Source organism: Nonomuraea dietziae (genome assembly GCF_014195505.1).
Taxonomy (GTDB): Bacteria; Actinomycetota; Actinomycetes; order Streptosporangiales; family Streptosporangiaceae; genus Nonomuraea; species Nonomuraea roseola.
Map to the genome: position 1 here is coordinate 7,698,680 of NZ_JACIBV010000001.1, position 56,355 is coordinate 7,755,034.

At 70.9% G+C, this 56,355-nt stretch carries 51 protein-coding genes and 3 pseudogenes (2 of these 54 only partly in view); 29 read left to right on the forward strand and 25 right to left on the reverse strand.

The window, feature by feature from the left end; translation table 11 throughout:
* From FHR33_RS36680 to FHR33_RS52115, 5 genes are all read right to left on the reverse strand, one after another.
* Positions 1-112 carry the start of a glycoside hydrolase family 16 protein gene (locus tag FHR33_RS36680; protein WP_183657851.1) on the reverse strand. 1,250 nt of this gene lie to the left of the window's left edge, so the window shows 112 of its 1,362 coding nt (coding positions 1-112); it begins with the start codon at positions 110-112; its stop codon lies off the left edge, out of view.
* A gap of 185 nt (positions 113-297) precedes the next feature.
* Positions 298-1,011: a hypothetical protein gene (locus FHR33_RS36685; protein WP_183657854.1), complete on the reverse strand. Its 714-nt coding sequence runs from the start codon at positions 1,009-1,011 to the stop codon at positions 298-300.
* Complete coding sequence (locus tag FHR33_RS36690) at positions 1,008-2,237, reverse strand: hypothetical protein (protein WP_183657856.1); 1,230 nt, start codon at positions 2,235-2,237, stop codon at positions 1,008-1,010. The genes FHR33_RS36685 and FHR33_RS36690 overlap by 4 nt, the downstream gene beginning before the upstream one ends.
* Positions 2,238-2,641: 404 nt before the next feature.
* Entirely contained in the window at positions 2,642-3,346 is a 705-nt protein-coding gene (locus tag FHR33_RS52110) for a DUF5941 domain-containing protein (RefSeq protein ID WP_183657859.1), read from the reverse strand.
* Positions 3,343-4,854, reverse strand: a complete 1,512-nt coding sequence (locus FHR33_RS52115; RefSeq protein WP_183657862.1) for a CDP-alcohol phosphatidyltransferase family protein — start codon at positions 4,852-4,854, stop codon at positions 3,343-3,345. The genes FHR33_RS52110 and FHR33_RS52115 overlap by 4 nt, the downstream gene beginning before the upstream one ends.
* Before the next feature lie 118 nt (positions 4,855-4,972).
* Here FHR33_RS52115 and recO point away from each other — a divergent pair, with 118 nt between their 5' ends.
* The 5 genes and pseudogenes from recO to FHR33_RS50935 all read left to right on the forward strand — a co-directional run bounded on the left by recO (position 4,973) and on the right by FHR33_RS50935 (position 9,352).
* The gene (recO, locus tag FHR33_RS36705; RefSeq protein WP_183657864.1) at positions 4,973-5,710 is read left to right on the forward strand and encodes a DNA repair protein RecO; all 738 of its coding nucleotides are present in this window, start codon (positions 4,973-4,975) and stop codon (positions 5,708-5,710) included.
* Entirely contained in the window at positions 5,707-6,480 is a 774-nt protein-coding gene (locus tag FHR33_RS36710; RefSeq protein WP_183657866.1) for an isoprenyl transferase, read from the forward strand. Before recO ends, FHR33_RS36710 begins: the two co-directional genes overlap by 4 nt.
* Positions 6,477-7,631, forward strand: a pseudogene (locus tag FHR33_RS53455) (AfsR/SARP family transcriptional regulator); the annotation flags it as partial. The gene FHR33_RS36710 and the pseudogene FHR33_RS53455, both read left to right, overlap by 4 nt.
* A 172-nt stretch (positions 7,632-7,803) precedes the next feature.
* Positions 7,804-8,436, forward strand: a complete 633-nt coding sequence (locus FHR33_RS50930; RefSeq protein WP_246452296.1) for a hypothetical protein — start codon at positions 7,804-7,806, stop codon at positions 8,434-8,436.
* 43 nt (positions 8,437-8,479) lie between these two features.
* Positions 8,480-9,352 (forward strand): alpha/beta fold hydrolase, encoded by an 873-nt coding sequence (locus FHR33_RS50935; protein ID WP_246452297.1) that lies wholly within the window; start codon positions 8,480-8,482, stop codon positions 9,350-9,352.
* Positions 9,353-9,357: 5 nt separating this feature from the next.
* Here the strand turns inward: FHR33_RS50935 and ligD are convergent, their stop codons facing one another.
* The 11 genes from ligD to FHR33_RS36770 all read right to left on the reverse strand — a co-directional run bounded on the left by ligD (position 9,358) and on the right by FHR33_RS36770 (position 20,308).
* Positions 9,358-10,311 carry a non-homologous end-joining DNA ligase gene (gene ligD / locus FHR33_RS36720; protein WP_312895888.1) on the reverse strand — a complete coding sequence of 318 codons (954 nt, stop codon included), beginning with the start codon at positions 10,309-10,311 and terminating at the stop codon, positions 9,358-9,360.
* 7 nt (positions 10,312-10,318) lie between these two features.
* Positions 10,319-10,867 (reverse strand): CGNR zinc finger domain-containing protein, encoded by a 549-nt coding sequence (locus FHR33_RS36725; protein ID WP_183657872.1) that lies wholly within the window; start codon positions 10,865-10,867, stop codon positions 10,319-10,321.
* A gap of 112 nt (positions 10,868-10,979) precedes the next feature.
* On the reverse strand, positions 10,980-11,369 hold the full coding sequence (locus FHR33_RS36730) for a Fur family transcriptional regulator (protein WP_183657875.1): 390 nt from the start codon (positions 11,367-11,369) through the stop codon (positions 10,980-10,982).
* Positions 11,366-12,208 carry a metal ABC transporter permease gene (locus FHR33_RS36735; protein WP_183657879.1) on the reverse strand — a complete coding sequence of 281 codons (843 nt, stop codon included), beginning with the start codon at positions 12,206-12,208 and terminating at the stop codon, positions 11,366-11,368. Before FHR33_RS36735 ends, FHR33_RS36730 begins: the two co-directional genes overlap by 4 nt.
* Complete coding sequence (locus FHR33_RS36740; protein ID WP_183657882.1) at positions 12,205-12,987, reverse strand: metal ABC transporter ATP-binding protein; 783 nt, start codon at positions 12,985-12,987, stop codon at positions 12,205-12,207. Before FHR33_RS36740 ends, FHR33_RS36735 begins: the two co-directional genes overlap by 4 nt.
* On the reverse strand, positions 12,975-13,928 hold the full coding sequence (locus tag FHR33_RS36745; RefSeq protein WP_183660513.1) for a metal ABC transporter substrate-binding protein: 954 nt from the start codon (positions 13,926-13,928) through the stop codon (positions 12,975-12,977). The genes FHR33_RS36740 and FHR33_RS36745 overlap by 13 nt, the downstream gene beginning before the upstream one ends.
* A gap of 95 nt (positions 13,929-14,023) precedes the next feature.
* On the reverse strand, positions 14,024-14,863 hold the full coding sequence (gene fdhD / locus FHR33_RS36750) for a formate dehydrogenase accessory sulfurtransferase FdhD (protein WP_183657884.1): 840 nt from the start codon (positions 14,861-14,863) through the stop codon (positions 14,024-14,026).
* Positions 14,856-15,689, reverse strand: coding sequence for a 2Fe-2S iron-sulfur cluster-binding protein (locus FHR33_RS36755; protein WP_221242337.1), 834 nt, complete (start codon positions 15,687-15,689; stop codon positions 14,856-14,858). Before FHR33_RS36755 ends, fdhD begins: the two co-directional genes overlap by 8 nt.
* 5 nt (positions 15,690-15,694) lie before the next feature.
* A complete protein-coding gene (locus FHR33_RS36760) occupies positions 15,695-17,410 on the reverse strand; it encodes an NADH-ubiquinone oxidoreductase-F iron-sulfur binding region domain-containing protein (protein ID WP_183657889.1) in 1,716 nt (571 codons plus the stop codon).
* Positions 17,410-19,293 (reverse strand): molybdopterin oxidoreductase family protein, encoded by a 1,884-nt coding sequence (locus tag FHR33_RS36765; RefSeq protein WP_183657891.1) that lies wholly within the window; start codon positions 19,291-19,293, stop codon positions 17,410-17,412. The genes FHR33_RS36760 and FHR33_RS36765 overlap by 1 nt, the downstream gene beginning before the upstream one ends.
* 43 nt (positions 19,294-19,336) lie before the next feature.
* A complete protein-coding gene (locus tag FHR33_RS36770; RefSeq protein WP_183657893.1) occupies positions 19,337-20,308 on the reverse strand; it encodes a 2-dehydropantoate 2-reductase in 972 nt (323 codons plus the stop codon).
* A gap of 402 nt (positions 20,309-20,710) precedes the next feature.
* Between FHR33_RS36770 and FHR33_RS36775 the strand changes: the two genes are divergently transcribed.
* From FHR33_RS36775 to FHR33_RS36805, 7 genes are all read left to right on the forward strand, one after another.
* Entirely contained in the window at positions 20,711-22,204 is a 1,494-nt protein-coding gene (locus FHR33_RS36775; protein WP_312895889.1) for a molybdopterin molybdotransferase MoeA, read from the forward strand.
* A 91-nt stretch (positions 22,205-22,295) separates the two neighbouring features.
* On the forward strand, positions 22,296-23,960 hold the full coding sequence (locus tag FHR33_RS36780) for a thiamine pyrophosphate-binding protein (protein ID WP_183657897.1): 1,665 nt from the start codon (positions 22,296-22,298) through the stop codon (positions 23,958-23,960).
* 9 nt (positions 23,961-23,969) lie between these two features.
* Positions 23,970-25,193, forward strand: a complete 1,224-nt coding sequence (gene frc, locus FHR33_RS36785; RefSeq protein WP_183657898.1) for a formyl-CoA transferase — start codon at positions 23,970-23,972, stop codon at positions 25,191-25,193.
* Positions 25,193-27,307, forward strand: coding sequence for an acetate--CoA ligase family protein (locus FHR33_RS36790; RefSeq protein ID WP_183657900.1), 2,115 nt, complete (start codon positions 25,193-25,195; stop codon positions 27,305-27,307). Before frc ends, FHR33_RS36790 begins: the two co-directional genes overlap by 1 nt.
* 152 nt (positions 27,308-27,459) lie before the next feature.
* Positions 27,460-28,866: an Nramp family divalent metal transporter gene (locus tag FHR33_RS36795; RefSeq protein ID WP_183657902.1), complete on the forward strand. Its 1,407-nt coding sequence runs from the start codon at positions 27,460-27,462 to the stop codon at positions 28,864-28,866.
* On the forward strand, positions 28,866-29,321 hold the full coding sequence (locus FHR33_RS36800) for a hypothetical protein (RefSeq protein WP_183657904.1): 456 nt from the start codon (positions 28,866-28,868) through the stop codon (positions 29,319-29,321). The genes FHR33_RS36795 and FHR33_RS36800 overlap by 1 nt, the downstream gene beginning before the upstream one ends.
* Positions 29,318-30,454, forward strand: a complete 1,137-nt coding sequence (locus FHR33_RS36805; RefSeq protein ID WP_183657906.1) for a TerC family protein — start codon at positions 29,318-29,320, stop codon at positions 30,452-30,454. Before FHR33_RS36800 ends, FHR33_RS36805 begins: the two co-directional genes overlap by 4 nt.
* Before the next feature lie 23 nt (positions 30,455-30,477).
* Here the strand turns inward: FHR33_RS36805 and FHR33_RS36810 are convergent, their stop codons facing one another.
* Positions 30,478-30,672, reverse strand: a complete 195-nt coding sequence (locus tag FHR33_RS36810) for a hypothetical protein (protein WP_183657909.1) — start codon at positions 30,670-30,672, stop codon at positions 30,478-30,480.
* 338 nt (positions 30,673-31,010) lie between these two features.
* Entirely contained in the window at positions 31,011-31,580 is a 570-nt protein-coding gene (locus tag FHR33_RS36815; protein WP_183657912.1) for a TetR/AcrR family transcriptional regulator, read from the reverse strand.
* Positions 31,581-31,654: 74 nt separating this feature from the next.
* On the opposite strand from FHR33_RS36815, the gene FHR33_RS36820 reads away from it, so the two are divergent.
* On the forward strand, positions 31,655-32,497 hold the full coding sequence (locus FHR33_RS36820; RefSeq protein ID WP_183657915.1) for an alpha/beta fold hydrolase: 843 nt from the start codon (positions 31,655-31,657) through the stop codon (positions 32,495-32,497).
* Positions 32,498-32,657: 160 nt separating this feature from the next.
* On the opposite strand, the pseudogene FHR33_RS50940 reads toward FHR33_RS36820, so the two are convergent.
* From FHR33_RS50940 to FHR33_RS36835, 3 genes and pseudogenes are all read right to left on the reverse strand, one after another.
* Positions 32,658-32,905: pseudogene (locus tag FHR33_RS50940) on the reverse strand (transposase); the annotation flags it as partial.
* Between the two features lie 454 nt (positions 32,906-33,359).
* On the reverse strand, positions 33,360-34,094 hold the full coding sequence (locus FHR33_RS36830) for a GntR family transcriptional regulator (protein ID WP_183657918.1): 735 nt from the start codon (positions 34,092-34,094) through the stop codon (positions 33,360-33,362).
* 232 nt (positions 34,095-34,326) lie between these two features.
* Positions 34,327-36,444, reverse strand: a complete 2,118-nt coding sequence (locus FHR33_RS36835) for an MFS transporter (protein WP_183657921.1) — start codon at positions 36,442-36,444, stop codon at positions 34,327-34,329.
* 97 nt (positions 36,445-36,541) lie between these two features.
* Between FHR33_RS36835 and sucC the strand changes: the two are divergent.
* The 6 genes and pseudogenes from sucC to FHR33_RS36865 all read left to right on the forward strand — a co-directional run bounded on the left by sucC (position 36,542) and on the right by FHR33_RS36865 (position 44,469).
* Positions 36,542-37,697 (forward strand): annotated as a pseudogene (sucC, locus tag FHR33_RS36840) (ADP-forming succinate--CoA ligase subunit beta).
* Positions 37,698-37,982: 285 nt separating this feature from the next.
* A complete protein-coding gene (sucD, locus tag FHR33_RS36845; RefSeq protein WP_183660515.1) occupies positions 37,983-38,873 on the forward strand; it encodes a succinate--CoA ligase subunit alpha in 891 nt (296 codons plus the stop codon).
* Between the two features lie 662 nt (positions 38,874-39,535).
* Positions 39,536-40,408, forward strand: coding sequence for a hydroxypyruvate isomerase family protein (locus tag FHR33_RS36850; RefSeq protein ID WP_312895890.1), 873 nt, complete (start codon positions 39,536-39,538; stop codon positions 40,406-40,408).
* On the forward strand, positions 40,405-41,229 hold the full coding sequence (locus FHR33_RS36855; protein WP_183657924.1) for an NAD(P)-dependent oxidoreductase: 825 nt from the start codon (positions 40,405-40,407) through the stop codon (positions 41,227-41,229). The genes FHR33_RS36850 and FHR33_RS36855 overlap by 4 nt, the downstream gene beginning before the upstream one ends.
* On the forward strand, positions 41,226-42,941 hold the full coding sequence (gene gcl / locus FHR33_RS36860; RefSeq protein WP_183657927.1) for a glyoxylate carboligase: 1,716 nt from the start codon (positions 41,226-41,228) through the stop codon (positions 42,939-42,941). The genes FHR33_RS36855 and gcl overlap by 4 nt, the downstream gene beginning before the upstream one ends.
* 10 nt (positions 42,942-42,951) lie before the next feature.
* On the forward strand, positions 42,952-44,469 hold the full coding sequence (locus tag FHR33_RS36865) for an aldehyde dehydrogenase family protein (protein WP_183657930.1): 1,518 nt from the start codon (positions 42,952-42,954) through the stop codon (positions 44,467-44,469).
* On the opposite strand, the gene FHR33_RS36870 is transcribed toward FHR33_RS36865, so the two are convergent.
* Together FHR33_RS36870 and FHR33_RS36875 are read right to left on the reverse strand one after the other, a co-directional pair.
* Positions 44,402-45,286 carry an alpha/beta hydrolase gene (locus tag FHR33_RS36870; RefSeq protein WP_183657933.1) on the reverse strand — a complete coding sequence of 295 codons (885 nt, stop codon included), beginning with the start codon at positions 45,284-45,286 and terminating at the stop codon, positions 44,402-44,404. The genes FHR33_RS36865 and FHR33_RS36870 overlap by 68 nt on opposite strands.
* A 74-nt stretch (positions 45,287-45,360) precedes the next feature.
* The gene (locus FHR33_RS36875; protein WP_183657936.1) at positions 45,361-45,699 is read right to left on the reverse strand and encodes a DUF6703 family protein; all 339 of its coding nucleotides are present in this window, start codon (positions 45,697-45,699) and stop codon (positions 45,361-45,363) included.
* A 213-nt stretch (positions 45,700-45,912) separates the two neighbouring features.
* Between FHR33_RS36875 and FHR33_RS36880 the strand changes: the two genes are divergently transcribed.
* A complete protein-coding gene (locus FHR33_RS36880) occupies positions 45,913-46,203 on the forward strand; it encodes an antibiotic biosynthesis monooxygenase (RefSeq protein WP_183657939.1) in 291 nt (96 codons plus the stop codon).
* An 85-nt stretch (positions 46,204-46,288) separates the two neighbouring features.
* Entirely contained in the window at positions 46,289-47,674 is a 1,386-nt protein-coding gene (locus tag FHR33_RS36885; RefSeq protein WP_183657942.1) for a glycine--tRNA ligase, read from the forward strand.
* A gap of 48 nt (positions 47,675-47,722) precedes the next feature.
* On the opposite strand, the gene FHR33_RS36890 is transcribed toward FHR33_RS36885, so the two are convergent.
* Together FHR33_RS36890 and FHR33_RS36895 are read right to left on the reverse strand one after the other, a co-directional pair.
* Entirely contained in the window at positions 47,723-48,625 is a 903-nt protein-coding gene (locus FHR33_RS36890; RefSeq protein WP_183657945.1) for a DUF4190 domain-containing protein, read from the reverse strand.
* Between the two features lie 123 nt (positions 48,626-48,748).
* The gene (locus FHR33_RS36895) at positions 48,749-49,660 is read right to left on the reverse strand and encodes a dienelactone hydrolase family protein (RefSeq protein WP_221241398.1); all 912 of its coding nucleotides are present in this window, start codon (positions 49,658-49,660) and stop codon (positions 48,749-48,751) included.
* A 147-nt stretch (positions 49,661-49,807) separates the two neighbouring features.
* On the opposite strand from FHR33_RS36895, the gene FHR33_RS36900 reads away from it, so the two are divergent.
* The 8 genes in view from FHR33_RS36900 to FHR33_RS36935 are tightly spaced (at most 43 nt apart) and all read left to right on the forward strand, a layout consistent with a single transcriptional unit that may run on beyond the window.
* Positions 49,808-49,963, forward strand: a complete 156-nt coding sequence (locus tag FHR33_RS36900) for a hypothetical protein (RefSeq protein ID WP_183657948.1) — start codon at positions 49,808-49,810, stop codon at positions 49,961-49,963.
* Entirely contained in the window at positions 49,960-50,940 is a 981-nt protein-coding gene (locus FHR33_RS36905; RefSeq protein ID WP_183657951.1) for an AAA family ATPase, read from the forward strand. The genes FHR33_RS36900 and FHR33_RS36905 overlap by 4 nt, the downstream gene beginning before the upstream one ends.
* Positions 50,937-52,058, forward strand: a complete 1,122-nt coding sequence (locus tag FHR33_RS36910) for a DUF58 domain-containing protein (RefSeq protein WP_221241399.1) — start codon at positions 50,937-50,939, stop codon at positions 52,056-52,058. The genes FHR33_RS36905 and FHR33_RS36910 overlap by 4 nt, the downstream gene beginning before the upstream one ends.
* Positions 52,055-52,996 (forward strand): VWA domain-containing protein, encoded by a 942-nt coding sequence (locus FHR33_RS36915; protein ID WP_183657954.1) that lies wholly within the window; start codon positions 52,055-52,057, stop codon positions 52,994-52,996. Before FHR33_RS36910 ends, FHR33_RS36915 begins: the two co-directional genes overlap by 4 nt.
* 20 nt (positions 52,997-53,016) lie before the next feature.
* Positions 53,017-53,895 (forward strand): S1C family serine protease, encoded by an 879-nt coding sequence (locus FHR33_RS36920; protein WP_221241400.1) that lies wholly within the window; start codon positions 53,017-53,019, stop codon positions 53,893-53,895.
* 10 nt (positions 53,896-53,905) lie between these two features.
* Positions 53,906-54,568: a response regulator transcription factor gene (locus tag FHR33_RS36925; protein ID WP_183657960.1), complete on the forward strand. Its 663-nt coding sequence runs from the start codon at positions 53,906-53,908 to the stop codon at positions 54,566-54,568.
* Positions 54,565-55,752 carry a sensor histidine kinase gene (locus tag FHR33_RS36930; RefSeq protein WP_221241401.1) on the forward strand — a complete coding sequence of 396 codons (1,188 nt, stop codon included), beginning with the start codon at positions 54,565-54,567 and terminating at the stop codon, positions 55,750-55,752. Before FHR33_RS36925 ends, FHR33_RS36930 begins: the two co-directional genes overlap by 4 nt.
* Positions 55,753-55,795: 43 nt before the next feature.
* On the forward strand, positions 55,796-56,355 hold the 5' end (the start) of the coding sequence (locus tag FHR33_RS36935) for a serine/threonine-protein kinase (RefSeq protein WP_183657962.1). Its footprint extends 910 nt past the window's final position; only the first 560 of its 1,470 coding nucleotides appear in the window; it begins with the start codon at positions 55,796-55,798; its stop codon lies beyond the right edge, outside the window.

The window sequence follows — 56,355 nt, forward strand, 5'->3', positions numbered from 1 at the left end:
ACCAGACGAGGCTCCATCCGGTCGGCGTGGGCGGCACGGCGGCGACGAGGGCTCCGACGGCTAACAGCGCGACCGCCGTCGCGGCCAGACGCCTGAAGTACTTCGAGGGCATGACGGTTCTCCCTTGAGCCTGGGGGGTGAGTGGGAGAGCGCTCTCTGCGATTGATGTGACCACGGCAATCCGGACCTGTCAATGCCGCATTGACAGGGCCGTGTGGTGAAGTAAACGTAGCGAGAGAGCGCTCTCAGTTCGCCTGGGGTGCGGGTCGCGTGGGGTGTGGGGAGGGGCCGGTGGGCTCAGAGCAGGTCCACCGAGGTGGCGCCCGCCGTTTCGAGCGCCTCGGTCCAGAAGCTCTCCAGCAGCGGGAAGCGGTCGGGGTTGGAGCCCTTCTTGCGCAGGAAGCCGTGGACCACCACGTCGTAGCCGGTCAGGTCGGGCAGCAGCCGCGACTGCCTGAGCTCCTTGGCCTTCGCCTGCCTGGCCGCCTCCGACAGGTCCAGCTTGTTGACGTTCAGGTCGCCCCTGTTGTTGATCAGGTCGCTGAACACGATCACCCGGTGGGCCAGGTCCGGCCGGCGCTGGGCGTTCATCTGCTTCACCAGATAGCGGAGCGCTCCGAGCACGTCCGACCCCTCGCCCTCGCTGGGACAGTCGAACAGCTTGCTCGCGCGGGGGAGCACCTGCGTGAGGCGGTGCTTGCGGATGCGCTCCTCCACGACGGGGTTGTCGTTGGGATTCTCCCTCTCGGTCGCGGCCACCGCGACGGGGTCCTCGCGGCACGTGCTGCTCTCCGACGCCCCTGTGACGGCCGCGAAGCCCACCCAGTCACAGCCGTCGACGAAGCCCGGCAGCTTGGAGGTCAGGTCGGTGCGGGAGGCGGCGGGGTCGGCGTAGCTGGTGGAGTCGACGATGACGCCGCACACCGCTCTCGACTCCGTCCCGCACGCGGCGACACCCGTGCTCAGCAGACCCATCGCCGTGATCGCCGCCGTCCATCGCCCCGGCCTCATCGCTCTCCCGCCGTCTCGCCCGCTCCCGGCTGTCTCCCGCTGGTGTCGGCGTTCGACGGTTCTCCCGGCTGTCTCCTGCTCGTGTCGGCGTTCGACGGTTCTCCCGGCTGTCCCCCGTCCGTGTCGGCGTTCGACGGGTCAGCCGTCCGGCCTGCTCCGGGGAAGATTCCCGCCTCTCGAGGAACTCCGTCCTGCGCCGTCCCGGGGAGGCCGGCGGCCTCGTCCGTGTGCGCCGGGTTCCGGCCGGCGTCCGCTCCTGGGGAGCCGCTGCCTTCGCCCGTCTCGTGCGCTCCCGCCTCCCGCCGCGTGGCCGTCAGGCCCGGCGCGCTCTCGGGAGCGTTCCGCCGATCACCCTCAGGGACCCCCGGCAGGAGCTCCTGTCTGGACCATCCCCTGGAGAGTTCCAGGACCTCCCGCACCTGGCTGTGCCATATCTCGATCCTGTGCTCGACCTCCTCCAGCAGCCCCCCGATCTCCTCCCTGGACGAGAGCGAGGTGACCCCTTCGGCCGAGGAGTCCATCGCCACCACCTCGCCCTTCCACAGCGAGGGGATCTCCTCCCTGCGAGGATGCGCCCCCATCACCCCGCGCCGGTAGGCCGCGATCACCTGCTGCGCCCACGCGTGGACGGCCTCCACCTCGTGGTTGCGCTCCACCAGCACGCCGTCCCACTCGCGCGCCAGCTGCTCGATGCGTGAGCGCGCCCGATGGATCCGGTCCGACGCCTCCCTGAGCGCCGACTCCCTCGCCCGCTCCGCCCGACGCCACCTGGCCTCCGCGATGGAGATGAACGGATCCTCCTCCGCGCCCGCCGTACCCGGAGGGGCGGGGGAGGCGCCCTCTTCCGTCGCAGGGGCCGCGGAGGCCGCCCTGCCGTTCGGCGACGTTCCGGGGGAGCCCCGTACCTCCCGCGCGTCAGGCCGCGCCTCCGGGTACAGATCCGCTCGGCCCGTCTCTCTGAACACCGTCTCCCGCGCCTCGCCGACCTGGCGTAACAGGTCGGTACGGCGGGCGGCGAGCCCCTGGTCGACCCGGGCGATCCGCTCCCGCGCCCTGGCCCTGACCTCGGAGAGGAAGGCGGGCTCGCAGTCGGGATCGGTGAAGTGCGGCAGAGGGAGCTCGCGGGCGTCCTTCAGGCCCTGCCGGTGAGCGTCGTCCCGCTCGCGATCCCGCTCGGCGAGAGGGTCGCCCGACCCCCGTTTGAACAGGCGTGACAAGAACGCCATTCATGTCTCCCGGCTCCGCCGGAACGATCTCCGGCCCGAGTGTCCCTAGATCCCCACACTAATCGGTCATCCACCGCTCATAGCGCGAAAAATCAGGCCATAGCAAACGGGTGCGGGGATCAGGGAGCGCCGGGGCAGCCGGCACGCGTCGCCGACGGGCCGGCCCGAAACGCGTGCCGAGCACAGCGCGCCCGAGCACAGCGCGCCCCGAGCACAGCGCGCCCCGAGCGGAGCGCGCCCCGAGCGGAGCGCGCCCCGAGCGGAGCGCGCCCCAGGCAGAGCGCGCCCCGAGCACAGCGCGTGCCGAACGGAGCGTGTGCCGAGCGGAGCGTGTGCCGAGCGCGTCCCGAGCACAGTGCGTGCCGAGCGGAGCGCGCCCCGAGCGGAAGCGCCTGTTGTGGGGGTCAGGCCTTCTCGGCCTCGCCCGTCGCCTGCTCCAGCGCATCCTCGGGAGAGGCCTCGAGGTCCTGCTCGGCGTCGGCGCTGGCCTGGGCCGAGGCCTTGTCCAGCCGTACCCAGCTGGTCACGCTCTCGACCGCGAACAGCACCAGCAGGTACGCGGTCAGGGCGTACAGCACGGGGGTCAGGACGCCGAGCGCCGCGCCCGCGGCGATGATCAGCAGGCGCACCTCCCAGCCGAGACCCGCCATGAACACCCAGGTGGGTGGCCAGATGCTCTGGCGCGTGCGGTAGACGGTGTCGTAGGTGTGGTAGCCGACCACGTACAGCAGCACGAACAGCAGCCACTTGGGCGCGTCGTGGCTCAGGCCGATGAGGATGACGGCGAGGAACTCGGTGCCGCGCAGGATCGGCGGCACCAGCCAGTCGAGGCGTCCGAGGTGGTCGCTGGCCGCGGTGGGCAGGACCAGCACGACCATGATGGCCACCGAGATGAGCGGGGACAGCCCCGCGAGCGCCACCGCGATGGTGGCGAGCAACGTGACCAGGAGGGTGGCGACGGGCGGCAGGCCCTTGCCGAGCCGGGGGGCTACGGCGTGGACCAGGGGACCGTCGTCGCGGTAGGCGAGCAGCCTCGCGGTCTGGATTCTGCGGCGCTCCTCGTCGGGGTCGGGAGCGGCGGCGGCGCTGGCCTGCGGCTGAGTGATCATGCGAGCGACCTCATGACGCGTCCGGTGGCGGTGTAGGCGGCGGCGACGCTGCCCCAGATCAGCAGGGTGATGAAGGTGACCCGGGCGTCGAAGAGGGCGGCGGTGATCGCGATGGCCGCGAACCGCTCGCCGATGGGGAAGACGACCATCTTGCGCGCCCAGTAGACGGCGCGGAACTTGCCCGCCTTGCTCCACATCTTCAGCACGCCGCGGATGCCGCTGCTGCGCTCGACCTTGCGCCGTTCGAGCGCCTTGCGCAGGTCGCGGTCGTCGGGCGCGGTGAGCGGGGTGGTGGGCAGCGGGGAGGGCGGCTTGCGCCGGTTGGCGGCGCCGAAGGAGAAGTCGAGCAGGTGCTTGACCGACTGCAGGGCCAGTGCGGCCAGCGCCAGGATCCAGATGTCGTCGCTGTGCCCCGCCACGACGTAGCCGATGGCGAGACCGGCGAAGACGACGTACTCCTTGAACCGGTCGAAGGTCGCGTCGAGCCACGCGCCGAGCACGCCGAACTTGCGGGCGTAGCGGGCGACCTGGCCGTCGACGCAGTCGAAGACGAAGGCGAAGTAGATCAGCACGCCGCCGGCGACCATGCCGAGCCGCTCGCCCGTGGCGAAGCAGGCGGCCGCCGCCACGCCGAGCGCGATGGAGATCAGCGTGACCTGGTTGGGCGTCAGGCCGCGCCTGGCCGCCCAGCGGGCGATGAAACGGGAGTAGGTGCTGACGAAGTAGGTGGTGAAGAAGCCGTCGGCGCCCTTGACCGCGTTGTTGAGCCTGGCGCGGTCCTCGTCCATGCCGGACATCTCGGTCGCGGCCTCGGTGGCCTCCGCCTGCGTGGTGATCCTGCGGTAGAACAGGTCGCGGCGGCCGCGGATGCCGACGGAGACGCCCTTGCGGACCAGCGCGAAGACGATCAGCTGGACCAGGTCGTCCTCGGGACCGAACAGGTGGGCGAGGTCGGCCAGCTCGCGGCAGGCCTCGGCGAGCACGGGGGCGTTGCGGGCGCTCAGGTGCAGCGGACCGAGCAGGATGGCGTTGGGCCGGGTGACGGCGTGGTGCGCGGTGCCGACCGAGATGATCCTCGACTTGCCCACGCGCGCGCGGACCATGAGCCCCTCGAGGCTGTTGGCGCCGATCTCCGGCTGCGCCTCGTCGATCGGGACGTCGGGGACGATCTTGTCGCCGTTCTCGTCCTCCGGCCGCGGCTCCTTGGCCACGAGCGCGATGGCGCCGCGCTTGGCCTTGGTGATCTGGTAGATCAGCTCGTCGTGGATGACCGAGTTGACCGGCAGGAGCAGCATGCTCTCCTGGGCCGCGTCGGCCACCTCGGCGAGGGCGCGCAGGGCGGTGGCGAGATCGGTGCGCTCGATCGTGGCGGCCTGGGGGTCGAGCGAGAGGGCCTGGGTGCGCAGGCGCTCGCCCACGGTGGGCGCGCCGGGCAGCGCGGCCAGCCGGAGGCCGGTCGGAGCGGTGTCGGGGCCGGGCGAAGAGCCCAGCAGGACCACGCGGGTCATGTCACCCTTTCGAGGCGGTTGCGGGGGGCGGAACAACTGGTAAACCAGGGGCAGTCGTCAAAGTCTAGTGAGAGTTCGGCAAAGCCGGGCCACCCGACGCTCACCCTAGACTGGACGGGTGAGTCTCTACCGTGACGAGGGCGTCGTCCTGCGCACGCAGAAGCTGGGCGAGGCCGACAGGATCGTCACGCTCCTCACCAAGCGCACGGGCAAGGTGCGAGGGGTGGCCAAGGGCGTGCGCCGCACCACCTCGAGATTCGGCGCGAGGCTCGAGCCCTTTACCCATGTTGACCTGCAGTTGCACGTGGGCCGCACGCTCGACGTGGTCACGCAGGCCGAGACCATCCACCCGTACGGCGAGGCGCTGGCCCACGACTACCCCCGCTACACGGCCGGCAGCGCGATGCTCGAGACGGCCGACCGCCTCATCCAGGGCGAGAAGGAGCCTGCGCTCAAGCAGTTCCTGCTGCTGGTGGGCGGGTTGCGCACACTGGGCGACGGCAGCCACGAGGCCCGCCTGGTGCTCGACGCCTACTTCCTGCGCTCGCTCGCCGTGGCCGGATACGCCCCCGCCCTGCAGGAGTGCGCCAGGTGCAGGGCCGACACGGTGAGGGCGTTCGCGATCGTCGCGGGCGGGGCGGTGTGCGGGGCGTGCCGTCCCGCGGGCGCCGCCGTCCCCGCGGGGGAGACCCTGGCGTTGATGACGGCGCTGCTGCGCGGAGACTGGACCGCCGCCGACGCCTCCCAGGCCCGCCACCGCAACGAGTGCAGCGGTCTGGTCGCCGCCTACCTGCAGTGGCACCTCGAGCACGGCATTCGTTCTCTCCGCCATGTTGAAAGGGAGCCAGCACGTTGAACGTCCGTCCCCCCGCGCCGCACCCGTCCGGAGCGGTCCCTCCCGCCATCCCGCGTGACCTGGTCCCCAGGCACGTCGCGATCGTCATGGACGGCAACGGCCGCTGGGCCAAGCAGCGCGGCCTGCCGAGGACCGAGGGGCACAAGGCAGGCGAGGCGTCGCTCTTCGACGTCATCGAGGGCGCGATCGAGCTGGGCGTCCCCTATCTGAGCGCCTACGCCTTCTCCACCGAGAACTGGAAGCGCTCGCCCGACGAGGTGCGCTTCCTCATGGGCTTCAACCGCGACGTGATCCGCCGCCGCCGCGACGAGCTGCACGCGATGGGCGTGCGGGTGCGATGGGCGGGCAGGCCGGGCCGCCTGTGGAAGAGCGTCATCTCCGAGCTGCAGGACGCCGAGGAGATGACCAGGAACAACCGCACGCTCACCCTGCAGTTCTGCGTCAACTACGGAGGGCAGGCCGAGATCGTCGACGCCGCGGTCAGGCTCGCGCAGGACATCGCGGCGGGCAGGGTCAAGCCCGGCAAGGTCAACGAGAAGGTCTTCGCCCGCTACCTCGACGAGCCCGACATCCCCGAGGTCGACCTGTTCGTCCGCTCGTCGGGCGAGCAGCGCTTCTCCAACTTCCTGCTGTGGCAGTCGGCCTACGCCGAGATGGTCTTCCTCAACAGGCTCTGGCCCGACTTCGACCGCAGGGACCTGTGGGAGGCCTGCGAGATCTTCGCCAAGCGCGACAGGCGCTACGGCGGGGCGGTGCCCAACCAGGTATGAGGCTCCAGCTGCTCGGCCAGGTCCGCGCGGGGGACACCGACCTCGGCGGGGCCAGGCAACGCCTGCTGCTGGCGGCCCTCGCGCTGGCCGGCGGCAGGGCGCTGAGCAGGGACACCCTCCTCGACGCGCTGTGGGAGCACGACCCGCCCCGCACCGCGCTCAACGTGCTGCGCACCTACGCCTCCAGGCTGAGGGCCGTGCTCCCGCCTGGAGCGATCACCCTGGTCGGTGACGGATACGCGCTGAGCGGGGTCACCACCGACGCGGAGGAGTTCGAGGCGCTGGCGGCGGGCAGGCCGCGCGAGGCGCTGGCGCTGTGGCGCGGCGAGGCGCTGGCGGGGCTCGAGGGCGGCTACGCCGCCGCGCAGCGCGCCAGGCTGGAGGAGCGCCGCCTGACGGTGCTGGAACGCGCCGTCGAGGCCGACCTCGAGGCGGGCCTGCACGCCGAGGCGGTGGCCGAGCTGCGCGCGCTGGTGGCTGCCCACCCGCTGCGCGAACGGCTGAGCGCCCTGCTCATGCTCGCCCTGCACAGGTCGGGACGGCAGGCCGAGGCGCTGGCCGTCTACTCCGACCTGCGCGCGCTCCTGAGCGACGAGCTGGGCATCGACCCCTCGCCAGAGCTGTCGGAGCTGCACCTGCGCGTCCTGGGGGGTGAGCTTCCCCCTCCGAGGACGGCCGTGCGGCCCGCCCAGCTGCCCGCCGATCTCGCCGACTTCACCGGCAGGGCCGAACTGGTCGAGGCGCTGGCCACCGAGCTGGCCCCCGGCGCCGCCCTGCCCGTCCACGTCATCGCGGGCATCGGCGGCGTCGGCAAGACCGCGCTCGCCGTACGGGTGGCCCACCGGGTCAGGGGCCGCTTCCCCGACGGCCAGCTGGCCATCGACCTGCGCGGAGGCAGCGACCCTATGGATCCGGCCGACGCGCTGGAAAGGCTCCTCGGCGCGCTCGGCGTCGGCGGCCCGCCCGCCGGCCTCGCCGACAGGGCCGCCCTCTACCGCTCGCTGCTCGACGGCCGCAGGATGCTGGTCCTGCTCGACAACGCGGCGTCGGAGGCACAGGTCAGGCCGCTGCTCCCGGGCACTTCGCAGTGCGCGGTGATCGTCACGGGGCGCTCCAGGCTGGCCGCCCTCGCCGGAGCCCGCACGCACGACCTCGACGTGCTGACCAGGCCCGAGGCGCTCAGCCTGCTGGGCGCCGTCGCGGGCAGGGCCAGGATCGCCGCCGAGCCCGAGGCCGCCGTCGCGGTGGCCGAGGCGTGCGCGTTCCTGCCGCTGGCCGTACGGATCGCCGCCGCGCGCCTGGCGGCCAGGCCCCGGCTGGAACGTGGCGGTCCTTCGCGACAAGGTCGCGGGCGAGCGGAGGCTGGCCGAGCTGGCGATCGGCGACCTGGCGGTGGAGCGCACCTTCGACCTCGGATACGACCAGCTCGCCGCCGAGCAGGCGCGGGCCTTCAGGCTGCTGGCCGTCGCCGACGCGCCCGATCTCACCCTGCGCGTCGCCGCCGTCGTCCTCGGCGTGGACGACCCCGAGCCGCTGTGCGAGTCGCTGGTCGACCTCAACCTGCTCGAATCGCCCGCGCCCGGCCGCTACCGCTACCACGACCTGCTGAGGGTCTTCGCGCGCAGCAAGGTGGCCGACGAGGAGCGCGACGAGGCGCTGGCCAGGCTGACGGGCGACTGGCTCCGGCAGGTGCGCGCCGCTGCCGCCGCCAGCAGGGACGGCTCCCCTCAGGCCGGCGCGTGGCTGGCGGAGGAGGCCGCCTGCCTGGTGGGCACGCTGCGCAGGCACGAGGGCGAGCCCCTGCCGCGCCGCAGGCAGGGCAGCACGCTCGCCGTCGCCCGCGCGCTGTGCGAGGTGGGCGGCGGCGACTCCCAGGAGGCGCTGGTCCGCGGGCTGATCGCGCTCGGCGAGGGCGACCCGGCGACAGAGGAGGCCATGGCGGCGCTGCGTATATGAGCGCTCATGCCGGATTCAATCGCGCCCGTGCAGCATCGACGGCATGCAGATCTCCGGATTCGACTACTCCCGTGTCGCCGTGGACGGCGACATCGCGCTCAACGTCGCCATGGCGGGCTCGGGGCCGCCCATCGTGCTCCTGCACGGCTTCCCGCAGACCCACCTGATCTGGCGGCACGTCGCCGCGGACCTGGCCGTCGACCACACCGTGCTCGTGCCCGACCTGCGAGGGTACGGCGACAGCGACAAGCCCGCCGACCAGGACGGCGAGACCTACTCCAAGCGCAGGATGGGCGACGACATCGTCGCCATGGCGGCGGCGCTCGGCCACGACAGCTTCGCGCTGGCCGGTCACGACAGGGGCGCGCTGGTCGCCTTCAGAGCGGCCATGGACCATCCCGCGACGATCACCCATCTGGCCGCCCTCGACGTGCTGCCCACCCTCGACATGTGGGAGGTCATGCGCGGCACCCTGGGCGCGATCGGCTTCCACCTGTATCTGATGGCCCAGCCGCCGGGGCTGCCCGAGCAGCTGATCGCCGCGGCCCCCGACCTGTTCTTCGGCCACTTCCTCGACCTGTGGACCAGGGACCCCGACGCGATCCCCCCGGACGTGCGGGCCGCCTACCTCAAGGCGTCGAGGGAGGCGATCCCCTCGATCGTCGCCGACTACCGCGCCAGCGCCACCGTCGACAAGGCGCACGATGAGGCGGACAGGGCGGCGGGCAACCGCCTCGGCATGCCGGTCACCGTGCTGCAGCAGGACTGGGGCGACGTCCTGCCGTACGACGCGGTGGGGTTGTGGCGGGAGTGGGCGGCCGACCTGGAGCACCGGACGATCACGACAGGGCACTTCGTCGCGGAGGAGAGCCCCGAGACGGTCACGACCGCCCTGCGGGCGCTGCTCGCCCGCTGAGCCGGCTAACCCTTGCGGGCGGCCCTGGCGCGGCGCTTGCCCTCGTGCATGGCGGCCACCCTGGCGATGGGGATGGTGTGACCCTCGGCCACGAGGTCGTCGGGCAGCGCCTGCGCAGCGGGCATCAGCTCGGCCCACGGATCGCCGTCGCCGAGCAGGCCCACGGCGGTGCGCACGGTGAAGTCGCCGGGTGTCACGCGGTCGAGGTCGTCCCACGCCACGGGGAACGACACGGGGACGCCCGGTCTGACGCGCGGGCTGTAGGCCGCCACGACCGTCGCCCCACCCGCTCGGGTGGAGTCGAGGAAGACCTTGCCCTCGCGGTCCTCCCTGATGAAGGCGGTGGTCGCGAGGGCGGGGTCGAGCCGCTCGGCCCTGGCGGCCAGGGCGCGGGTGGCGGCCGCCACGTCGGGCGTCGCAAGACCGTCGATCAGTGGGACGAAGACGTGCAGGCCCTTGGCGCCGCTGGTCTTGACCGCGCCGGCGAGACCGGAGTCGGCCAGCGCCTGGCGGACCAGGTGGGCGGCGCCGACCACGGAGGGGAAGGCGTCACCGGCCGGCGGGTCGAGGTCGAGCACCAGGTGCGTGGGGTGCTCCCTGTTGTCCGCGCGCATCAGCGTGGGGTGGTACTCCACCGCCCGCTGGTTGGCGAACCACAGCAGGGTTTTGCGGTCGTCGCACAGGGCGTAGGAGACCTCCCGCCGCGAGGTCTCGGCCCAGAGCGTGACCGTGGCGATCCACGAGGGGGCGTAGGTCGGGACGTTCTTCTGCATGAAGGGCGCCTGGCCCTGCCGGACCCTGACCACCGACAGCGGACGGCCGCGCAGCGCGGGGATCATGCGGTCGCGCACGGCGTCGAGGTAGTCGACCAGGTCGCGCTTGGTCGCGCCCGCGTCGTCGAAGAGCGGCTGGTCGAGATTGGTCAGGGCGACGTCGTCCCTGACCTCGTCGGTGCTCACCGGATCATCATGCCCTGCGCCTGGCCCGGTATGCGGCGACATGCATGCGATTGCCGCAGGTGCGGCTGTCGCAGTAGACCCTGGACCTGTTGCGCGACTCGTCGACGAAGACCCTGGCGCAGCCGGGCGCCGAACAGGTGCGCAGCCGCTCCCACTCGCCCTCGACCAGCAGGTGGGCCAGCGCGATCCCGCAGTCGGCCGCCAGGTGCTCGGCCAGCGAGGCGTCGGGGGCGAAGTAGTGCATGTGGACCGGATGACCGTCGTGCTCGGTCAGGCTGGGCGTGATCCTGGTGTCGGCGAGCAGCGTGTTGAGCAGCCGCACGGCGTTCGCCTGGTCGGTGGCGGTGAAGACACGGTGGAAGTCCTCCCGCAGCATGCGCACCTGCCCGAGGTCGCGCGGGGTGAGGGCCTCGATGCCGCTGACCTGGCGGGCCCTGACGAACTCGGCGAGATCGTCGAGGTCGGCCAGGCCCTCGTCTCCGCCGGTCGAGGGAGAGGTGTTCACCAGATCGACGACCGTGGCCAGCGAATACACCATGTCATGGCCAAACGGCATGTTGGCTCCTGTCTTGGCCTACTGCAGCGTGGGGCCACAGCGTATCTCCCGGACGGAGTCCGGGGGGCCTTACGAAGGCGCACATCGCCGTACGGGCGGGTGATCCGGCGCGCTAGGAGGCGCGCACCGCCGCCGAGCAGGAGGCGCAGGTGCCGAAGACCTCCACGGTGTGGGTGACGTCGGTGAAGCCGTGCTCGGCGCCGACGGCCTCGGCCCAGCGCTCGACGTCGGGCCCCGCCACCTCCACCGTACGGCCGCAGCGGCGGCAGACGAGGTGGTGGTGATGGTCGCCGCTGGCGCAGGCGCGGTAGACCGACTCGCCGTCGTCGGTGCGCAGCACGTCGACCTTGCCTCCGTCGGCCAGCGCCTGGAGCGCCCTGTAGACCGTGGTGAGGCCGATCTTGGCGCCGTCGGAACGCATTTCCGCGTAGACGTCCTGCGCGCTGCGGAAACCTTCGCTTCTGCGAAGGGTGTCGTGGACAGCGTCGCGTCGATTGGTCATGAGTGGCTCTCCCGGGTTCGGCCTCGGCCTCGCCGTACGAATCTACCGACCACGAGGGCCAGCACGAAGCCGGCGAGAGCGAGAAGGACGATGGCTGCGCCAGGGGGCACCTTAACGGAGAATGTCGAGCTCAGCAGCCCTCCCACGGCGGCGATGACGCCGAAGACCATCGACAGCAGCATCGTGGCGCGAAATCCCCTGGTGAACTGCTGGCTCGTGGCCACCGGAATCACCATGAGCGCGCTCACCAGCAGCAGCCCCACCACGCGCATGGCGATCACGACCGTGAGCGCCGCCGTCACCGCGATGAGCAGGCTGAGGAAGCGCACCGGCAGGCCGCTGGCCTTGGCCACCTCCTCGTCCTGGCAGAGCACGAACAGCTCCCTGCCGAAGACCACCACCATCGCGATCACGGCGACGGCCAGCGCGCCGATGACCCACAGATCCTCGGCCGTGACGCTGGCGATGGCGCCGAACAGGTAGGAGGTCAGCTTGGCGTTGCTGCCGCCAGGAGCGATGGAGATCAGCATCACGCCGCCCGCGATGCCGCCGTAGAACAGCAGCGCGAGCGCCACGTCCCCGCTCGTACGGCCGCGCGCCCGCACCAGCTCGATGGCGACGGCCCCGATGACCGAGACCAGGACGGCGGTCAGCACGGGGGCGGTGCCCGTCAGGAAGCCGAGCGCGACGCCGGTGAGCGCCACGTGCCCGATGCCGTCACCGAGCAGGGCGAGGCGGCGCTGGACGATGAAGGTGCCGACGAGCGGCGCGCAGAGCCCGACCAGCAGCGCAGCGATCACCGCGCGCTGCATGAAGGGCAGTTGGAGGATCTCGATCACGCCTCGGCCCTCCATCCCGCCAGCGGGCCCGTGACGGGCTCCTCGGCGTGCGGGTGGACGTGCTCGTGACCGGGTTTGGCGCACTCGCCCTCAGGCCTGGGAGGCACGCCGTCGTGGGCGATCACGCCGTCGCGGATCAGGATGCCGCGGGTGATGATCGGCTCCAGGGGGCCGAGCTCGTGGGCGACCAGCACGATCGTCCTGCCGTCGCGCACCAGGGCGGAGAGGGTGTCGGCGAGCAGGTGCTGGCTGTCGGCGTCGACGCCGGCGGTGGGCTCGTCCATCACGTAGGTGTCGGGCTCACCGGCGAGCGCGCGGGCGATGAGCACCCGCTGCTGCTGGCCGCCCGAGAGGTTCTGCACCGAGTCGCCCGCCCTGTCGGCCAGCGACACCGCCTCCAGCGCGCGCTCCACGGCCTGCCTGTCGGCCTCGGTGGTCGGGCGCAGGCGGCGCTGGCGGGCGATCCGGCCCGAGGCCACGACCTCGCGCACGGTGGCGGGCACGCCGCCGCCGATCTGCAGGCGCTGGGGCACGTAGCCGACGCGCCACCACTCGCGGAATCTCGCGGGCGGCCTGCCGTACAGGAGGGTCTGCCCGCCGGACAGCGGGGTGAGGCCGAGAAGGGCCCTGATCAGGGTGGACTTGCCCGAGCCGTTGGCTCCGAGCACGGCCACGACCTCGCCCGCGCAGATGGTCAGATCGACGCCGCGAAGCACAGACCGGCGGTCCAGGCTCACCTGGCCGCCGGTCATGTCGAAGACTGCTGTCACGCTGTGCATCCCAGTGCGGTTCGCAGGGTGGTGAGGTTGCCACGCATCGCCGACAGGTAGTCACCGCCGGACGGCTGGCTCTCCATGGGGTCGAGCACCGCTGTCTTCGCCCCCACCTCCGTGGCGAGGACCTCGGCGACCTTGGTGCTGACGAGGGCCTCAGTGAAGATGGTAGTGACCTTCTCGGCCTTGGCGACCTTGGCCACCTCCGCGATGCGGGCGGGGGAGGGCTCGGCCTCGGGATCGATCGAGATGCCGACCTGCTTGAGCTTGTAGCGGTTGGCCAGGTAGCCGAACGCCTCGTGCGCGGTCACGATCGACCTGGTGGAGCAGGTGGCGAGCCCCTTGGTGAACTCCTGGTCGAGTGCGCCGAGCGCGGCGACGGTCTTGGCGGCGCGCTCCTTGTAGTCCTGGGCGTGCGCGGGGTCGGCCTCGGCCAGCCGCTCGCTCAGCTTGGTGGCCACGCCGGCGAAGCGGCTCGGGTCCAGCCACAGGTGCGGGTCGTAGGAGACCTCGTGCTCGTGCTCGTGGGCCGCCTCGCCGCCCTCCGGCTCCTCCTCCGCGTGCGCGGGCAGGGTCTGTACGACGGCGGCCGCGTCGAACCCCTTGTCGGCGCCGTTCTGCTCGACCGCCTCGTCCACGGCGGGCTGCAGGCCCTTGATGTAGACGGTCATCGTGGCCCCGCCGACGCCGGCGACCTGCTGCGGGGTGAGCTCGAGGTCGTGCGGCTCCACACCCGGCGCGGTCAGCGTCTGGACCGTGACGTCCTGGCCGGCGATCTGCTCGGTGAGCCACTGCAGCGGGTAGAAGGCTGCCACGACGGTGGGCTTGTCGCCGGCGGCCCCGCCGGGCGCGGCGGCGGTCTGCGCGGCGCCTGACCCGCACGCGGCGGTGGTGGCCAGCAGCACGCCGCCGGCCAGGAGCGAGAGGAATCGGGCTTTATAGGGCATCACGCCCACAAGTATGACCCAGAATGAAAATGGTTGTCAAAATCCCTCGGGATGCCGGCGACGGCAGGGGGCTCGCGCGCCGACCGGCATCCCTGTCACCCTGACGTCGCGGCCCTGGCCGAGCCGTGGCCCGAGCCCGTCAGGGTGAGCCGGTGCTCGCCGGAGTAGACGTTCATCGAGTCGCCTCTCAGGAAACCGATGAGCGTCAGCCCCTCTTCCGCCGCCAGCTCCACCGCGAGGGAGGAGGGCGCGGACACCGCGGCGAGGACGGGGATCCCGGCCATGACCGCCTTCTGCACCAGTTCGAAGGAGGCCCGCCCCGAGACCATCAGCACGGTCCCCGACAGCGGCAGGCGATCTTCGCGCAGCGCCCAGCCGACCAGCTTGTCGACGGCGTTGTGCCTGCCGACGTCCTCGCGGACGCACAGCGCCTCGCCCTCGAGGCTGAACAGGCCCGCCGCGTGCAACCCGCCCGTCCTGTCGAAGACCCGCTGGGCGGACCTCAACCGGTCGGGCAGCTCTCTCAGAACATGGCTGCCGATCCGCGCGGGGTCGTCGCGGGCGCTCCACCTGGCCACCGTGCGGACGGCCTCGAGCGAGGCCTTGCCGCAGACGCCGCAGGAGGAGGTGGTGGAGAAGTTGCGCGCCTCAGGTGCCTCGACGCCCGGCGCGAGCCGTACGTCGAGGACGTTGTAGGTCTCGAGGTCCGCGCAGTGTCGCATGGTCGAGATGTCCTCTGACGAGGCGAGCGTGCCCTCGCTCACCAGGAATCCCGCGGCGAGGTCGAAGTCGTCGCCCGGCGTGCGCATGGTGACGGTGAGCGCCTGGCCGCCGACCCTGATCTCCAGGGGCTCCTCGGCGGCCAGCGAGTCGCGCCTCCGGGTCGAGACGTGCGCCTTGACGTGCAGTATCTGGCGTTTCTTTGTCCTAGACATAGCCGTAGCCGAAGCGTCCCTTGATGCAGAGGTTTCCGTGGGTGACCGGGTTGTCGTGCGGCGACGTGACCTTGACGATCTTGTTGTCCTGCACGTGCAGCGTGAGGTTGCAGCCCACGCCGCAGTAGCTGCAGATCGTCGTCGTGGTGGTCTGCTCCGACTCGTCCCAGGTGCCCTCGGCCCGCATGTCGAACTCGGTCTTGAACGACAGCGCCCCCGTGGGGCACACCTCGACGCAGTTGCCGCAGTAGACGCAGGCCGAGTCGGTGAGCGCCACGTCGAACTCCGTGGAGATCGTCGCGTCGAAGCCCCTGCCCGCGACGCTGATCGCGAAGCTGTTCTGCCACTGCTCGCCGCAGGCGTCCACGCACTTGTAGCAGAGGATGCACTTGCCGTAGTCGCGGACATAGAGGTCGTTGTCCACCTTGGGTGGCTGGGCGACGGTCGCGGCCTCCTCGCCGAAACGCGCCGGATCCGCGCCGTAGTCGGCCATCCACTCCTTGGCCATCGGCGTCGTCGACAGGTCTGTGGAGGAGGCCAGCAGCTCCAGTACCACCTTGCGGCTGTGCCTGGCCCTGGCGGTGTCGGTGCCGACGACCATCCCGGCCTCCGCCTTCCTGGAGCAGGCGGGCGCGAGGGTCCTCGACCCCTCGACCTCGACGACGCAGACCCTGCAGGCGTTCTTCGGGGTGAGCGTGTCGCCGTAGCAGAGGGTGGGGATGTCCTTGCCGGCCGTACGGCACGCGTCGAGGACGGTCGAGCCCTCGGGCACGCGGACGGCCTCGCCGTCGACCTCCACGTCGATCAGGCGTCGGGGTGGCTGCAGAGGGATCACTTGAACGCTCCCAGGCGGTCGATGGCCGATTCGACGGCGTTCCACGCGGTCTGCCCCAGACCGCAGATCGAGGCGTCGCGCATGGTCTGGCCGACCTCGCGCAGCAGCACCAGGTCCTCGTCGCTGCGCCTCCTGCCCAGCCTGTGCAGGGCCTCCTCCTGGCGTACGGTGCCCACCCTGCAGGGCACGCACTGCCCGCACGACTCGTCGCGGAAGAACGCGGCGATCCTGACGAGGAAGGCGGGCAGGTCCACCTCCTCGTCCAGGACCATGACCACGCCCGAGCCGAGCGTCGCGCCTGCCGCCCTGGTGCCCTCGAAGCTGAGCGGGACGTCCAGGTCGGTGACGAACGAGCCGGCCGCGCCGCCGAGCAGCACCGCCTTCAGCCTGCCCGCCGGCCGCGCGAGGTCGAGCAGCTCGCGCAGTGGCGTGCCGAGCGGCAGCTCGTAGACGCCCGGCCTGCCGACGCTGCCGGAGACGCAGAACAGCTTGGTGTCCGAGCCGCCGGTCAGCAGGATCGGCAGGACGTTGACCAGGGTCTCGACGTTGTTGACGACGGTGGGCTTGCCGAACAGGCCCTTCTCCACGGGGAAGGGCGGCTTGGTGCGCGGCTCGCCTCTGTAGCCCTCGATCGAGTTGAAGATCGCGGTCTCCTCGCCGCAGATGTAGGCGCCCGCGCCCTTCCTCAGCTCGATGTCGAACGCGAAGCCGTGGCCGAGGATGTCGGCGCCGAGCATGCCGCGCGCCCTGGCCGTCCTGATCGCTGTCTCGAGCGCCGCCGTGGCCCTCGGGTACTCGCCCCTGATGTAGAGGTAGCCCTTGCGGCAGCCCGTGGCGTAGGCGGCGATCGTCATGGCCTCGACCAGCGCGTACGGATCCCCCTCCATGATCACGCGGTCCTTGAAGGTGCCGGGCTCGCTCTCGTCGGCGTTGCACACCAGGTAGTGCGGCTGGTCGGGCTGGCGGGCCGTCGCGTCCCACTTGCGGCCCGTCGGGAAGGCGGCGCCGCCCCTGCCGACCAGACCGGCCTCGGTGACCTCGCGGATCACCCCTGCGGGGCCCAGCTCGAAGGCGCGGCGCAAGGCCTGGTAGCCGCCGTTGGCCCGGTAGTCGTCGAGGCTGGCGGGGTCGACGACGCCGACCCGCCTGAGCAGGACCAGGCCCTGACCGCCTGCCTGCGGGACCGCGTCGGCGACCGGCGGCTCGGGACGCTCGACGGTGTAGGGGGTGGCGTCGGCGGCCGGGCTTCCGCCGTACACCGTGGCCTTGGGCGGCAGGCCCGCTTCCAGCGCGAGCGCGGCGGGGGCGCGCTCGCACAGCCCCAGGCACGGGCTCGCCACGCCTTCCCCCGCGTCGCGCACGCCCTTGGCCAGGCAGGCCAGGTCGGTGCAGACGTGCAGCACCCTGGCGGGCCTCGGCTCCATGGAGAACAGCGAGTAGAAGCTCGCCACGCCGTACGCCTCGGCGGGAGGGATCGTCAGCCGCCTGCAGATGTAGGCCAGCGCGCCCTCGCTGATCCACCCGACTCTGTCGTTGACCGCGTGCAGCGCGGGCAGCAACCGGTCGCGGGCCTGCTCGGCCCGCGCGGCCGAGCGCAGGTCGGCCTCGGTGCGGTCGCCGCCCTCCCACGCGGTCACGGGCGGGCCGAGCAGCGCGTCGACCGCCGCCCTCTCCTCCGCCGTCGGCTCGGCGTCGCCGAAGTGCAGGTCCACTAGCTCACCTTCTCGATGCGTACGGCTGCCGCCTTGAACTCGGCCGTTCCCGCGATCGGGCAGGTGGCCTCGATGGTCAGGGCGTTGGTGTCGACCTCGTCGGGGAAGTGCATGGTCATGAACACCAGGCCCGGCCGCAGCGCGGGGTCGATGTGGACGGGCGCGACCACCGTGCCGCGCCTGGAGCTGATCCTGACCTCCTCGCCCCTGGCCAGGCCCAGCTGGGCCGCGTCCTCGGGGCACAGCTCGATCGTCTCGCCCCTGCGCAGCGGTGAGGCGAAGCCGGAGGACTGCACGCCGGTGTTGTAGGAGTCGAGGCGGCGGCCCGTGGTGAGCCTGAACGGGTACTCCTCGTCGAGCAGGTCCACCGGCGGCGAGTGCTCCAGCACCGCGAAGGGAGCTCGCGGCCCCGGGTCCTCCTTCCAGAGGCGGCCGTGCAGGTACGGCGGCTCGATCGCGTCCTCGGAAGGGCACGGCCACTGGATGCCCTGGTGCTCCTCCAGCCGCCGGTAGGTCATGCCGGTGTGGGCGGGGGAGAGCCTCCTGAGCTCGTCCCACACCTCCTGCGCGCCGTCGTAGTGCCAGTCGTGCCCCATCCTGCGGGCGATCTCGCACATGATCCAGATGTCGTCGCGGGCCTCGCCCGGCGGGTCGAGCGCCTTGCGGACCCGCTGGACCCTGCGCTCGCTGTTGGTGAAGGTGCCCTCGCTCTCGCACCACGCGGCGCTCGCGGGCAGCACGACGTCGGCCATCTGGGCGGTCTTGGTGAGGAAGATGTCCTGGACGACCAGGTGGTCGAGCATGCTCAGGCGCTTGACGCAGGCCAGCGAGTCGGCCTCGGACTGCACCGGGTTCTCGCCGATGAGGTAGCAGGTGGTGAGCTCGCCCTCGGCCATGGCCTCGAGCATCTGGGTGAGGTTGAGCCCGTAGCGGGGCTGGATCGGCACCTGCCAGGCGTTCTCGAAGCGCTGCCTGATCTCGGGGTCGAGGATGTCCTGGAAGCCGGGGAGCCGGTTGGGGATGGCGCCCATGTCGCCGCCGCCCTGCACGTTGTTCTGGCCTCTGAGCGGGGAAAGGCCCGAGCCGTACCTGCCGACATGGCCGGTCAGCAGCGCCAGGTTGATGAGGGCGCGCACGTTGTCGGTGGCGTTGTGGTGCTCGGTGATGCCCAGTGTCCAGCACAGCTGGGCCCTGTCGGCGCGGGCGTAGGCGTGCGCCAGCTCGCGGATGGCCTCCTTCGGCACGCCCGTCACCTGCTCGGCCACGCTGAGGGTCCAGGGCTCGACCTGCTCGGCGAACTCCTCGAACCCGGTGGTGGCCCGCCTGATGAACGTCTCGTTGTGCAGCCGCTCGTGGATGATCTCCCGAGCGATGGCGTGGGCGAGCGGGATGTCGGTGCCGACGTTCAGGCCGAGCCACCGGTCGGCCCACTGCGCCGTGCCCGTGCGCCTGGGGTCGACCGCGAACATCCGCGCGCCCTTGTGGATGGCCTTCAGCACGTGATGGAAGAAGATGGGGTGGGCGTTGCGGGCGGCCGAACCCCACATGATGATCACATCGGTGTCCTCGACCTCCTGGTAGGAGGAGGTGCCGCCACCGCTGCCGAAGACCGCGGAGAGGCCCGCCACGCTCGGCGCGTGGCAGGTGCGGTTGCAGGAGTCCACGTTGTTCGTGCCGACGACGACGCGGGTGAACTTCTGGCCCACGTAGTTCATCTCGTTGGTCGAGCGGGCGCACGACAGCATCGCGAAGCTGTCGGGGCCGTGCCTGGCGATGTTGCGCAGGAAGCCCCGCGCCGCGGCGTCGAGGGCCTCGTCCCAGCTCGCCCTGCGCAGCACGCCGTCCTCACGAACCAGTGGATGGGTCAGGCGGTCATAGCTCATGATCCCTCCATTCTGTATACAGCCTACGGTATGTCTTTTAGCGTCAACTCGCGAGGCTCTCGTTGAGCAGATCGCTGACGGCGTGGATGGCGCGCAGCGTCGGGACCTCGGCGCCGGTCAGGTCGGCCAGCTCGACGACGGCGGCCAGCAGCACGTCGAGCTCCAGCGGCTTGCCCTTCTCCAGGTCCTGCAGCGTGGAGGTCTTGTGCTCGCCCGCCTTCTCCGCTCCCCGCAGCCTGCGCTCGATGGACACGCCGGGATCGCAGCCGACCCTCCTGGCCACCTCGACCGTCTCGCGCATCATCGCCACCACGAGCTCCCTCGCCCCGTCGTGGCGGCAGATCCCCGCCATGGTGGCCCTGGCCAGCGCGCTGATCGGGTTGAAGGCGATGTTGCCCATCAGCTTGATCCAGACGTCCTTGCGCAGGTCCTGCTCCACGGGGCACTTCAGGCCGCCCCTGGTCATCGCCTCGCTGAAGTCGACGCAGCGGGCGGTCAGCTCGCCTGAGGGCTCGCCGATGGAGAAACGGGTGCCTTCGAGGTGGCGGACGAGGCCGGGCTCCTCGATCTCGGTCGCGGCGTAGACGACACAGCCGACGGCGCGTTCCAGCGGGAGCGCGGCGGTGACGCTTCCGCCCGGATCGACGCTCTCGATGCGATAACCCTGGTAGGGGCCCTTGAGTCCGTGGAAGTACCACCACGGGATGCCGTTCTGGGCGGCGATGAGCGTGGTGGACTCGTGCAGCAGCGGCCTGACGAGCGCCCCCGCCGCGGCGTAGGAGTTGGCCTTCAGTCCGAGGAACACGTGGTCCACCGTGCCGACCTCGCGGGGGTCGTCGGTGGCGTGGGGGTGGGCGGTGAAATCACCCCTCGGGCTCAGCACCCGCACACCGGCCTCGCGTATCGCCCGCAGGTGCTCGCCTCTGGCGATGAGATGCACCTCGGCGCCGCCCCTGTGGAGGGCGGCGCCCACGTACGCGCCGATGGCGCCGGCGCCGAGAACAGCGACCTTCATACCGAGCTCCGTTCTCGCGTCGACAGTGCATTCGGTATACAGTATGGAAAAATTCGGGTCAATAGAGGGCAGGATGACCTGCACGGGGACCCGCATGGGAAGGTTCAGGAACCAGGCCCGAGCACCGATCCGGACACCGGGTGCCGGGCGTGCGGTCAGGGCCGATCGCGGGGAGCGGGACGGTCCGTGGGAGAGGGCCGGTCTTGATGGCAGGCTTCCTGGTGAGGTTCGCCTTCCTCAGGTGACGGTGGACGCAAGTCGCCGGGGTCCCGGGTGCTGGGCTCGGGCGTGGGTGGCAGGCTTCCTCGGATGTGGTTCGGCCTTCCTGAGGTGATGTTGGACGCAGGTCGCCGGGGTCCATGGATGGTGCTGGGCTCCGGCGTGGGTGGCAGGGTTCGTCGGGTGGAGTCGCGTGTGGAGACGGATGGCGGGGTTCGCAGGGTGGACAGGGCGTCGGGTGGAGACGTGACGTGGGCGGAGGCGCGCGCCATCGCGTTGCGCGCGTCGCCGTCCGCGCCGGTGGAGGAGGTGCCGCTGTCGACGGCGCGCGGCTGTCGGCTGGCCAGGCCGCTGACGGCGCTCGTCCCTGTGCCGGGAACGGACGTGTCCGCCATGGACGGCTACGCGGTCGCGGGGGAGGGGCCGTGGCGGGTGCTCGGACGGGTGCTCGCCGGTGGGCGGGCGCACGGAGAGGTGCTGAAGCCGGGATGCGCGGTGGAGATCGCCACGGGCGCGCCGGTGCCCGAGGGGACGACGTCGGTCCTGCCGTACGAGGCCGCCCATCCCCTGGCCCCCGCCCCACCCACCCGCGACTCCCCGACCCTTTCGGGTGAGCAGGAGGGGGTCTGGGTCGCAGGGGTCGTGCAGGAGGGACGGCATGTGCGGCGGCGCGGTGAGGACGTCGGGCTGGGCGAGGTGGTGCTCGGCGCGGGAACGCGGGTGACTCCCGCGGTGCTGGGGCTGGCCGCGGCGCTGGGGCACGACGTGCTGGCCGTCCATCGGCGTCTCGAGGTGGCGGTGCTGGTGACGGGCGACGAGGTGATCGGCGAGGGACTGCCCGAACCCGGCAGGGTGCGCGACGCCATCGGCCCCTTCCTGCCCGGGCTCATCGCATGGGCGGGGGCGCGCGTGGGCCCACGCCTCACGATCCCGGACGGCGCGGCCCCCCTCCGTGCCGCCCTCACGCCCCATCCGCCGGCCGTCCCCGATCGCGCGACCTCCGTTCCGCCAGGTGACGGCGCCCCTGCCTCCCTCGGAGGCGGTGCTCCAGGTGCGCCCGCCGAGCGCACACAGTCTCACCCCGGCGCGCGGCGTCCGTCGGCCCCGAAGGCGGACGCCGGCCGCGTCGGGTGGGATGGGGGCGCTGAGATCGTGGTGGTGTGCGGCGCCTCGTCCAAGGGGCCCGCCGATCACCTGCGGGCCGTTCTCGACGACCTGGGCGCCGAGGTGCTCGTCGACGGCGTCGCCGTACGGCCAGGCCACCCGCAGCTCCTGGCCAGGCTTCCCTGCGGACGTCTGGTGGTGGGTCTGCCGGGCAATCCGTTCGCCGCGCTGGCGGCGGCCCTCACGCTGCTGGTCCCGCTGCTCAAGGGCGAGCGCTACGAGTACGGCGAGCGCATGACGCTGGCCGTGACCCCCGCCCCGACCTCGCCGACCTCGCCGACCTCGCCGTCCCACCGGAACCAGCAGCCGGTCCACGCGGCCCACCAGGCACCGCGAGGCCACCGCCACAGCACCACCCGGCTGGTGCCCGTCCGCAGGTCGGGGAAGGGGGCGGTGCCCGTGGGGCACGACAGGCCCGGCTCGCTCTGGGGTGCCGCCATGGCCGATGCGCTGGCCGTGCTGCCGCCCGGATGGGATGGCGAGCCGGTGGAGTTGCTCGAGCTGCCGGATTGAGAAGGGGCTAGACAGGCCAGTGATGGCCGGGTAAGCATGAGGCTCATACGGTATGCAGTATGGAGAAGACAGCATTCTGGAAAGGTGAACGATGTCGGAACTGATCTCGGGTGGGCACCTGGTGGCCAAGGCGCTCAAGGCGGAGGGTGTGGACGTCATCTACACGCTCTGTGGCGGCCACATCATCGACATCTACGACGGTTGCGTGGACGAGGGCATCGAGGTGATCGACGTACGCCACGAGCAGGTCGCGGCGCACGCCGCCGACGGCTACGCCAGGATCACCGGCAAGCCCGGCTGCGCTGTCGTCACGGCGGGCCCCGGCACCACCGACGCGGTGACGGGTGTGGCCAACGCCTTCCGCGCCGAGAGCCCGATGCTGCTCATCGGCGGCCAGGGCGCCCTGAGCCAGCACAAGATGGGCTCGCTGCAGGACCTCCCGCACGTCGACATGATGACCCCGATCACGAAGTTCGCCGCGACGGTGCCGAGCACCGAGCGGGTGGCCGACCTGGTGTCGATGGCCTTCCGCGAGTGCTACCACGGCGCGCCGGGCCCGTCGTTCCTGGAGATCCCGCGCGACGTGCTCGACGCCAAGGTGCCACTGGACAAGGCGCGGATCCCGGCCAACTACCGGGCCTCGACCAAGCAGGCCGGCGACCCCGAGGCCATCGAGCGCCTGGCCGACCTACTGGCCCACAGCGAGAAGCCGTGCATCCTGCTCGGCACCCAGGTATGGACCTGCAGGGGGACCGACGCCGCGATCGACTTCGTCCGCGCGCTCAACGTCCCCGCCTACATGAACGGCTCGGGCAGGGGCACGCTCCCGCCGGGCGACCCGCACCACTTCCAGCTCAGCCGCAGGTACGCCTTCACCGAGGCCGACCTGATCATCATCGTCGGCACGCCGTTCGACTTCAGGATGGGGTACGGCAAGCGGCTCTCGCCCACAGCCACCGTCGTCCAGATCGACCTCGACTACCGCACGGTCGGCAAGAACCGCGACATCGACCTGGGCATCGTCGGTGACGCGGGCGCCGTCCTGTCGGCCGTCACGCAGGCCGCCGGCGGACGCATCCAGAACGCCGCCGCCAGGCGCAAGGAGTGGATCGAGGAGCTGCGCACGGTCGAGACGCAGGCCTACGCCAAGCGCCTGCCCAGGCAGCACTCCGACGACCGGCCGATCGACCCCTACCGGCTCGTCCACGAGATCAACGAGTTCCTGACCGAGGACTCCATCTACATCGGCGACGGCGGCGACATCGTCACCTTCTCCGGGCAGGTGGTCCAGCCGAAGTCGCCCGGCCACTGGATGGACCCGGGCCCGCTCGGCACCCTCGGCGTCGGCGTCGCCTTCGCGATGGCCGCCAAGCAGGCCCGTCCCGACAAGGAGGTCGTCGCGCTCTTCGGCGACGGCGCCTTCAGCCTCACCGGCTGGGACTTCGAGACGATGGTCCGCTTCGACCTGCCGTTCATCGGCGTCATCGGCAACAACTCCTCGATGAACCAGATCAGGTACGGCCAGGCCGCCAAGTACGGCGTGGACCGCGGCCGCATCGGCAACACCCTCGGCGACGTCCGCTACGACGAGTTCGCCAAGCTCCTCGGCGGCCACGGCGAGGAGGTCCGCGACCCGGCCGACATCGCCCCCGCGCTCCAGCGGGCCCGCGAGTCGGGCAAGCCGTCCCTGATCAACGTGTGGGTCGATCCGGAGGTCTACGCCCCCGGCACCATGAACCAGACGATGTACAAGTAGGAGCCGTAGATGAAGGCACTGGAAGGCGTCCGAGTCCTCGACATGACCCACGTCCAGTCAGGCCCCTCGGCCACCCAGCTGCTCGGCTGGCTCGGCGCCGACGTGGTCAAGCTGGAGGCCCCGACAGGTGACATCACCAGGCAGCAGCTGCGCGACGTGCCGGACGTCGACAGCCTCTACTTCACGATGCTGAACTGCAACAAGCGCAGCATCACGCTCAACATGAAGAGCGAGCGGGGCAAGGAGCTGTTCACCGAGCTGGTGAAGAGCTCGGACATCCTGGTGGAGAACTTCGGCCCCGGCGCGGTCGACCGCATGGGCTTCACCTGGGAGCGCCTGCAGGAGCTCAACCCGCGCCTCATCTACGCCTCCATCAAGGGCTTCGGCGCGGGCCGCTACGCCAGGTTCAAGGCGTACGAGGTGATCGCCCAGGCCATGGGCGGCTCGATGAGCACCACGGGGTTCGAGGACGGCCCACCGCTGGCCACCGGCGCCCAGATCGGCGACTCGGGCACCGGCATCCACGCCGTCGCGGGCATCCTGGCCGCCCTCTACCAGCGGGAGAACACCGGCAAGGGGCAGCGCGTCCAGGTCGCGATGCAGCACGCCGTCCTCAACCTGTGCAGGGTGAAGCTGCGCGACCAGCAGCGGCTGGCGCACGGGCCGCTGAAGGAGTACCCGAACAGGACCTTCGGCGTGGAGGTGCCGCGCTCGGGCAACGCCAGCGGCGGCGGCCAGCCCGGCTGGGCGGTGCGGTGCGCGCCGGGCGGTCCGAACGACTACATCTACGTGATCGTGCAGCCGGTCGGCTGGAAGCCGCTGTCGGCGATCATCGGCAGGCCCGAGCTGGCCGACGACCCCGAGTGGGCCACCCCCGAGGCGCGGCTGCCGAAGCTGGACAAGATGTTCCAGCTCATCGAGGAGTGGAGCAGCGCCCACGACAAGTGGACGGTGCTGGACAGGCTCAACGCCGAGAACATCCCCTGCGGTCCGATCCTGTCCACCAAGGAGCTGGTCGAGGACGACAGCCTGCGCGAGGAGGGCATCGTCGTCAGCGTCGACCATCCCGAGCGCGGCGAGTTCGTGACGGTGGGCAGCCCGCTGCAGCTGTCGGACTCGCCTGTCGAGGTGCGCACGCCCCCTCTGCTCGGCGAGCACAACCAGGAGATCTACGCAGCCTTCGGCGTCAGCGCCGACGAACTGGCCGAGCTGAAGACGAACGGAGTCATCTAGTGAGCACCACGAGGGAGATCCTGGACAAGGCGCTGGCGGAGGGCCGCACGGCGCTGACCGCCCCGGAGGGGCGGAGGATCTGCCAGGAGTACGGCATAGCGACCCCGGGCGAGGGCCTGGCCACGAGCGCGGACGAGGCCGTACGGCTGGCGGAGGAGCTGGGCTTCCCCGTCGTCATGAAGATCGTCTCACCCGACATCCTGCACAAGACCGACGCGGGCGGCGTGCTGGTCGGCCTCAAGAACGCGGAGGAGGTCGCGAGCGGCTACGAGCGAATCCTCGCGAACGCCTCTGCATACAATCCACAGGCCACCGTCGACGGTATACAGATCCAGCAGCTTGTCTCGGGCGGGCACGAGGTGATCATCGGCGCGGTCACCGACCCCACCTTCGGCAAGGTCGTCGCGTTCGGCCTGGGCGGTGTCCTGGTTGAAGTGCTCAAGGACGTGACCTTCCGACTTGCCCCACTTTCGGGTGATGATGCACTCGGGATGCTGGACGACATCAGAGCGGCGGAGGTGCTGCGAGGTGCTCGCGGTGCGCGACCGGCCAGCAGGCAGGCGCTGGCGACGATGATCGAGCGCGTGGGCGCCCTGGTCGGCGACTTCCCCGAGATCACCGAGGTCGACCTCAACCCCGTCTTCGCCGGGCCGGACGGGGCCATCGCCGCCGACGTCCGCCTCCTCATCGGCGAGCTGCCGCAGGAGAAGGCGCGCATCCCGAGGGAGAAGATCCTCGAGCAGATGACGCGGATCTTCAAGCCGCGCTCCGTCGCGGTGATCGGGGCCTCGGCCGAGCAGGGCAAGATCGGCAACTCGGTCATGCGCAACCTCATCAACGGCGGCTACCGGGGCCAGATCTTCCCGATCAACCCCAAGGCCACCGACATCATGGGGCTGCCGGCCTACAAGAGCGTGGCCGACGTGCCGTTCGACGTGGACGTGGCGGTGTTCGCGATCCCGGCGGCCTTCGTCCCTCCCGCGCTGGAGCAGGCGGGGGAGAAGGGCGTGGCGGGGGCCATCATGATCCCCTCCGGCTTCGCGGAGACGGGCAACGTCGAGGGCCAGGCGGAGATCGTGGAGATCGCCGCCAGGCACGGGGTGCGCATGCTCGGCCCCAACATCTACGGCTACTACTACACGCCTGAGAACCTCTGCGCGACGTTCTGCACGCCGTACGACGTGAAGGGCAGCGTGGCGCTGACCTCGCAGAGCGGCGGCATCGGGATGGCCATCCTGGGCTTCAGCCGTACGACCAAGATGGGGGTCTCGGCGATCGTCGGCGTCGGCAACAAGGCCGACGTGGACGAGGACGACCTGCTGACCTTCTTCGAGCAGGACGACAACACCCGCGCCGTGGCCATGCACCTGGAGGACCTCAAGGACGGGCGCGGGTTCGTCGAGGCGGCCCGCAGGGTGGTCAGGCACAAGCCGGTCATCGTGCTCAAGGCAGGCCGTACCGCGATGGGCGCCAGGGCCGCGGGCTCGCACACCGGCGCGCTGGCCGGCGACGACAAGGTCTACGACGACATCCTGCGCCAGGCGGGCGTCGTGCGCGCGCCGGGACTGAACGACATGCTGGAGTACGCGCGCTCGCTGCCGCTGATGCCCACACCCCAGGGCGAGAACGTCGTGATCATCACTGGCGCGGGCGGGTCCGGCGTGCTCCTCTCGGACGCCTGCGTCGACGCGGGGCTGACCCTCATGGACATCCCCGACGACCTCGACCAGGCCTTCCGCGCCCACATCCCGCCGTTCGGCGCGGCGGGCAACCCGATCGACATCACCGGAGGCGAACCGCCCTCGACCTACGAGAACACCGTCCGCCTCGGCCTGGCCGATCCGCGCATCCACGCGCTGGTCCTCGGCTACTGGCACACGATCGTCACCCCGCCCATGGTCTTCGCCGAACTGATCGCCAAAGTCGTCCAGGAGGAGCGCGACAAGGGCAACGTCAAGCCTGTCGTCGCCTCGCTCGCCGGTGACACCGAGGTCGAGGAGGCCTGCGACTACCTGTTCGACCACGGTGTGGTCGCCTACCCGTACACGACGGAGAAGCCGGTCGCGGTCCTCGGTGCGAAGTACCGCTGGGCGCGCGCCGCAGGACTGCTGTAAGACGGCGGCTGGAGCCGAGCCGCTGAAGGGGGCCCATCGCACCTGCACACCCCACCCCCCAGGAGGTCCGTCAGTTGGACACGTCCGAGACGCCGGTGACCACCACGCCGGTAGAAGACAAGCGAGTATGGAAAGCGGGCCGGCTCGAGCCGATGCCCATCCGCAAGCTGCCCGACGCCCCGCCCTCGGTGCACATCCTCGGTCCCACGGTCTTCCTCGTGGCGCTCGGCGTGGGCATGGGCGAGTCGTACATGTGGCCCCGCCTGGTGCTGCTGTTCGGGCCCGAGATCCGCTGGCTGTTCCTGATCGGCGTCACCCTCCAGGCCGTCGTCATGCTGGAGATGGCGCGCTACGCGATGGCCACGGGGGAGAGCATCTTCTCCGGCGCCGCCCGCGTCTTCAAGCCGCTCATGTGGTTCTTCTTCACCGTCGCGATCCTCGTCTACATCTGGCCGGGACACCTCTCGGCGGGAGCGGCGGCCTTCGAGGAGATCACCGGGATACCGTGGACCGTGACCGCGGTCACGGGACTGATCCTGGTCGGGGTGGTCTTCAGCCTGGCCAAGGTCATCTACAACGTGCTGGAGAACCTGCTGTCGGTGCTCATCGGCGCGCTGGTCATCGGCACCGCCGTGATCGCCGCCATGGTCGGCTCGTGGGCCGACGTCGTCAGCACGATCACCGGGATGTTCTCCATCGGCTACCTGCCTCCCGAGGCACTGTCGGCCGCCTGGTTCCCGGTGATCGTCGGCGCCTGCGCCTTCGCGGGGCCGTCCGGGATGCAGCAGATGTGGTACACCCTGCACCTGCGCGACTCGGGGGCGGGCATGGGCGCCCACATCCCGCGCATCCGCGGCCTGCGGCACGCGGGTGAAGAGGAGGCCATGCCCTCGCGCGGCTTCATGTTCGACACCGAGGACCCCGCCGAGATGGCCAAGTGGAGGGGATGGCGGCGCTGGGTCACCTTCGACGCGCTGCTGCTGTTCTGGGGCATCACGATGCTCGTGACGATCTCGTTCACGGTCATCGCGCAGGCCGCGGCCAGGCAGAACCCCGGCGTGCGCACCGCCATCCAGGGCGACGACAGGGAGGTCGCGCTCAGCGCCATGGCCGACGCCGTCTCCTCGGCGGGCAGCTCGGTGCTCGGCGTGGTCTTCCTCGGCTTCATCGCGCTGATCGGGCTCAACGCGACGCTCGGCCTGTTCGACTCCTTCTCGCGCGGCCAGGCGGACATGACCTACAACTTCGTGCCGGGCGCGAAGAAGCTGCGCATGTCGCACCTGTACGCGGGCTTCCTCTGGGGCGTGATCATCTTCGGCATCCTGATCCTGCTCTTCGGACCCGCAGACGGGCCCAGCGGGATCCTGGACACGCTGGCGTTCCTGTCGACGTTCGCGATGGGCGCGTACTGCGTGACGCTGCTGCTGGTCAACAACAGGATGCTGCCCAAGCCCATCAGGCCGAGATGGTGGTCGAACGTGATCATCGGCTTCGGCGCGGTCTTCTACCTCGGGATGCTGTTCTACAGCCTCGTCGCCTTCGGCGTGGTCGTGGGCTGATGGTCTCCCGTCACAGCCTCGAACTGGCCGTCCCAGGGCTCGTCGTCGGCGCGCTGGCCGGCGTCATGGCAGGAGGGCTGACCCTGTTCGCGGGTCAGCCCGGCGGGGCGACCTTCCTCGCGCTGCCGCTGGCTCTCTTCGGCGGCCTGTACGGCATGCTGCTCGGGCACGGACCCTTCAGGCCCGGCACCTTCGCACCCGCCGGCCTGTTATGGCTGCCGGCCTTCCCGCTGTCCAGGCTGGCCCAGGAGAGCGTCGCGGCCACCGGAGCGCTGGCGGACGGCGTGCTGCCCTTCCTGGCCTACCAGGCGATGGTGAGCCTCGGATTCGCCATCGGCTTCCTCTGGCTGCACGAGCGGCTCATGCCGTCCTGGCTGCTGCGGGTGCGCGCGCGGGGACACAACCCGCGCGCTGACCGACTGCTCGCCCACTACGTGAGGAGTGCCTCGGCGTGAACCTGCCTCCCTGGATCTGGCTGGCCACGATCACGGGGTTCATGCTCGTGCTGGCCGTCGACTTCTACCTGGTCGCCCGCAACCCGCGCGAGCCCTCGTTCAAGGAGTGCGTCGGCTGGGTGACGTTCTACGTGGCCCTCGCGGGGGTCTTCGGCGCCGGGCTGCTGCTGGTGTCGGGGCCCGCGCACGGCGGGGAGTTCTTCGCCGGCTGGATCACCGAGTACTCCCTCAGCGTCGACAACCTCTTCGTCTTCCTGCTGATCATGAGCCGGTTCCGCGTGCCGATGCGCTACCGCCAGAAGGTCCTGCTGGTCGGCATCGTGCTGGCGCTGCTCATGCGCGGCGTCTTCATCGCCCTGGGCGCGGAGGCGGTGGCGCGCTTCGACTGGCTCTTCTACGTCTTCGGCGCGTTCCTCGTCTACACCGCGTGGAAACTCATCTCCTCCTCCTCCGAGGAGTCGGACGAGTTCTCCGAGAACGCGGTGATCAGGGCGACGCGGCGGCTGCTGCCGACGACCTCCGCCTATCACGGGGCGTCCCTGACCGTACGGGTGGACGGCCGGCGCATGGTGACCCCGATGCTGATCGTCATGGTCGCCATCGGGACCACGGACCTGCTGTTCGCCCTCGACTCCATCCCCGCGATCTTCGGACTGACGAAGGAGCCCTACCTGGTCTTCACCGCCAACGCGTTCGCGCTCATGGGCCTCAGGCAGCTGTTCTTCCTGATCGGAGGGTTGCTGGACCGGCTGGTCTACCTCAGCAAGGGACTGTCGGTCGTGCTGGCCTTCATCGGGGTCAAGCTGGTGCTCGAGGCCATGCACCACGACGGGGTGTCGTGGGCGCCCGAGATCCCGATCGTGGTGTCGCTGGGGGTCATCGTCGCGACGCTGGCGGTGACGACGGTGGCGAGTCTCGTGAAGTCGTCCAGGTCAGCGGGGTCGCCCTCGTCGGGCTCTTCGGCCGCGTCGCCCTCGGCGGGGTCGTCTTCGGCAGGGTCGTCCTCGCTCGGGTCGGCTTCGGGCGCGTCGCCTTCCGCGGGGTCGTCTTCGGTGGGGTCGGCTACCGCCGGCTCGTCCGAGGGTTCGCTCGGGTCTGCATCGTCCGCCTCGTCGGAGGGCGAGCGGCGCTGACCTTCGTGCCGTGGGTGGGGCTTTCAGGCCCCGCCCGCGGCCTTGTCGTGCGCCGTCCTGCCGTTCTGGGCGTCGGAGGCCCATTCGCGCAGGTACCGGTCGGCCTCGTCGGCCGAGTAGTGCTGCCTGGTCGCCAGGCCCACGGCAAGGCCGAGCATGCGTCCGTCGGCGGCGTGGCCGATGGGATCGCCAAGGAGAAAGCGGGCAATCGCCTTCATCTGTCATCACCTCTCTTCCAGGGTCTACCCCTGGTGTTTCCGGAAAACGGCACCGGGTGAACTCCACATCAACACCGCAGCTGAGCTCGCGTCTCGCGCGCGGACGCCGTGCTCATGCCGCCCCCCGGAGACGCTGTCGCAGCCCCAGGGCGTCCCGTTGGCAGGCGCCTGCGGGTCACACCGTCCGGACGGCACGGCCGCACCGCTATCACCGCCTACCCACACATCGGGGGAAGCGGGTCACCCCGGCGCCCTCCGTCCATCCCGAGTTGTCAGCAGGTCCTGAGATCACGCCGTGCGGGGTCCACATGCCCCCGAGATACGCGGTAGCACATGAGTCACCGTTCAAAGGCGCACCGAATGAGGGTCTCGGCCGCGGCACGAGCGTGCGCCGCCGTGTCCGGGTCTCGCGTGATGGCTGCCGTGGTCTGGGCGCCCTCGGCGAGGAGGACGAGTTGTGGGGCGAGAAAGGCTGGGCCGCCCGCCTCTACGACCAGTTCGGCGACGCGGCGCTGGAAGGACGTCTTCTGCTCGCGGACGGCCTCGGCGACCCTGGTGCTACCGCCTCCCAGCTCGCCGAAGAAGTTGATGAAGGCGCAGCCGCGGAAGTCGTCCTCGCGGAACCACTCCGCCAGAAAGTCGAAGACGGCCAGCAGCTTGTCGCGCGGCGTTCCGGCGGTGGCGATGGCGCCGTCGACGCCGGTGTTCCACTGCTTCGTCCGGTGCCGGAGCACGGCCAGGATCAGGTCGTCCTTGGAGGGGAACAACGTGTAGATGCGCTTCAGCGAGACGCCGGACTCGGTGCGGACGGTGTCCATACCGACGGCCTGGACCCCATGGGCGTAAAAGAGCCGATCCGCCGTCGATACCACCTGTTCCTCACCGGTCATGAGCCCTCCTGTTTGCATAGAGAACCAACGTTCTCTACTGTAGGGCACATGAGCGGAGAACGACCGTTCTCCGCCGTACGAGGGAGATTGTCATGGGCCACATCACGGTCGGAACGGAAAACAGCACCGACATCGAGCTGTACTACGAGGATCAGGGCGCAGGTCAGCCGGTCGTCCTCATCCACGGCTACCCCCTGAACGGGCACAGCTGGGAGCGCCAGACCCGCGAACTGCTCGCCGCGGGCCACAGGGTCATCACCTACGACCGCCGCGGCTTCGGCCAGTCCAGCAAGGTCGGCAGCGGCTACGACTACGACACCTTCGCCGCCGACCTGCACACGCTGCTGGAGACGCTGGACCTACGGGACGTCATCCTCGTCGGGTTCTCGATGGGCACCGGCGAGCTGGCCCGCTATGTCAAGAACCACGGCCACGAGCGCGTCGCCAAGCTGGCGTTCCTCGCCTCGCTTGAGCCGTTCCTGGTGGCCGCGGACGACAACCCCACCGGAGTGCCGCAGTCGGTGTTCGACGGCATCGCCGCCACCGCGCAGGCCGACCGCTATGCCTGGTTCACCCAGTTCTACAAGGACTTCTACAACCTGGACGAGAACCTCGGCACCAGGATCAGCCAGGAGGTCGTCACCGCCAACTGGAACACCGCCACCACCTCCGCCCCGGTGGCCGCCTACGCGGTCGTGTCCGCCTGGATCGAGGACTTCCGCGAGGACGTCGCAGCCGTGCGCGCGGCCGGCAAGCCGTCGCTGATCCTGCACGGGACCAAGGACAACATCCTGCCGATCGACTCCACGGGACGCCCGTTCCACAAGGCATTCCCTGAGGCGGACTACGTCGAGGTCGAGGGCGCGCCGCACGGCCTGCTATGGACGCACGCCGCCGAGGTCAATGAGGCTCTGCTGGCCTTCGTCGGCAAGTGACCGAACGGGCCGGCGCCCTCGTCGAGCAGAGGCCGTCGGCCCCTCGCCACGGGACGGCATGCAGGACAGGCCGGTCTGATCGTCAGGCCATGAGGTCGTCCGGCGCCAGAACTCGGCTCCCGTGCTGTTTCGTCTTCTGTATCTGCTGGTGGGCCGGGTGTTCGTCCAGCAGGATGCGGTAGAGCATGGCCAACACCCGGGCGGCGCTCCATTCGGTGAAGCGGCGGTTCACTGTCTGCCAGGAGGCGCCGAAGACCGGTAGTGGCAGTTGCCGCCAGGCGCAGCCGGAAGTGGCCACATACACGATCGCCGCCAGGATCGCCCGATCGTCGACCCGCCGCCACCTTGCGGCCGGGTCGGCGCGGGCGGAACCGCGCGCTGAAACAACTCCCGCAACTCATCGGGCATCAGCCGTCGACGGAACGCATACACACGCGATCTAACGGCTGATCCCCAAATGAGTCGTCACGGTCTTAGGACGCCCTCCAAGGTCGACGTGCCCCGAACTGTCCCCACGCCCCTATGACGGCCTGCAGGGTCCACCCGCCCGAGATGTCCGCCCGCTCCCGGAGATCTGCAGGCCCTCAGAGGTCCGCATGCCCCGAGATGTCCGTCCTTCCTCAGAGCTGCGTACGCCCCGAGATGTCTGCAGGCCCTCAGAGGTCCGCATGCCCCGAGATGTCCGTCCTTCCTCAGAGCTGCGTACGCCCCGAGATGTCTGCAGGCCCTCAGAGGTCCGCATGCCCCGAGATGTCCGTCCTTCCTCAGAGCTGCGTACGCCCCGAGATATCCGTAGACGCTCAGAGGTCCGCATGCCCCGCGATGTCGACCGCCTCGCGGGCGGATGCCCTCAACGTGGGGTTCAGCTCCCCGGCGCCGTCCGCATGCGGCGTCGCCGTATCGGCTGGGGCGCCGGCTCCTCCGGCTGGTTCTTCCGCTGCTCCAGGTACGACAACCTCGTGTGCTCGGTGTGCTCGCGCATGATCTGCGCCGCCATCTCCTCGTTGCCGTCGGCGATGGCGTCGATCAGATCCTCGTGCTCCTGCCACGACGTGAGACCCCGCTGCCTGGCCACCGGCGTGTGATACCACCGCACCCTGCGCGCCACCTGGGCCGCCAGCTCCGCCAGCACCTTGTTGCCCGACAGCGCCGTGATCAACGCGTGCAGCTCGGAGTTGGCCGTGACCGCGGTGTCCGTGTCCTCCGAGTGCGCCGCCGAGGCCCCGCGCGCGCACAGCCTCCGCAGCGCCGCCACCCCGTCCTCATCCGCGTGCCGCGCGGCCAGCCGCGCGGACTCCGTCTCCAGCAGCGCTCGTACGGCAAGCAGCTGGTCGGCCTCCTCGACACTGGGCGAATGCACGAAAGCGCCCTGCCCGGGATGCAGGTCCACCCACCCCTCGCCGCTGAGAAGCTGCAACGCCTCACGCACGGGCTGCCGTGACACCCCGAGCAACTCGGCCAGCTCGTTCTCCACCAGGTGCTGGCCAGGCCGAAGCTGCCCGGACACGATGAGCTCAAGCAGAGCCTCGAACACACTCTCCCTGAGCGGAACCGGACGCGGAATCTTGGCCGCCGCCCCCGAATCAGACTGCAACATATCCGCACCTCAAACTGTTTGTGGTCGACTGCCTACAGCATACAGTTCCTATGATCCCACCGTCGGGTGACCCCCATCACAGCCCCGGCTCAAGCTCAGAGCCTCCACTCCGCGTCAACACTTCACCGTGTGTTTGCCTCTCGTGGCAGGTCACACGGGTCGGGAGGGTTTGCCCAAGCCCGCGACCTTGGTCAAACGGCTCATGGAGGGGCTGCCCGGACCCGCGACTCCGTCACACGGGGATCGTGGAGGGTCTGCCTGGCACCCGCAATCCCAGGCTCGCCGCAGCCGCCGCGAACGCCGCGCATCCCGCCACGAGGCCGATCCCACCCAGCCCTGCCCCGCCGGGCAGCCCGGCGTCAGCCAGCAGTCGAATACCAGCCGATGAGGCGGCCACTCCAGTCCCGCCTGGCGGTTGGCCTTCGGCGACCGTCCGATCCTGGCTCAGCGGTTGACTCTCAGCGGCCACCCCGGCCCCGCTTGGCGGTTGACCTTCGGCGACCGTCCGACCCTGGCTCAGCGGTTGACCTTCGGCGACCGTCCGATCCTGGCTCAGCGGTTGACTCTCAGCGGCCACCCCGGCCCCGCTTGGCGGTTGACCTTCGGCGACCGTCCGATCCTGGCTCAGCGGTTGACCTTCGGCGACCGTCCGATCCTGGCTCAGCGGTTGACCTTCAGCGGCCACCTCAGCCCCACTCATGGGGCCGCCTTCATCCACCACCCTCGCTCCGCTCCGCGAGTCACCACCGAGCCCCCCGGCCAGCACGGCGGATCCCGCCAGCAGTACGCCGGCCAAGGCGACCCCCACGATGCCCGCCACCGCCTTGGCGCTGTAGACCACGCCGTGGATCTCGGTGACTCGCTCCTCCCCGAAGTACTCCCGCACAAGGGCGGCCACCAGCGGATAGAACCCGCCACCACCCAACCCCGCCACCATCGCGCCCACCGTGATCGCACCGCTCGCCAGCACCACCTGGCCGACTCCGAGCACCGCGAGCACCAGCGCGAGGGTCCGCCGTCGCCCCAGCAGCTCGGAGACCCTCATCGCCCCCGCCCGTCCCGCTCCGTTCAGCGCGATCAGCAGGGCGAGCGCCACCCACGACCCCATCGCCGCCACCACCACGACGTTGAAGATCGAGATCGCCCCCGCGCAGAGGAGGATCCCCGCCAGGACGGCGAGCGCAGGAGTCCTCAGCGCCTGTCCTGGCGTGAACTCGCGTACCGCTGGAGGCGTCCTCCGCAGGTGCCTGGCGTCCAGGGCGAAGTGCCGGGGGTCGATCGTGTCGGGCCACCACCGCGGCGGTGCCAGCCGTACGAACCTGGCCGCCAGCCCGATCGCCACCACGGCCACCACCGCACACACCGCGAACGCGACCCCCAGAGCGCCTGAGCCCCCGTCGCCGAGTCCAGCCGTCAGCGCACCCAGGCCTCCATCGCCGGCTCCGGGCGTCAGCGCTCCCGCGCCTTCGTCACCGATTCCAGTTGCCGGCGCACCCAGGCCTCCATCGCCGGCTCCGGGCGTCAGCGCCCCCGCGCCTCCGTCGCCGGCTCCGACCGTCATGCCCGCGACTATCGCGACGGGAAGCGCCCCGTATCCGAACGCCCCCGTCACATAGCCCACCCTGGCCGCGGACCTCTCCGGATACCAGCCCGCCACCAGCCGACTGCACACCCCATACACCAGACCGCCGCCGACCCCGCCGAGCAGCGAGAACCCGATCAGCAGCGCCCAGAGCTCCCCGCTGATCGCCACGGTGAGCAACCCGATCCCGCTCAGACCAGCTCCCGCCCCCAGCACCCGGCCCACCTGCGGCCCACGACCCGGGCCCGCAGAACCTACCCGTCCCCGACCCCAGTCCCGAGCGTCACGGCCGCGGGTCTCGCGACGCCGGTCCGCGCGAGTCCGGTCTCCATGGCGATGAAGGTCTTCATGGCTTGGGTTCTCGGTGGCTCGGCTCTCGCGGTTCCGATCCTCGCGACGCCAATCCGTCGCCCCCGCTTTCTGGGTGCCGATGCTCGTGGGGTCGGTCCCCAGATCATCTCGCGGGGAGGTGCCTGTCGGGCTGGGCGGCGTCAGGCCGCCTGAGGGACGGGGGCCGGGCAGGCGGGTGCTCAGGAGGAAAGCCGTGACCGCCTGGCAGACGATCCATGCGGCCAGCGGCAGCAGGACGGTGGCCAGGGAGCGGCCCTCGGCGAGGAAGGCCGGTACGGCGGCGGCGTAGCCGTACTGCAGGGGAGCGATGGCGATCATCGAGGCCCAGGCCAGCGCGAACATCCTGCGGCGGTCGGAGGGCGGCGCGGTGACGAGGTAGGCGCGACCGCGCCAGTCTCTGACCAACGTATTTTCCATACTGTATGGAATATCCGGGAGACAGTGTTCTGTCGAGACCTGGACGAGACATATTCCATACGGTATACCGTCTACAAGAACCGCATAGGGAGTCTCGATGGACCTGTACGAGTACCAGGCAAAGGAGCTCTTCAACCGGCACGGTGTCCCCGTACCGCGCGGCGGGGTGGCGGCCACCCCTGACGAGGCGCGGACGATCGCGGCGGAGCTTGGCACCCCGGTTGTCATCAAGGCCCAGGTCAAGACCGGCGGCAGGGGCAAGGCGGGAGGCGTGAGACCCGCGCCGGGCCCGGCCGCGGCGCACGAGGAGGCGGCCCGCATCCTCGGCATGGACATCAAGGGGCACATCGCGCACACCGTCCTCGTCGAGGAGGCGACGGTGGCCTTCGAGGAGTACTACGCGGCCTTCCTCGTCGACAGGGCGAACGGCTGTTTCCTCGCCATGGTGTCCACAGAGGGTGGCATGGAGATCGAGGAAGTGGCCGCGACCAGGCCCGAGGCGTTGCTCAAGGTGGCGATCGATCCGCTCGGAGGGGTGGACGGGGCGCAGCTCGCCCGTCGTTCGGGACTGCCCGAGGCGGCGGGGCCGGTGCTGGAGCGGCTGTGGCGGGTGATGGTCGAGGAGGACGCGCTGCTCGTCGAGGTCAACCCGCTCGCCTGCACCACCGACCAGCGCGTCGTCGCCCTCGACGGCAAGATCACATTGGACGACAACGCCCTGTTCAGGCACGCGGGCGGGGACGCCTGCCCGGTGACGGAGTGGATCGGCGGAGAGCACGAGGGCGAGGGGCTCGAGGCCAGGGCGCGGCGGCGCGGGCTCAACTACGTCAAGCTCGATGGCCAGGTCGGCATCGTCGGTAACGGCGCAGGACTGGTGATGAGCACGCTGGACGTCGTCGCCCAGGCGGGCGCGGGGGCCGGCGAACTTCCTCGACATCGGGGGCGGCGCCTCGGCGAAGGTGATGGCCGACGGGCTGGAGATCATCCTGTCCGACCCCGACGTCCGTTCCGTGCTGGTGAACGTCTTCGGCGGGATCACGACCTGCGACGCGGTGGCGACGGGGGTCGTCTCCGCGCTCCAACTGCTCGGTGAGCGGGGGGTGACGCGGCCGATCATCGTCCGGCTGGACGGCAACAACGCCGAGATCGGACGGCGGATCCTCAGCGACGCCCGCCATCCGGCCGTACGCCAGGTCTCCACGATGGACGGCGCCGCTGAACTGGCCGCGCGCCTGGCCAAGGCGAGCGCGTGATGACGGCAGGGCGCCCTCGATGGACGGCCTGCCGTGCGGGATACGGGTCCGCAGGCGGAAGCGGACCTCGGGGAGGGGGAGCGAGTCCGGCCCCCAACAGGCAGGCAGGCACCTCCGCTGCGGCGTCGGGTGGTCGGGTGCTGAGAGGGCCGGTGCTGGCATCGGGTGCTGGGGCGAGGACCAGGCCGGCATGCGGTGCTGGGGCGGGGGTTGGGGTGGGGGCGTGGGCTGGGACGCGACTTGTCCCTCGGCGACATGGCGTCGGTTCGTGAAAGCGGGTAGATGATGGCGATCTTTCTGACCAAGGACAGCAGAGTCCTCGTGCAGGGCATGACCGGCGCGGAGGGCGCGAGGCACACGGCCAGGATGCTGGCGGCGGGCACCGACGTCGTCGCAGGCGTGACCCCAGGCAAGGGCGGCACGTCGGTGGACTTCGGCGAGCGAAGGGTGCCGGTGTTCGGCACCGTGGCCCAGGCGATGGCCGAGACGGGCGCGGACGTGTCGGTGGTGTTCGTACCGCCACGCTTCGCCGGAAGCGCGGTGGAGGAGGCGGCCGAGGCCGAGATGCCACTGTGTGTGGTGATCACCGAGGGCGTTCCCGTCCATGACACGTTGCGGTTCCTGGCGAAGGCGCGTCACACCAGGATCATCGGGCCGAACTGTCCTGGGCTGATCAGTCCGGGGCAGGCGTCGGCGGGGATCGTCCCCGCGGACATCACCGGGCACGGGCGCATCGGTCTGGTGTCGAAGTCGGGCACGCTGACCTACCAGCTGATGTACGAGCTGCGAGATCTCGGCTTCTCGACGGCGGTGGGCATCGGCGGCGACCCCGTGATCGGCACCACGCACATCGACTGCCTGCGGGCGTTCGAGGAGGACCCTGCCACCGACGCGATCGTGATGATCGGAGAGATCGGGGGCGACGCGGAGGAGCGGGCGGCGGCGTTCGTCGCGGCCGGCGTGACCAAGCCGGTCGTGGCGTACGTGGCGGGGTTCACCGCTCCCGAAGGCAAGACCATGGGGCACGCGGGGGCGATCGTGTCGGGCTCGTCGGGGACGGCGCAGGCGAAGAAGGAGGCGCTGGAGGCCGCGGGCGTCAGGGTCGGCAGGACCCCGTCGGAGACCGCTCGCCTCATGAGGTCGGTCCTCACCCGACCGACGAGGGAGGCCTCATGACCGCCTCGGAACACGCAAGGTCAGGCCGACGCGTCGCCGTGCCCAGCGGGACGGCCGCCGAGACGGGCCAGGGCGAGAGGGCGTCCAGAGGGGTGGTGTCTGGAGGGGCGGGCTCTCGTGGGCCGGTGCCCGAAGGGGTGGACTCGCGTGCGGTGGCGTCCGAAGAGGCGGGCTCTCGTGGGGTGGTGTCTGGAGGGGCGGGCTCTCGTGGGCCGGTGCCCGAAGGGGTGGACTCGCGTGCGGTGGCGTCCGAAGAGGCGGGCTCTCGCGGGGCGGTGCCCAAAGGGGTGGGCTTTCGTGGGGTGGCGTCCGGAGAGGTGGGCGCAGGGGAGTTGGAGGCCGAGGGGAGGTGCCCGAGCGAGATGGCGTCCGACAGGCCAGGCTCTGGGGGAGTGGTCCTCGAGGGGGTGGGCTCTCGTGCGGTGGTGCCCGGAGGGGTGGGCTCTCGTGGGGTGGTGTCCGGAGGGAGGGGCGCGGGAGAGATGGGGGCCGGGGGGAGGCGTCCGAGTGAGATGGCGTCCGACGGGCCTGGCTCCGGGGGGGTGGTCTCCAAGGGGTCGGGTGGCGTCGTGTCCGGTGGGGCGGGTGTCGTCGCGGGTTCGAGTGACCTGGTCTCCCAAGGGCGGGCAGCGGGCGGCGCCACGATGGGGCTGCGGTTCGATGTGAATCTGAGCATTCTGTTCACGGATCTGCCGCTCCTCGAAAGGCCCGCCGCCGCCGCCGAAGCAGGCTTCACCGCCGTCGAGATGTGGTGGCCGTTCGACGGACCGACCCCGTCCGACCGCGACCTCCGCGCCCTGCAGTCCGCCATAGAGGACGCCGGCGTCCAGTTGGTGGCGTTGAACTTCGACGCGGGCGACATGGCCAACGGGGACAGGGGCATGCTCACCCAGACCGACAGGTTCCTGACCAACGTCGACGTGGCCGTGGGGCTGGCGGGCAGGCTCGGCTGCCGCATCCTCAACGCCCTGTACGGCAACGCCGCCCCCGGCAGCGCCCACTCTCACAACGCCGCCCCCGGCAGCGCCCGCCCTCACAACGCCGTCCCCGGCAGCGCCTGCCCGAGCAGCACACATCCAGGCAGCGGCGCCCCCGGCAGCGCCAGGACACGCGACGTCGACGCCGGGCATCGGCGGGTGGCGGTCGCCAATCTCGCCCACGCCGCCAAGAGGGCCGCAGACATCGGCGCGACCGTCGTCGTCGAGGCGCTCAACAGCCACGAGAACCCCCGCTACCCCCTCACCTCCTCCCGCCAGGCCCTGGAGGTGATCGACCAGGTCGGCATGGACAACGTGAAGCTCCTCGCCGACCTCTACCACCTGCACCGCATGGGCGAGGACGTGCTCGGCCTGCTCGACACCCAGGCGCACAGGATCGGCCATGTGCAGGTCGCCGACGACCCCGGACGCGGGTACCCGGGCAGCGGGCGCATGCCGTACACGGAGATCTTCAACAAGCTCGGAACCTATGAGGGCCACGTCGGGCTGGAGTACCGGCACGAGGGGCCGGGGGCGTTCGACTGGAGGAACGGATGAAAATCGGCTTCATCGGGCTCGGCGTCATGGGCGCTCCCATGGCCGCCAACCTCGGCAAGGCGGGCTTCGAGGTCCGCGGTTACGACCTCAGGCCCGGAGGCAGGACGGTCGCCAGCGTGGCCGAGGCGGTCACGGGCGCCGACGTGGTCATCACCATGCTGCCCGACTCTCCGCAGGTGGAGGAGGTGCTTCCCGAGATCGTCGAGTACGGCGGGGACAACCTTCTCTACATCGACATGAGCACGATAAATCCGGAAACGTCGCTGGGGATCGCGCGGCGTCTTCCCCACGCCCTCGACGCCCCCGTCAGCGGCGGCGAGCGGGGCGCGATCGAAGGCAGCCTCTCGATCATGGTGGGCGGCAAGGAGGAGGACTTCCAGCGGGCACTGCCCGTCCTCCAGGCCGTCGGCAGGACGATCGTCCACGTCGGCCCGTCCGGCGCGGGCCAGACCGTCAAGGCCGCCAACCAGCTGGTGGTCGGCGGCACGTACGGCCTCGTCGCCGAGGCGATCCTGCTCATGGAGGTCTCGGGCGTGGACCCCGCCAAGGGCCTGGACGTGCTGGCGGGCGGCCTTGCGGGCTCCCGCGTCCTCGAGCTCAAGCGCCACTCCATGGTCGCCCGCGACTTCGCCCCCGGCTTCCGCATCGACCTGCACCACAAGGACATGGGCATCGCCACGGCCGCAGCCAGGCAGGCCGGGCTCGCGCTCCCGCTGACGGCCCTCGTCACCCAGCTCATCGCCGCCGCCAGGGCGCAGGGCCACGGCTCGCTCGACCACTCCGCCCTGCTGAAGGTGATCGAAAGGATCAACGCCGCATGAAACGAATCCCCTGCATGGAGGCGGTCGTCGCGGTGCTGGAGTCGGAGGGCGTCGACACCGTCTTCGGCATCCCTGGCGCCGCCATCCTGCCGCTCTACGCGGCGCTGCGGACCAGCTCGATCCGTCACATCACGGTTCGCCACGAGGAGGGCGGCACGCACGCGGCCGACGGCTGGGCCAGGGTGACGGGCAACGTCGGCGTCAGCATCGGTACGAGCGGCCCCGCCGGGACCAACATGATCACCGGGCTCTACACGGCGCTCGCCGACTCCATCCCCATGATCTGCGTCACCGGCCAGGCCGCCACGGACAAACTGCACCAGGAGGCCTTCCAGGCGGTCGACATCGTGGAGATCGCCAAGCCGGTCACCAAGTGGGCGGTCCAGCTCAAGGAGCCCGCCCAGGCGCCGTGGGTGTTCCGCGAGGCGTTCAGGATCGCCAGGTCGGGACGGCCTGGCCCGGTCCTCATCGACCTGCCGATCGACGTGCAGCGCGGCACCTGCCTCTACGACCCCGCACTGGACGCGCCGCTGCCCGTGGAGGTCCCGACGCCGAGGCGGAGCCTGGTGCGGGCCGCCCTCGACCTTCTCCAGCAGGCCAGACGGCCGATCATCCTGGCTGGAGGCGGGGTGGTGATCGGCGAGGCCGCCGAGGAGCTGCGGCAGGTCGCCGAGCGGCTGCGCGTCCCCGTCCAGGTGACGCTGATGGGCAAGGGCGCCTTCCCCGAGGACCACGCGCTGTTCGCCGGCATGGCGGGGGTGCAGACACACACCAGGTGGGGCAACGCGGCCTTCCTCGAGAGCGACCTCGTGCTGGCCGTCGGCGCCAGGTTCGGCGACAGGCACACCGGCGACCTGGAGGTCTACCGCAAGGGCAGGACGTTCATCCATGTCGACATCGAGCCCACCCAGCTCGGCAAGGTCTTCGAGCCGGACCTCGGCATCGTCTCGCACGCCAGGCCGTTCCTGAAGGCCATGGCCGAGGCGGCACAGGAGGAGAGCGCCCCGCCGAGGGCGAGGGAGAAGTGGTCGCGCAGGGTCGCCACGCTCAGGGAGAGCATGCCGCGCAGGGACGACTTCGACGACGTGCCGATCAAGCCGCCCAGGGTCTTCAGGGAGATCAACGACTTCTTCGGCAGGGACACCACCTTCGTCACCGCCATCGGCCTCTACCAGATCTGGTCGGGCCAGTTCCAGAAGACCTACCTGCCGAGGCGCTACCTGGTCTGCGGTCAGGCGGGGCCGCTGGGCTGGGAGGTTCCCGCCGCGATGGGCGTCAAGGTGGCCCATCCCGAACGCCAGGTCGTCGCGGTCGTCGGCGACTACTCCTTCGAGTTCCTGATGGAGGAGGTCGCGGTCGCCGCACAGTACAGGATCCCCTTCGTCATCGTGATGATCAACAACGAGTACCTGGGGCTGATCAGGCAGGCGGAGATCCCGTACGGGATGAACTTCGCCGTCGAGCTGGGCGGCGTCGACCACGTGAAGGTCATGGAGGCCTTCGGCTGCCCCGGACGGCGAGTCGAGGCGCCGGGCGACATCCGCGACGCCCTCGCGTGGGCGTCGAAGGAGGCGGAGAAGGAGCGCCTTCCCGTGCTCGTCGAGGTCATGGTCGAGCGGGAGGCCAACGCGGCCATGGGCTCGGCCCTCGACGCGATCAAGGAGTTCGAGCCGCTGCCCGCGCTCGAGCTCGCCGTCGACTGGTCCGACTGAAGGAGCGCTCATGCTGAAGCCGGGGACCGCCTGGTCCGACGCCTACGACAGGTGCCGCGCGGCGGCGCCGGAGGCCTTCCACGACGACAGGGTGCTCAACCACTGGGGCGGGCTCTGGCAGCGCGACGGCCGTCCCACGCCGGTCTTCTCGCCCGTGGACGGCACCGCCATCGCGGGCCCGCCGCGCCTGGACAGGTCGGGCGCCGCGCGGGCCGTCCACGCTGCCGTCGACGAGCACGGGCGGTGGCGCCACCTGCCGCTGTCCGAGCGCAGGGCCAGGGTGGCCGCGGCCGTGGACTCGCTCCAGGCGCACCGCGACCTGCTCGCGTTGCTGCTGGTCTGGGAGATCGGCAAACCCTGGCGTACGGCCTGCGCCGACGTCGACCGCTGCCTCGACGGCGTGCGCTGGTACCTGGAGGAGATCGAGCCCATGCTCGCCGGCAGGACGCCCCTGCCGGGCCCGGTGAGCAACATCGCCAGCTGGAACTATCCGATGAGCGTGCTCATGCACGCCATGCTGGTGCAGGCGCTGGCGGGCAACGCCGTCATCGCCAAGACGCCCACCGACGGCGGCCTGTCGTGCCTCACCCTCGCCACGGCGCTGGCCGTCAGGGAGGGGCTGCCGCTCACGCTGGTCAGCGGCGGAGGGGCGGAGCTGTCGCCGGTGCTGGTCGGCGCCCGCGAGCTGGGCTGCGTCTCCTTCGTCGGCGGCAGGGACGCCGGCGCCCAGGTCGCCACCTCGCTCGCCGAGCGCACGGGCCTGCAGGACCGCAGGCACGTGCTGGAGCAGGAGGGTCTCAACTGCTGGGGCGTCTGGGAGTACTCAGGGTGGGAGCTGCTCACCACGCAGATCAGGAAGTCCTTCGACTACGGCAAGCAGCGCTGCACCGCCTACCCTCGCTTCGTCGTGCAGCGGGAGCTGTTCCACGACTTCCTCGCCGCCTACCTGGCGGCGGTCGGAGACCTCAGGTACGGTCACCCGCTGCTGGTGGAGGCGCCCGACGACCCGCTGCCCGAGCTGGACTTCGGCCCGCTGATCAACGCCGCGAAGGCCAAGGAGCTGGCCGAGCAGGTGGAGGAGGCGATCGCCAAAGGCGCGGTCCCCCTCTACAGGGGACCGGCGGTGGAGGGCGAGGCCTACTTCGCCCCTGTGGCGCTGCTGGACCCGCCGCGCTCCTCCCCGCTGTTCCACGCCGAGCCGTTCGGCCCCGTGGACACCGTCGTGCTGGTCGACACCGAGGCCGAGCTGCTGGCCGCGATGAACGCGAGCAACGGCGCGCTGGTCGCGACGATCTCCTGCGACGCGCCCGAGACCGCCGAACGGCTGACCCCCGAGGTGCGGGCGTTCAAGGTGGGGATCAATCAGCCCCGCTCGCGCGGCGACAGGCAGGAGCTGTTCGGCGGGCTCGGCGCCTCGTGGCGCGGGGCGTTCGTCGGCGGGGAGCTGCTGGTGCGGGCGGTCACCCAAGGGCCTTCGGGCGAGCGCCTTCCTGGCAACTTCCCCGGCTACACGATGCTTCCCCCGTGAGCGCGATCGAGACGATCCTGTCGAGGGCGGGGTTGCCCGCCCTCAGGTAGTCGTTGTGGCCGCCGGGGCCACCGTCGAACACCCTGGCGCCGAAGGCGGGCGTCACGGGGTCGGCGCCGTAGCCGATGGGGCCCAGCCGTACGCCCGGTCTGAGGACGTCGTCCTTCGCGCCGAGCGCGGCCCAGACCTGGGCCGGCGTGCGGAGCTCGGCCCTGGTGGCGGCGCCCATGCCGGGGCTGCCCAGCACGACGATGTCGTCGACGGGCAGTCCGGGCGCGGCCTGTCCGCACACGACCGACCCGTAGCTGTGACAGACGAGGCTGACACGCTCCTTCCCACGCAGCGCGGTGGCCAGCTTGCGCAGCGCCATGGCGCCCTTGGCCGCGGGCAGTGTCGTGATGACCTGCCAGTCGGTCATCTCCGGCGCGTCGTAGCCGAGCCAGCCGATGACGGCCACCGGCTCGCCGGGACTGAGCGCGGCGGCCCTGGCGTGGATGGCCCTCGCCGCTCCCGCGGGAGAGACGGAGGTGCCGTCGAAGTCATCGAGGCTGAACCCGGTGCCCGGCACGAAGACGACCACGGTACGGGCGGCGGCGAGGTCGCCCACCACCTCGATCGCCCTGCCGTCGCCCGCCCTGTCGTAGGCGAGCAGCTGGCGCTCGCCGCCCGAGGCCGCTCTGGTGCCGGCGTAGCGTTCGGCCAGCGCGGACGCGGTTATCGCGGGCAGCTCGAGCGGCACCGAGCCCGGCAGGCATCCTGCGCCCGAGACCGTCAGCAGGAGGGCCGCGCCGAGAAGCGTTCGTGAGGGGAACCGCATGACTCAGGACGTTACGTGGCGCGGGGGACCACCCGCGTCACGCTGAGGTCGGATCTCGCGATGGCCCCTTGGTACTAGAGCGCCCCGAACCTGTCGGCCGCCACGAGGAGGAGGAAGGTCAGCATGGCCACGCGCAGCAGCTTGCCGCCCGCGCCGAGGGAGGGCCACGACAGGTAGGCCAGCCAGCCCACGAAGGCGACCACCGGCAGCACAGCCAGGCCGCCCAGCCAGCTGTCGAGCGCGAACCCCGCCAGCAGCAGGATCACCAGGACGGCGGGCGTGACCCAGCGCGGCACCTGGGTGAACAGGAACGTGATGGGGACGGCGCTGCGTTGCTCGACCGTCTTGCGCAGGCCCGTGGCGCCAGGCGTGAAGAACTGCTCGCCTGACGGAAGAGGCTTTCGAGTGGCCACCTCACGAGCCTAGCGCGCACGCGCCTGCCTCTCGAGACTCGTCACAGAACCCGCGCCTGGATCACCCCGACGGGCGGCACCGCTCCCGCAGTCCCGACGCCACGAACGAGAGCGGGAGCGCGGGCACGACCCAGAAGAGGAGGCCGAAGCCGCAGCGGCGGATCCTGAAGAGCACGCATCAGGACAGGCCTCTTGTCTGACATCCTGGACCACGTGCTCGCACTGATTCGCTACACCGTTCCCGAGGCGCGCTCCCAGGAGTTCCTCAAGCAGGGCCAGGAGATCATCGACGTGCTGGCCGCCCAGCCCGGCTACCTGCGCGGCCGCCTGTGCCGTTCGGTCGACGAGCCGAACCTGTGGGCGCTCGTCAGCGAGTGGGAGGGCGCGGGCTTCTACCGCCGCGCGCTGTCCGCCGCGAGAATGGCGATGTACCCCCTCATGATCCTCATGGTGAACGAGCCCAGCGCCTTCGAGGATGTGTACGTTTCCGGGCGAGACGAATAGTCGCGCGCGGCGGTGCCCGGATGTCCCCTAAGCTGGGATCTCATCCTTCCACTCGCCGACCTCCAGCCGGAAAGAGATTCAGCCAATGGCACGCCGGACCGACGTCATGGACACGATCGTCAGCCTCGCCAAGCGACGGGGGCTCGTCTACCCGTCGAGCGAGATCTACGGAGGCCTGCGCGCGTCGTGGGACTACGGTCCGCTGGGCGTGGAGCTGAAGAACAACGTCAAGCGGCAGTGGTGGCTGTCGATGGTCCAGGCCCGCGAAGACGTGGTCGGCCTCGACTCCTGCGTCATCCTGGCTCCCGAGGTGTGGCAGGCCAGCGGCCACGTCGAGACCTTCACCGACCCGCTGACCGAGTGCCAGTCCTGCCACAAGCGCTTCCGCGCCGACCACCTCGTCGAGGCGTACGAGGAGAAGCACGGCAAGGCCCCCGAGCACGGGCTGGCGGACCTGAGCTGCCCCAACTGCGGCAACAAGGGCGCCTTCACCGAGCCGCGCCAGTTCAGCGGCCTGCTGAAGACCTACCTCGGCCCGGTCGAGGACGAGTCGGGCCTGGCCTACCTGCGTCCCGAGACGGCGCAGGGCATCTTCATCAACTACGCCAACGTGCAGCAGTCGGCGCGCAAGAAGGTCCCGTTCGGCATCGGCCAGATCGGCAAGTCCTTCCGCAACGAGATCACGCCGGGCAACTTCATCTTCCGCACCCGCGAGTTCGAGCAGATGGAGATGGAGTTCTTCGTCAAGCCCGGAACCGACGAGGAGTGGCACCAGTACTGGATCGACGAGCGCTTCCGCTGGTACTCCGACCTGGGCATCAACAAGGACAACCTCCGGCTCTACGAGCACCCCAAGGAGAAGCTGTCGCACTACTCCAAGCGCACCGTCGACGTGGAGTACCGCTTCAACTTCACCGGCTCGGAGTGGGGCGAGCTCGAGGGCATCGCCAACCGCACCGACTTCGACCTGACCGCGCACGGCAAGGCGTCGGGCGTTGACCTGTCCTTCTTCGAGCAGGACACGGGCGAGCGCTACGTGCCCTACGTCATCGAGCCGGCCGCCGGTGTCGACCGCGCCACGCTGACCTTCCTGCTCGACGCCTACACCGAGGACGAGGCGCCCAACGCCAAGGGCGTCATGGAGAAGCGCACGGTGCTGCGCCTCGACCACAGGCTCGCCCCCGTCAAGGTCGCGGTGCTGCCGCTGTCGCGCAACGCCGACCTGTCGCCCAAGGCCAAGGACCTTGCCGCCCAGCTGCGCAAGCGCTGGAACGTCGAGTTCGACGACGCGGGAGCCATCGGCCGCCGCTACCGCCGCCAGGACGAGATCGGCACGCCGTTCTGCATCACGGTCGACTTCGACACCCTCGACGACCAGGCCGTGACCATCCGCGAGCGCGACTCGATGGGTCAGGAGCGCATCTCCCTCGACCAGGTCGAGTCCTACCTGCGCCAGCACCTCAACGACTGACGCGAGATCCGGCAGCAAAGGGGGGGCGGTCTCACCGCCCCCCCTTTGTCATGTGTCGTAGCAGGCGACCCGCTGGTCGTAGACCCAGTCGGCGTCGCTCGGGTAGCGGGTCCACAGCGTCCCCTCGGCCCTGTCGCGCGTCCTGTCCTCACATCCCTGTACGGCCAGCCGCGCCACCTCCTGCTTGCCCGGCCAGGGGCTCTTCGGCAGGGCGAACGTCGCGAGCAGCTTGCCTTCGTGCGGCTTGTCGCAGGCGACGAACCGCACGAACTTGTCGCCGTCGAGCACCTCGTTCGCGCACGTGCCCACGAGGAGCTCGGCGGCGTGGACCAGCGTGCCCTCGAGCACCTCCTCCTCCGGCCGGACAGGGCGTGCGGAGGCGCCCGAGCCCACCAGCCTTCCGCCGCTCACGCCGTTCACCATGTAGCACGGCGCCCGGCCCCCGTCGGTGGCGAAGGACAGGAAGCTCAGGTTCTCGTCGGCCGTCGTGCGCTCCAGCAGGGCCGAGCAGGCCTCATCGGCCTTCTCGTCGTCGGGGGCGGAGACGAGGCCGAGGAACTCGCCCTGGTGCGGGGCCTCGCACCAGACGAGCGGCACGTAGTGGTCGGCGTTGTCCAGTCCGTCGACGCAGTCGCCCACCTCGGCGGCGTCGAAGGCCACGTGCCCCTCGGGCGTGGCGAATGACTCGTACAGCCTGATCCCGCCGTACACCGCGCCCGCGCCCGCCAGCGGGAACACCAGGCTCATCACCAGCCCCGCGATCGCCATGGCCCTGCCCGCGTCGCCCGAGCGCCTGATGCGCACCAGCGCGGCGGCGGCGAAGGGGATCGCCACGGGGAAGCAGGTGAGCAGGCCGAGGATCAGCGCGACCACGGCGAACGGCTCGGTCCTTCGGGGGGACGCCGGCCCGGGCGGAGTCCAGTCGTAGTTGTCGGGGGGTGCGAAGTTCACCAGGCGCATCATTCCAGACACCGCGCCCAGAGCAGGGCGGCCGTCGGCGGCGACACACGCCGCTGGGCGACGTCCGCAGCCAGGGGTGGAGCATCTTGGTGTCGACCCACGCGTGAGCGCGGCTCAGGCCAGGTGGGTGCCGAACCAGTCGAGGACCCGCTGGTAGGCCTGGGCCGCGGCCTGAGCGTTGTAGCGCTGGCCGGTGTCGTTGAAGAAGGCATGGCCGACGCCGGGGAAGGTGACGATCTCGTGGGTGAGCCCCGCCTTCTCCAGCGCGGCCCGCGCCGCGTCGCGGGTGGCGTTCACCCGGTCGTCCTGCTCGGCGTAGACGCCGAGGACGGCCGCCCTCGTGCCGGCGAAGTCGGCGCCGTCGGGCAGCGGGCCGTAGAAGGGCACGGCGGCGGCCAGGCGCGGCTCGGCGTTCGACAGCAGCAGCCAGGTCATCCCGCCGCCGAAGCAGAACCCCACCATGCCGAGCTTGGTGCCGGGCGCCCTGACGGCCAGCTCGTCCAGCGCCGCCTTCATGTCGGCGACGAACCGCTCGGGCGGGATCTCACCGAGCTTGGCCGTGGCCTGGGCGGTGTCGCTGAAGGACTCCGTGCCGCCCTCGCGTGAGAGCAGGTCGAGGGCGAGCGCGGAGTAGCCGCTGGCGGCCAGCCGTCCCGCGACGGAGCGGGTGTGGTCGTTGAGCCCACGGTTCTCGTGGATGACCAGGACCGCGCCCTTGCCGTTCGGCGCCTGGGCCCAGGCGCCGCGCAGGGTGGCGCCCTCGGGACCCGCGAAGGTGATGGCCTCCGCCGGCAGGGGCGAAGGGCCCGCGGGTGAGGCGGTCGGGCTCGGTGAGGGGCTGGCCGTGGGCGTGCTCGGCACGGCGGCCTGCCCGTCCGCCCCGCAGGCGGTCAGCAGCGCGGTGGCCGCGGGCAGCCCGAGGCCGAGCAGGGCCAGCCTGCGCAGCGCTTCACGCCGAGAGATGAGCCCTTCGACGTGGTCGAGAGCGATCTCCTCGGCGAGGTAGCGCTTGAAGGGTGACATCATGCCCGGATCGTAGGCCGCGCCGACGAAAGACCGGGTAAAGGGCGGCTCCGTGCGACACCGAAAATTCAGATAAAGACGAGCGTTACGCCGGTTTTCGCGTCCTCTTGATGACATTCCTCGTGAACCTACGAAGGGACATGAGGATCCATGGCACGCACATCACGCTGGAAGGTGGGGGCCGTCGTACTGGCCGGTGTCGCGCTCGTCATGACGGGGAGCGCGGCCTCGTTCGCCGAACCCGAGCCGACGGCGCTCGAACTGAGAGTCGTGGTCGACGACTGCCCGCACGAGGTCACGCCATGACCGAGCCCGACCTGCTGGAGCGGGCGCTGTTCGAGGTCAAGAGGGTGATCGTCGGGCAGGACCACATGGTCGAACGCCTGATGGTCGCGGTCCTGGCCAAGGGGCACTGCCTGCTCGAAGGGGTGCCGGGCATCGCGAAGACGCTCGCGGCCGAGACGCTCGCCACCGTGGTCGGCGGCTCGTTCGCGCGCATCCAGTTCACGCCCGACCTGGTGCCCTCCGACATCGTCGGCACCAGGATCTACCGCCCGTCCACCGAGAGCTTCGACATCGAGCTCGGGCCCGTCATGGCCAACCTCGTGCTCGCCGACGAGATCAACAGGGCGCCCGCCAAGGTGCAGTCGGCGCTGCTGGAGATCATGGCGGAGCGCCAGGTCAGCATCGGCGGCGTCACGCACCCGATGCCCGCGCCCTTCCTGGTGCTGGCCACGCAGAACCCGATCGAGTCCGAGGGCGTCTACCACCTGCCCGAGGCGCAGCGCGACCGCTTCCTGATGAAGATCGACGTGGGCTATCCCAGCGAGTCGGAGGAGCTGGCGATCGTCTACAGGATGAGCGTGGACCCGCCCGTCCCCCAGCCCGTCCTCGACCCCGCGCGGATCGTCGCCCTCCAGCGGCGGGCGGAGGAGGTGTTCGTCCACCATGCGATCGCGGAGTACGCGGTGCGGCTCGTCCTCACCACCAGGGAGCCCTCGCGGTACGGCCTGCAGGACGTCGAGCGGTCGCTGGCGTTCGGCGCCTCGCCGAGGGCCACGCTCGGGCTGCTGGCGGCGGCGCGGGCCCTGGCGCTGCTGAGGGGGCGCGACTACGTGCTGCCCGACGACGTGCGCGACCTGGCGCACGACGTGATGGCGCACAGGCTCGTGCTGTCGTTCGACGCTCTCGCGGAGGGCGTCACGTCGAGGCACATCGTGGACAGGCTGGTCGAGACCGTGCCGCTGCCCGTGGTCGCTCCACAGCAGGAGGCGGCGGCATGAGGCCCTATCTGGCCGCCGAGCCTGCCCTGCGCAGGCTGGAGCTGATCGTCACCCGCCGGCTCGACGGCCTGCTGCAGGGTGAGCACCTGGGCCTGGTGCCGGGGCAGGGCAGTGAGCCCGCGGAGGCCAGGCCGTACCAGGCGGGCGACGACGTGCGGCGCATCGACTGGAACGTCACGGCGCGCACCGCCGCGCCGCACGTCAGGGACCTGGTCGTGGACAGGGAGCTGGAGGTGTGGACGCTGCTCGACGCCACCGCGAGCATGGACTTCGGCACCGCGAGGATGGAGAAGAGGGAGCTGGCCCTGGCCGCGGTGGCGGCGGTCGGGTTCCTGACCCAGCGCACGGGCAACAGGATCGGGGCGCACCTGCTGCACGGCGGCGGGGTGCGCAGGCTGCCCGCGAGGACGGGCAGGCCGCACCTCATGGCGCTGCTGCAGGCGATGTTCGGCCTGCCGCGCACCGCCCCTGGGGTGGCGGAGCCGCCCCTCGCGGCGGCGCTCGAACAGCTCGGCAGGGTGGTACGGCGGCGCGGCCTGGTCGTGGTGGTCTCCGACTTCCTCGACGACCCGCCCTCGTGGGAGGGGCCGTTGCGGCGCCTCGGGGTCAGGCACCAGGTGCTGGCCGTGGAGGTCGTCGACCCTCGCGAGCTGGCCCTGCCCGACGTCGGGGTGCTGACGCTGATCGACCCCGAGAGCGGCAGGCGCAGGGAGGTGTCCACGGGCGACGCCAGGCTGCGCCTGCGGTACGCCGAAGCGGCCGCCGCCCAGCGCGCGGCCATCTCGGCGGCGCTGCGCGGGACGGGCGCCACGCACCTGCGGTTGCGCACGGACGGCGACTGGGTGCGTGACCTCGTCGAGCACGTGCTGCGCCAGCGCAGGCTCGCGCGCCTGGCCCCGGCGCCCCGCGCCACCGCCGTGCGCGGGGGTTCCGACGGGGACACCACCTCGGGCCCCTCGTCCCCGGACCGGAGCGAGGGCCGAGGCCCCCGGGGGAGCGAGGGCCGAGGCCTCCGGGGGAGCGAGGGCCGAGGCCTCCGGGGGAGTGGGGTCGTCCCCGAAGGCCACGCCGCTCCTGGCGGGCCGTGGGGGAGAGGGCCGGGAGGTGAGGCGGCATGAGCCTGCTGGCGCCCATCTGGCTGCTCCTGCTGATCCCCGTGGGGCTCATCGCCGTCACCTACGTCGTGATGTCGAGGCGGCGCAGCGCCTACGCCGTCCGTTTCAGCAACCTCGACCTGCTGGACAAGGTCGCGCCCAAGAGCCCCGGCTGGCGCAGGCACGCCCCCGCCGCGGCGCTGCTGGCGATGCTGGTGCTGCTCGTGGTGGGCTTCGCCAGGCCGACGGCGCAGGTCCAGGTCCCGAGGGAGCGAGCGACGATCATGGTCGCGTTCGACGTCTCCGCCTCGATGGAGGCCACGGACGTCGCGCCCGACCGCTTCACCGCCGCCCGCGAGGCCGCCCGCCAGTTCGTCGAGGGCCTGCCGCCGCGCTTCAACCTGGGCCTGGTCGCCTTCTCCGGTCAGGCGTCGGTGGCCGTTCCGCCGACCACGGACAGGCAGGCGGTGCTGGCCGCGCTGGGCAGGCTCACCACCGCCTCGGGCACGGCGATCGGCGAGGCCGTCCACTCCTCGTTGGAGGCCATCCAGCGGCTCGACACCGAGCAGGAGCCGCCGCCCGCGCACATCGTGCTGCTGTCGGACGGCTCCAACACCACCGGCCGTCCCCTTCCGGAGGCCGCGAGGGCGGCCGCCGAGCGAGGGGTGCCCGTCACGACCATCGCGTACGGCACGCAGACCGGCACCATCGACATCCAGGGCAACCAGATCCCCGTTCCCGTCGACGCCCCCGCGCTCCAGGAGCTGGCACGTTCGGCGGGCGGCGGCTTCTACGAGGCGGCCAGCGGCGACGAGTTGCAGGCGGTCTACGACGACATCGGCACCTCGGTCGGCTACCGGACGGAGCGGCAGGAGATCTGGCCGTGGTTCGTCGGAGCGGGCCTGCTGCTGGCCGCGCTGGCGGCGATCGGCTCGATGCTGTGGTTCTCGAGGCTGCCATGACCACGACGAGGGATCACGCCATGAACGGTCTGGGCGAGCCGCGAGGCCCCGACTTCCGCTCGGGCACGCTGCCCGGGCACCAGCAGGGGCCGCCGCCACCAACGCCTGTCGCGGACGGCAGGGTGGCGGCCGCCCCCAGAGGCCGCCTCCTGGTGACCGCCGCGCTCGTCGCCGCGCTCACCGGCGGGGCGGCGGGTGTCGCGGGGGCGCGGCTCATCGAAGGGTCCGAGCCCGCCCCCGCGGCCCTGCCCCGCGTCCCCGCCGCCCAGCCCCCAGGCCAGGGGCAGGGCCAGGGACAGGGCAGGACACCGGCACAGGCGCTCAGCGCCACCGCCGCCCAGGTGCTGCCCAGCGTGGTCTCCGTCGAGACCAGGAGGGGCAGCGGCTCGGGCTTCGTGATCGACGGCAGCGGCCACGTGCTGACCAACGCCCATGTCGTCGGCCGCGGCAGCACCGCTACCGTGGTGTTGAACGACGGACGCAGGCTGGGCGCCACGGTGGTCGGCGAGGACGAGGACGAGGATCTGGCCGTCCTGAGGGTCGGAGACGCCTCGGGCCTCACCCCCGCCAGGCTCGGCAGGTCGAGCGAGCTGGCCGTCGGCGACCAGGTGCTGGCCATCGGCCCCCCTCTCGGCCTGTCGGGGACGGTGACCGCGGGCATCGTCAGCGCTCTGGACAGGGAGGTGGGGCTGGGCGGCAGCAGCAGGCGCACCGCCGTACAGACCGACGCCTCCATCAACCCGGGCAACTCCGGTGGCCCGCTGGTCAACGCCAGGGGAGAGGTGGTGGGGGTGAACACCGCGATCGCGACGAGCAGGGGCGGAGGCAACATCGGGATCGGCTTCGCGATTCCGATCGACAGAGCCGCTCCGATCGCGGAAAGCATCATCCGAAACTAGGGTGCACAGCATGCGACTACTGGTCGTCGAAGACGAGGAGGACCTGGTCGACGCGTTGCGTGTCGGCCTGATCCGGGCCGGCTACGCCGTGGACGTCGCCTACGACGCCCCCTCGGCGGCGGAGAAGCTCCAGGTGAACACCTATGACCTGGTGCTGCTCGACCTGAACCTGCCAGGTGGCGACGGCTTCCAGCTCTGCCGTACGGCCAGGGCCTCGGGAAGCGGGGTGCGGATCATCATGGTGACCGCCCGCGACCGCCTCGACGACAGGGTCAGGGGCCTGGACGAGGGCGCGGACGACTACCTGGTCAAGCCGTTCGCCTTTCCCGAGCTGCTGGCCAGGGTGCGGGCGCTGCTGCGCAGAGAGACCGGCGGGACCTCCGTGCTCGAGGTGGGAGCGCTGCGGATCGACACCGCGCGCATGGAGGTCTCGCTCGGCGGCAGGTCGCTGGCGCTGACCCCCAAGGAGTACGGCGTGCTGCACTACCTCATGACCAAGCCGGGCCATGTGGTCTCCAGCGAGGAGCTGCTGGAGCACGTGTGGGACGAGCACGCCGACCCCTTCACCAACACCGTCCGCGTCACGGTCGGCAACCTGCGCCGCAAGCTGCAGGAGGAGGGGCTGATCGAGACGGTGATCAGCAGGGGGTACCGGCTGAGGGAGGACGCGTGATCCACACCATCAGGTTCAGGATGACCGTGCTCTACTCGGCGCTGCTGTTCACGCTGGCCGCTCTGGTTCTGGGCGGCATCTACTACGTGGTGTCCGCCTCGACCGAGCAGCGCCCCTACACCACCGAGTACGCCAAGACCTACCGCTCCAACGGCGAGTACCTGGGCAAGGCCCCGGTGGTCTTCGTCGAGGAGGTCGAGAACGCCATCAACGTCAAGACGATGGCCACGCTGCGCGACTACTCCCTGGCCACGCTCGCCTTCCTCTTCGTGGCCAGCCTCCTCATCGGCTGGATCCTGTCGGGCAGGGTGCTGCGCCCGGTCAGGGCGATCACCCGCACCACCGACGAGATCCAGGCCACCGACCTGTCCAGGAGGATCAGGCTCGAAGGACCGAAGGACGAGCTGCGCGACCTGGCCGACACCGTCGACACGATGCTCGACAGGCTGGAGGAGGCCTTCAGGGCGCAGCGCCAGCTCATCGACGACGCCTCGCACGAGCTGCGCAGCCCGTTGACGATCATCAGGACCAACGTCGACGCGGTCCTGGCCTCGCCCGAGGCCACCGAGGAGGAGCGGGTCCGCGCGGTCGCCATCGTGGACCGCGCGACCACGCGCATGACCAGGCTGGTGGAGGATCTGCTGGCCAGCGCCAGGCGCCAGGGCACCGCCTTCGCCGACAGCGACCTCGACCTGGCCCAGGTGGCCGACGAGGCCGCCGAGGAGTACACCGCGCTGGCTCAGGCCCGCGGCCTCACGCTGACCAGGTCGCTGACCGGCGAGCTGCCCATGACAGGCGATCACGACGCGCTGCGCAGGGCGGTGGCCAACCTGCTGTCCAACGCCGTACGGCTCTCGCCCCCCGGCGGCACGGTCGAGGTGGCGGCGGGCAGGCAGGGCGGCTGGCTCTGGACGGCCGTCCGCGACGGGGGCCCCGGCCTCTCCGAGGAGGACAGGCCGCGCGTCTTCGACAGGTTCTGGCGCGGCGAGGCCAGCCGCAGGGACCGGCACACCGGGCTTGGCCTGGCGATCGTCAGGCAGATCGTGGAGTCGCACGGAGGGCGGGTGGCGGTCTTCTCCCAGTTGGGCGAGGGCAGCACGTTCGTGCTCTGGCTGCCGTCGCGCGAGGGTGCCGAGAGCCCGGTGCCGACGATCAATCCCCTCGCTGGTGTCGTGAACATATAGGTTGGCTCGGAATACGAGGAAATCTGAGTCATTGGCGGGATATATGCCGGAAATGCTGGACGGGCGCTACCAGCTGGACGAGCCGATCGGGCGCGGCGGTATGGGCGAGGTCTGGCGGGGACACGACCCGCGGACCGGCAGGGCGGTGGCCGTCAAGATCCTCGCGCCACAGGTGACACAGCCCGCCGCCCGCGAGCGCTTCGCCCGCGAGGCGAGGGCCGCGGCGCAGATCGTGCACTCCAACGTGGTCACCGTCTTCGACACCGGTGAGCAGGACGGCCGCCCCTACCTGGTGATGGAGCTGCTGACGGGCCGCAGCCTGGCCGACGAGCTGACCGACGGCCACAGGTACGGCATCGCCGAGGTGTGCCGCCTGATGAGCCAGGCCGCCTCCGGCCTCGACGCCGCGCACAAGGCCGGGGTGATCCACCGCGACATCAAGCCCGCCAACCTGCACAGGACGGCCGACGGCACCCTCAAGATCGTCGACTTCGGCATCGCCCAGGTGGCCAGCGAGACCTCCCGCCTCACGACGGTCGGCACGGTCGTCGGCACCGCCGCCTACCTCGCCCCCGAGCAGATCAACGGGGAGGCGGGCACCGC

Bases quoted from the DNA above. Each gene is read 5' to 3' on its own strand.
- FHR33_RS36685 (WP_183657854.1), bottom strand. From the start codon at position 1,011: ATGAGGCCGGGGCGATGGACGGCGGCGATCACGGCGATGGGTCTGCTG.
- FHR33_RS36690 (WP_183657856.1), bottom strand. From the start codon at position 2,237: ATGGCGTTCTTGTCACGCCTGTTCAAACGGGGGTCGGGCGACCCTCTC.
- FHR33_RS52110 (WP_183657859.1), bottom strand. From the start codon at position 3,346: ATGATCACTCAGCCGCAGGCCAGCGCCGCCGCCGCTCCCGACCCCGAC.
- FHR33_RS52115 (WP_183657862.1), bottom strand. From the start codon at position 4,854: ATGACCCGCGTGGTCCTGCTGGGCTCTTCGCCCGGCCCCGACACCGCT.
- FHR33_RS50935 (WP_246452297.1), top strand. From the start codon at position 8,480: ATGCAGATCTCCGGATTCGACTACTCCCGTGTCGCCGTGGACGGCGAC.
- FHR33_RS36725 (WP_183657872.1), bottom strand. From the start codon at position 10,867: ATGCCGTTTGGCCATGACATGGTGTATTCGCTGGCCACGGTCGTCGAT.
- FHR33_RS36730 (WP_183657875.1), bottom strand. From the start codon at position 11,369: ATGACCAATCGACGCGACGCTGTCCACGACACCCTTCGCAGAAGCGAA.
- FHR33_RS36740 (WP_183657882.1), bottom strand. From the start codon at position 12,987: ATGCACAGCGTGACAGCAGTCTTCGACATGACCGGCGGCCAGGTGAGC.
- FHR33_RS36745 (WP_183660513.1), bottom strand. From the start codon at position 13,928: ATGCCCTATAAAGCCCGATTCCTCTCGCTCCTGGCCGGCGGCGTGCTG.
- fdhD (WP_183657884.1), bottom strand. From the start codon at position 14,863: ATGTCTAGGACAAAGAAACGCCAGATACTGCACGTCAAGGCGCACGTC.
- FHR33_RS36765 (WP_183657891.1), bottom strand. From the start codon at position 19,293: ATGAGCTATGACCGCCTGACCCATCCACTGGTTCGTGAGGACGGCGTG.
- FHR33_RS36770 (WP_183657893.1), bottom strand. From the start codon at position 20,308: ATGAAGGTCGCTGTTCTCGGCGCCGGCGCCATCGGCGCGTACGTGGGC.
- FHR33_RS36780 (WP_183657897.1), top strand. From the start codon at position 22,296: ATGTCGGAACTGATCTCGGGTGGGCACCTGGTGGCCAAGGCGCTCAAG.
- frc (WP_183657898.1), top strand. From the start codon at position 23,970: ATGAAGGCACTGGAAGGCGTCCGAGTCCTCGACATGACCCACGTCCAG.
- FHR33_RS36795 (WP_183657902.1), top strand. From the start codon at position 27,460: ATGCCCATCCGCAAGCTGCCCGACGCCCCGCCCTCGGTGCACATCCTC.
- FHR33_RS36800 (WP_183657904.1), top strand. From the start codon at position 28,866: ATGGTCTCCCGTCACAGCCTCGAACTGGCCGTCCCAGGGCTCGTCGTC.
- FHR33_RS36810 (WP_183657909.1), bottom strand. From the start codon at position 30,672: ATGAAGGCGATTGCCCGCTTTCTCCTTGGCGATCCCATCGGCCACGCC.
- FHR33_RS36815 (WP_183657912.1), bottom strand. From the start codon at position 31,580: ATGCAAACAGGAGGGCTCATGACCGGTGAGGAACAGGTGGTATCGACG.
- FHR33_RS36820 (WP_183657915.1), top strand. From the start codon at position 31,655: ATGGGCCACATCACGGTCGGAACGGAAAACAGCACCGACATCGAGCTG.
- FHR33_RS36830 (WP_183657918.1), bottom strand. From the start codon at position 34,094: ATGTTGCAGTCTGATTCGGGGGCGGCGGCCAAGATTCCGCGTCCGGTT.
- FHR33_RS36835 (WP_183657921.1), bottom strand. From the start codon at position 36,444: ATGGAAAATACGTTGGTCAGAGACTGGCGCGGTCGCGCCTACCTCGTC.
- sucD (WP_183660515.1), top strand. From the start codon at position 37,983: ATGGCGATCTTTCTGACCAAGGACAGCAGAGTCCTCGTGCAGGGCATG.
- FHR33_RS36855 (WP_183657924.1), top strand. From the start codon at position 40,405: ATGAAAATCGGCTTCATCGGGCTCGGCGTCATGGGCGCTCCCATGGCC.
- gcl (WP_183657927.1), top strand. From the start codon at position 41,226: ATGAAACGAATCCCCTGCATGGAGGCGGTCGTCGCGGTGCTGGAGTCG.
- FHR33_RS36865 (WP_183657930.1), top strand. From the start codon at position 42,952: ATGCTGAAGCCGGGGACCGCCTGGTCCGACGCCTACGACAGGTGCCGC.
- FHR33_RS36870 (WP_183657933.1), bottom strand. From the start codon at position 45,286: ATGCGGTTCCCCTCACGAACGCTTCTCGGCGCGGCCCTCCTGCTGACG.
- FHR33_RS36885 (WP_183657942.1), top strand. From the start codon at position 46,289: ATGGCACGCCGGACCGACGTCATGGACACGATCGTCAGCCTCGCCAAG.
- FHR33_RS36895 (WP_221241398.1), bottom strand. From the start codon at position 49,660: ATGATGTCACCCTTCAAGCGCTACCTCGCCGAGGAGATCGCTCTCGAC.
- FHR33_RS36900 (WP_183657948.1), top strand. From the start codon at position 49,808: ATGGCACGCACATCACGCTGGAAGGTGGGGGCCGTCGTACTGGCCGGT.
- FHR33_RS36905 (WP_183657951.1), top strand. From the start codon at position 49,960: ATGACCGAGCCCGACCTGCTGGAGCGGGCGCTGTTCGAGGTCAAGAGG.
- FHR33_RS36910 (WP_221241399.1), top strand. From the start codon at position 50,937: ATGAGGCCCTATCTGGCCGCCGAGCCTGCCCTGCGCAGGCTGGAGCTG.
- FHR33_RS36915 (WP_183657954.1), top strand. From the start codon at position 52,055: ATGAGCCTGCTGGCGCCCATCTGGCTGCTCCTGCTGATCCCCGTGGGG.
- FHR33_RS36920 (WP_221241400.1), top strand. From the start codon at position 53,017: ATGAACGGTCTGGGCGAGCCGCGAGGCCCCGACTTCCGCTCGGGCACG.
- FHR33_RS36925 (WP_183657960.1), top strand. From the start codon at position 53,906: ATGCGACTACTGGTCGTCGAAGACGAGGAGGACCTGGTCGACGCGTTG.